Here is a 56,459-nt window from a genome sequence, read left to right as displayed (position 1 = left end):
CTTCGCCGCTTACACCTCGATGTCGAACTGCTCTCCTGCGCCGATTCGCGCGCGGTGGTGAGCTATCACGATATCCCCATGGTGGCGGACAGCACGCTAACAGAGCGCGCCGGGATACTGTACGACGCGGTGGTTCTGCCCGGCGGCCCGCAGGGAAGCGTAAATCTTGCCGCCAGCCGGGACGTCGTGGCGTTTATTTCGGCCCACGATACCGCGGGAAAGCTGATCTGTCCGATCTGTTCGGCGGCGGCGAGAGTGCTCGGCGGCAACGGGCTGCTCAAGGGGCGACGCTACGTCTGTTCGGGAGAGTTATGGCAGCACGTCACGGACGGAGAGTACGTGGACCAGGCGGTAGTGGAGGACGGTAATTTGATTAGCGGTAAAGGCCTGGGACACGTTTTTGACTTTTCATTTACCGTAGCCGCCCGTTTATTGGGGGATGAGGCGCCCGTTCGCAATCATGCGGAGCACATTTATTGTCGCTGGTAATCCCTACAGGGATAACTCTGCTGATGATATAGAGAATATTGCTACGGCCTGCGCTAATTGTCTGACAATTAGCGCTTTTTTTATGTCATTTTTCGCTGTTTATATGCACGCAATTACTGTAATTCCGCGATGTGATTGGGCTCTCGTATGGAGAAATAATTTCCGGTTAATACTATTTAAACAACGGCACTCAGCGTTGAGATTTTTCTAATGCCTTGTTTTTCGTCCGATTAAAAATTTAAGACTTATTATTCCCTACATAAAAGCGAATTAAAGCTGGAGTTTACCATGCACAAATTTACTAAAGCGCTGGCGGCAATCGGTCTTGCCGCGGTTATGTCACAATCAGCTATGGCTGAGACGCTTAAGCTGGGTTTTCTGGTGAAACAGCCTGAAGAGCCATGGTTTCAAACCGAGTGGAAATTTGCCGATAAGGCCGGTAAAGATTTAGGTTTCGATGTTATTAAAATTGCTGTGCCCGACGGCGAGAAAACCCTGAACGCGATAGATAGCCTGGCGGCCAGCGGAGCCAAAGGCTTCGTCATTTGCACCCCGGATCCGAAGCTCGGGGCGGCCATTGTCGCCAAAGCGCGCGGCTATGATATGAAAGTGATTACCGTTGATGACCAGTTCGTCAACGCCAAAGGCAAACCGATGGACAGCGTACCGCTGGTGATGATGGCGGCCAGCGAAATCGGCGCGCGCCAGGGGCAGGAGCTCTATAAAGAGATGCAGAAACGCGGTTGGGACGTGAAGGATACCGCGGTTATGGCCATTACTTCCGACGAGCTGGATACCGCCCGCCGCCGCACTACCGGCTCAATGGACGCTCTGAAAGCCGCCGGTTTCCCGGAGCAACAAATCTATCGCGTGCCAACCAAATCTAACGACATCCCCGGCGCGTTTGACGCCGGTAACTCCATGCTGGTTCAACATCCTGATGTTAAGCACTGGCTGATCGTCGGCATGAACGACAACACCGTGCTGGGCGGCGTGCGCGCCACCGAAGGCCAGGGCTTTAAAGCGCCCGACGTTATCGGGATCGGTATCAACGGCGTCGATGCGGTGAACGAACTTTCTAAAGCGCAGGCCACCGGTTTCTATGGCTCTTTGCTGCCAAGCCCGGATATTCACGGCTATAAAACCAGCGAAATGCTTTACAACTGGGTGACAAAAGACGTTGAACCGCCGAAATTCACCGCGGTAACCGACGTGGTGCTGATTACCCGCGACAACTTTAAAGAAGAGCTGGCGAAAAAAGGGCTGTAAGGCCAGTTGACCGGGCCTCTTGCCTTGCGCGAGAGGCTCTGTACAGAAAAGCGGAGTCGTTATGCAACAGTCTACCCCTTATCTCTCATTCCACGGCATCACCATGACATTCCCGGGCGTTAAAGCGCTGTCCGATATTAGCTTTGGCTGCTATGCCGGACAGGTGCACGCCCTGATGGGAGAAAACGGCGCCGGGAAATCCACGCTGCTGAAAATTCTCAGCGGCAACTACATACCGACCGCCGGCAGCCTGCAAATCCGCGGCCAGCAGATGACGTTTACCCACACCACCGAGGCGCTGAACGCCGGGGTGGCCATTATCTATCAGGAGCTGCATCTGATCCCGGAAATGACCGTGGCGGAAAATATCTACCTCGGGCAGCTGCCGCATAAAGGCGGGATTGTGAACCGGTCGCTGCTGAATTATGAAGCCGGCCTGCAGCTGAAGCATCTGGGGCTGGATATCGATCCGGAAACGCCGCTCAAGTATCTCTCTATCGGCCAGTGGCAGATGGTGGAGATCGCCAAGGCGCTGGCGCGTAACGCAAAAATTATCGCCTTTGATGAGCCGACCAGCTCCCTGTCTGCGCGGGAAATCGAAAACCTGTTTCGGGTTATCCGCGAGCTGCGCCAGGAAGGACGAGTCATTATTTATGTTTCCCACCGCATGGAAGAGATCTTCGCGTTAAGCGACGCGATTACGGTGTTCAAAGATGGTCGCTACGTGCGCACCTTCGACAATATGCAAGAGGTTAACCACGACGCGCTGGTACAGGCGATGGTGGGGCGCGAGCTGGGCGATATCTACGGCTGGCAGCCGCGTGAATATGGCAAAGAGCGTTTGCGGCTTGAACAGGTGAAGGCGCCAGGCGTGCGGCAGCCCGTCAGCCTTTCGGTGCGCAGCGGAGAAATCGTCGGCCTGTTTGGGCTGGTTGGCGCCGGGCGCAGCGAGCTCATGAAAGGCTTATTCGGCGGCAGCAGAATAACCGGCGGCCAGGTTTATATCGACGGGGAGGCCATTGATATTCGCAAGCCGGCTCAGGCGATTCAGGCCGGGATGATGCTCTGCCCGGAAGACCGCAAAGCGGAGGGGATTATTCCGGTCCACTCGGTGCGCGACAACATCAATATCAGCGCTCGCCGCAAGCATATTCTCGCCGGCTGCGTTATCAACAACGCCTGGGAAGCGCAGAACGCCGACCAGCATATCAAATCGCTGAATATCAAAACGCCCGGCGCCGAGCAGCTGATTATGAACCTCTCCGGCGGCAATCAGCAGAAGGCGATCCTCGGCCGCTGGCTGTCGGAAGAGATGAAAGTCATCCTGCTTGACGAGCCAACGCGCGGTATTGACGTGGGCGCTAAACATGAAATCTACAACGTTATCTACGCATTAGCGGCATCGGGCGTCGCGGTGGTGTTTGCCTCCAGCGATTTACCGGAAGTTCTCGGCGTCGCCGATCGCATTGTTGTGATGCGCGAGGGTGAGATCGCCGGAGAGCTGCTGCATGAACATGCGAATGAACAGCAGGCATTGAGCCTTGCCATGCCAAAAGTGAGCCAGGCGGTCGCCTGAGTAAGGAGTCTATGATGTCATCAGTTACCACTTCAGGTACTACCCGGTCGGCTTTTAGCTTCTCCCGCATTTGGGATCAGTTCGGCATGCTGGTTGTTTTCGCGGTGCTGTTTATTGGCTGCGTGATTTTTGTGCCTAATTTTGCCTCGTTTATTAATATGAAAGGCCTGGGGCTGGCTATTTCTATGTCCGGAATGGTGGCCTGCGGAATGCTGTTTTGCCTGGCATCGGGGGATTTCGATCTGTCGGTCGCCTCGGTTATCGCCTGTGCCGGTGTGACCACGGCGGTGGTGATTAACCTGACGGAGAGCATGTGGGTGGGGATCGGCGCCGGTCTGCTGCTCGGCGCGCTGAGCGGCCTGGTCAATGGTTTTGTGATTGCCCGCCTGAAGATTAACGCCCTGATCACCACCCTGGCCACCATGCAGATCGTCCGCGGTCTGGCCTATATCATCTCTGACGGTAAAGCGGTTGGGATTGAAGACGAGCGTTTCTTTACCCTCGGCTACGCCAACTGGTTTGGCCTGCCAGCGCCTATCTGGCTGACCGTTGCCTGCCTGATTGTCTTCGGCCTGTTGTTGAATAAAACCACCTTTGGCCGCAATACCCTGGCGATTGGCGGTAACGAAGAAGCGGCGCGTCTGGCGGGCGTGCCGGTAGTGCGGACCAAGATCATCATTTTCGTCCTTTCCGGCCTGGTTTCCGCGGCGGCAGGCATTATCCTGGCTTCACGAATGACCAGCGGACAGCCGATGACCTCAATTGGCTATGAGCTGATTGTCATCTCGGCCTGCGTGCTGGGGGGCGTATCGCTGAAAGGCGGGATCGGTAAGATCTCCTACGTGGTGGCCGGGATCCTGATCCTGGGAACGGTAGAGAATGCGATGAACCTGCTCAATATCTCGCCATTCTCGCAGTATGTCGTACGCGGCGTGATTTTACTGGCGGCGGTGATCTTCGACCGCTACAAACAGAAAGCGAAACGAGCCGTTTGATTCGTCCAACTTTTCAGTTTAATCCTAATCCGTTGCCAGCGCTCGTTGCGCTGGCAATGACTATCAAAAATGGCGAGGCTGGTCACACTGTCTATACTTACATGGCTACAATTATTTAACACCCAGCATGTTGCTGGCCATGATAAGGAGGAAACAGGGTGGCTGACCAGATTTATGTACCGCCTGCGTTAACCGGAAACTGCGCTTTTTTCTTTGACCTCGACGGTACCCTTGCCGGTATCAAACCCCATCCCGATCAGGTGGTCATTCCTGCCGATGTTTTGCAGTCGCTGCGCCAGCTCGTGCAGCAGCACAACGGCGCGGTGGCATTGATTTCAGGGCGCTCAATGGTTGAGCTGGATGAGCTTACCCGTCCTTACCGGCTGCCGCTTGCCGGTGTCCACGGGGCTGAACGCCGTGATATCAATGGTAAAACGCATATTGTCTCTTTACCGGATTCTCTCCAGAAGGCGCTCTCTGCGGAACTGACCGCGGCGCTGGATGACTTGCCGGGATGCGAACTGGAAAGTAAGGGGATGGCCTTTGCTCTGCACTACCGACAGGCGCCGGAGCATCAGCACGCGGTGCTGGCGCTGGCGCAGGCCGTCGTGCAGCGCCATCCCATTCTGGCGTTACAGCCGGGTAAGTGCGTGGTGGAGATCAAACCGCGCGGAGTGAATAAAGGTGAAGCGATAGCCGCTTTTATGCAGGAAGCTCCATTCAGCGGGCGCAGGCCGGTGTTTGTCGGTGATGACTTAACCGATGAAGCGGGTTTTAGCGTCGTCAATCAACTGAGTGGCGTATCGGTCAAAGTGGGCGGCGGTGAGACCCAGGCGCACTGGCGCCTGCCGGATGTCGCCGCTGTTCATCTTTGGATTAGTAACATCGCGAATCATGGGCAACAACCAGATGCGCTAACCGACAGGAGAGATGGCTATGAGTCGCTTAGTCGTAGTATCTAATCGTATTGCCCCGCCGGATGACAAAAAGGCCAGCGCCGGTGGCCTTGCCGTGGGGATTATGGGGGCATTAAAAGCAGCCGGAGGACTGTGGTTCGGCTGGAGTGGGGAAATCGGTGACGACCAGCAGCCGTTAAAAAAAGTGAAGCAGGGGAATATCACCTGGGCTTCCTTTAACCTTAGCGAGCAGGATCACGACGAATATTACAACCGCTTTTCCAATGCCGTTTTATGGCCCGCCTTCCACTATCGTCTCGATCTGGTCGATTTTCAGCGTGAAGCCTGGGAAGGCTATCAGCGCGTCAACGCAACGCTGGCGGATAAACTGCTGCCGCTGATCGAACCTGACGATATCGTCTGGATCCACGATTACCACCTGCTGCCGCTGGCCAGCGAACTGCGCCAGCGCGGGGTCAATAATCGCATCGGCTTCTTTTTACATATTCCGTTCCCGACGCCGGAAGTCTTTAACGCGCTCCCGCCGCACGCGGAGCTGCTTGAACAGCTGTGCGATTACGATTTACTGGGTTTCCAGACCGAGAGCGATCGCCTGGCGTTTCTCGATTGCGTATCGATGCAGACTCGCCTGACGACGCGCGACGGCAAAAAGCATGTGGCCTGGGGGAAACCTTTCCACACCGAAGTCTATCCGATCGGTATCGATCCGGAAGAGATTGCGCGGAGCGCAAAAGGGCCGCTGCCGCCGAAGCTGGCGCAGCTGAAGAGCGAACTGAAAAGCGTGCAGAATATCTTTTCCGTTGAGCGGCTGGACTATTCCAAGGGGCTGCCGGAGCGTTTTCTGGCCTACGAGGCGCTGCTGGAGAACTATCCGCAGCATCACGGCAAGATTCGCTATACCCAGATCGCGCCGACATCGCGCGGCGATGTTCAGGCCTACCAGGATATTCGTCATCAGCTTGAAACCGCGGCCGGCCGCATTAATGGCCGATATGGCCAGCTGGGCTGGACGCCGCTTTATTACCTGAACCAGCACTTTGAACGCAAGCTGCTGATGAAAATCTTCCGCTACTCGGACGTCGGTCTGGTTACGCCGCTGCGCGATGGGATGAATCTGGTGGCGAAAGAGTATGTGGCCGCGCAGGACCCGCAAAATCCGGGCGTGCTGGTGCTGTCGCAGTTTGCCGGCGCGGCGAACGAGCTGCCGACGGCCTTAATCGTCAATCCTTACGATCGCGACGAGGTCGCGGCTGCGCTGGACCAGGCGTTAACCATGCCGCTGGCCGAGCGTATTGCCCGCCATTCGGCCATGCTGGCGGTGATTAAAGATAACGATATTCATCGCTGGCAGGAGCGGTTTATTGCCGATCTAAAGGAGATTGAGCCAGGAAGTGAGGAGAGCCACTTAGCGCGCAAGGTCGCGACCTTCCCCAAGCTCGCCTGAGACGATCGCGGTTAGCGCTTTCGGCGCTAACCTTTTTCCAGACACACCAGCAGCACGTCAACGCCGCTGCTGCCCACGATATCTTTCGCCGAACAGGTGGCGCGAGAGAACAGGCTCTGGTTGTGGTTGCCGCAAATCACCAGGTCAACGCGATGCCGCTGGCAAAAATCCTTCACATGGTGGGCAATCCCGCCGCTGGCGATAGTCATTTTCTCTATCGGGTAGTCGGCGTGGCGGGCGAGCTCGGCCAGAAAGCCGCGCGTCTCCTCCTGCATCACTTCGCGTAAATTTTCCATCATTGGCGCCGCAAACTGGTTATACAGCTCCGGGTCCGTTGCCAGGGTAATCAGGCTGACCTTCGCATTGACCGGACGGGCGATGGAGACGGCTTTCTGAATGAGAACCCGGCTTTCCGGGGTTGGCGCCACGGCGACCAGCAGATGTGAGTAGGGCATCAAGCCTCCTTGAGATACGCGAAACAACCCTTTTCTATTGTCTTTACTCCCATTCCTTAGCTTTCGCAAGGTTTATCCGCAGCGAAATAACGCGCCCAGATTTCACTCCGCCGTGCGCCATTTTGGTGGTCACTTCGCAACTTTTGGTCCGATCTTTTGTATTAAAAGAAACGCTGTTTTATAAATCAGTGAGGCGCGTTCATCGACTCTTTGTGTTTTTGCCATTGAACGCTTTTGGCTGGCAAAAATGAAAAGGTAACGCCGTTCCCATGTTCTTAATGTAGCCATGTATCAACCCCCTTTTGGCTGAATGGGCCAAAACGCGGTTCGGAGTTCTCTAAAAAAAGACACAGGATTTACGGCGATGAAAACACGTAAAATCGGTTTGGTTAACTACCTTGCCTATGGATCGGGCGATTTCCTTGGTGCGGGAACGACCGCACTCACAGCAGCATGGCTGCTCTACTTCTACACCACCTTTTGCGGCCTTTCCCCTATCGAGGCGACGCTTATTTTTGCCACCGCCAGGGTTCTGGATGCGGTAATCAGTCCGCTGATGGGCTTTCTGACGGATAACTTTGGCTCAACCTGGCTGGGGAAACGTTTTGGCAGGCGTAAGTTCTTCATCCTGCTCGGCATCCCCTGCGTGTTTAGCTACTCCATCATGTGGGTAGGGGATATGGGGTTCTGGTACTACCTGCTGACCTATCTTCTTTTTGATATTGTCTACACCATGATTCTGGTGCCGTATGAAACGCTGGTACCGGAAATGACCGATGATTTTAAACAGAAAACCAAATTCTCCGGCGCGCGTATTTCTATGGCGCAGATGTCGGCGATTCTGGCTTCCTTCCTGCCGGGCGTTCTGCTGACTATCTTTGGTAAGGACAACGCCGTTTCTTTCTTCTATGCCAGCCTGGTGTTCTCGGTGCTGTGCGCCATGATGCTGACCTTCGTCTGGTTCTTTACCTGGGAACGCCCGCGTGAAGAGTGGACGGAGGCCGCGCTGCGCGCCGAAGAGGAGAAACAGAACCTGAGCCTGTCGCAGAGTCTTAACCGCCTGTTCATTGAGTTAAGTTCGACCCTGCGCATTAAAATTTTCCGTCAGCATCTGGGTATGTATCTGGGGGGCTATATCGCCCAGGACGTCTTCAATGCGGTCTTTACCTACTATGTGGTGTTTGTCCTGATGCAGGAAGCCTCAATGGCTTCTAACCTGCTCGGAACCATGGCGATCTTCCAGTTTATTGCGGTTATCGCCATGATCCCGCTGTGTATTCGCTTCGGGCCGGCGCCATCGTATCGCATGGTGGTGGTGCTGTTCGGCCTGAGTTCGCTCTCTTACGCGGTGCTGTACTACGCTGGCCTCAGCGATGTCTATTCGCTGCTGCTGCTGATATCCGCGGTGGCGGGCCTGGGCCGCGGCGGCATCAACTACGTTCCGTGGAACACCTACACCTATATTGCCGACGTGGACGAAGTGATCACCGGCCAGCGCCGCGAAGGCATCTTTGCCGGGATCATGACTCTGACGCGTAAAGCTTCCCAGGCCGGAGCGGTGATGCTGGTGGGGATCATCATGCAGATGTCGGGCTTTGTCTCCGGACAGAAAACGCAGCCCTATGAAGTGAGCCATACCATTCTGCTGATCCTCAGCGTGGGCACCTTACTGGTGCTGGCCTGCGGTTTCCTCGTTTCCCTGCGCTTTAAGCTCAATCTGCAAACCCACAGCGTCCTGCGCGCGGAAACGCTGAAAATGCGTGAATCCGGCCGCGCTCAGCCAGAACTGGCCAGCGCCGGGGATCGTGAGGTGGTGGAGATGCTGGCCGGGATGCCGTACGACGCCCTGTGGGGAAACAACAATATTGGTTATCTGAATCGGAATAAACCCGCCGCGCCAGCGCTGAAGCCGCGTTCAGCCATGAATTCGACATATAACAGAGGTTAAGGATATGAAAGTTTGGCCTGTCAAACATAGCCCACTACTGCGCCAGCCGGAGCGTTTTATCGCCCGCAATGAACTGCAGGCGCTGATTCAGAAGGTGACGCACAATCTGGTCAACATTAAGGACGAAAGCGGGCAATTTTTACTGCGGCTGGACGACGGACGCGTTATCGACACCAAAGGGTGGAACGGCTGGGAGTGGACTCACGGCGTCGGCCTGTACGGTATTTATCAGTATTACCAGCAGACCGGCGATACGGCGATGCGCGACATTATTGATGGCTGGTTTGCCGACCGCTTTGCCGAAGGCGCGACCACCAAAAACGTCAACACCATGGCGCCGTTTCTCACCCTGGCTTACCGCTACGAAGAGACGGGCAACCCCGCGTATCTGCCCTGGCTCGATAGCTGGGCGGAGTGGGCGATGAACGAAATGCCGCGCACTGAGTCTGGCGGCATGCAGCACATCACCCTGGCGGAAGAGAATCATCAGCAGATGTGGGACGACACGCTGATGATGACGGTTCTGCCGCTGGCGAAAATCGGCAAGTTGCTTAATCGTCCGCAATACGTAGAGGAGGCGGTATATCAGTTTCTGCTGCACGTGCAGAATCTGATGGACCGTGAGACCGGCCTGTGGTTTCACGGCTGGAGCTACGAGGGGCGGCATAATTTCGCCCACGCTCGCTGGGCCCGCGGCAATAGCTGGCTGACTATCGTTATTCCGGATTTCCTGGAGCTGGTGGATTTACCCGAGAACAGCGCGGTACGGCGTTATCTGGTGCAGGTGCTGAATGCGCAGATTGCGGCGCTGGCCCGCTGTCAGGACGATAGCGGCCTGTGGCATACGCTGCTTGACGATCCTGACTCCTATCTGGAAGCGTCGGCGACCGCCGGTTTTGCTTATGGGATCCTCAAAGCGGTGCGCAAGCGCTACGTGAGCCAGGCGTATGCGGAGGTTGCGGAAAAAGCGATTCGCGGCATCGTGCAGAATATCTCAGCGCAAGGGGAGCTGCTGCAAACGTCGTTCGGTACCGGCATGGGTTCGAATCTGGATTTTTATCGCGACATTCCGCTGACGTCGATGCCGTATGGCCAGGCGATGGCGATCCTGTGCCTGACGGAGTATCTGCGGAAGTATTTCTGAGAAGGGCGGAATTTCCCCGGTGGCGCTTACGCTTACCGGGGCTACAATGATGCTGCAGGTCTGATGAGCGTGGCGCCATCAGGCGTTATAAACCAAACCCGGCTTTCGCCGGGTTTGGTTTTACATCCGTTCTACGGTTTCGATACCCAGGGTATCCAGACCCAGCTTCAGCGTTTTCGCCGTCAGCAGCGCCAGCTTCAGGCGGCTGTTGCGCGTCTCTTCGCTTTCGGCGCTCAGGATCGGGCAGTGCTCGTAGAAGCCGGAGAACAGACCCGCCAGATCGTACAGGTAAGAACACATCACGTGCGGCGTGCCTTCACGCGCGACGACCGTCAGGGTTTCTTCAAACTGCAGCAGACGGGCCGCCAGCTGGGCTTCGCGCTCTTCGGTGATGACCACCGGCGCCGCCGCCAGCGCGCTTTCATCGATATCCGCTTTGCGGAACACGGAGAGCACGCGGGTATAGGCATACTGCATATAAGGCGCGGTATTGCCCTCAAAGGCCAGCATGTTGTCCCAGTCAAAGATGTAGTCGGTGGTGCGGTTTTTAGACAAGTCGGCATATTTCACCGCGCCGATCCCGACCGCGTTCGCCAGTTTTTCCAGCTCATCGGCGGGCATCTCCGGGTTTTTCTCCGCCACCAGACGGCGTGCGCGCTCCAGCGCTTCGTCCAGCAGGTCGGCGAGCTTCACGGTACCGCCGGCGCGGGTTTTAAACGGTTTGCCATCTTTGCCGAGCATCATGCCGAACATGTGGTGCTCCAGCGGGACGGAATCCGGCACGTAGCCGGCTTTACGCACGATGGTCCACGCCTGCATCAGGTGCTGGTGCTGGCGAGAGTCGATGTAGTAAAGCACGCGGTCAGCATGCAAATTTTCGTAGCGGTATTTTGCGCAGGCGATATCGGTGGTGGTGTAGAGATAGCCGCCATCCTTCTTCTGGATGATAACGCCCATCGGTTCGCCTTCCTTGTTTTTGTACTCATCAAGGAACACTACGGTCGCGCCTTCGCTTTCTACCGCCAGACCTTTGGCTTTCAGATCGGCAACGATACCCGGCAGCATCGGGTTATAGAGGCTTTCACCCATCACGTCGTCGCGGGTCAGGGTAACGTTGAGGCGGTTATAGGTTAACTGGTTTTGCGACATGGTGATGTCGACCAGCTTGCGCCACATTTCGCGGAAGTACTCGTCGCCGCCCTGCAGCTTAACGACATAGCTGCGCGCGCGCTCGGCGAAGGCTTCGTCTTCATCGTAGTGTTTTTTCGCTTCGCGATAGAAACCTTCGAGGTCGGCCAGCGCCATTTCACCGGCGTTTTCCTGCTGCTGTTTTTCCAGGTACGCGATGAGCATGCCGAACTGGGTGCCCCAGTCGCCAACGTGGTTAGCGCGGATCACTTTATGGCCGAGAAACTCCAGCGTACGCACCGCGGCGTCGCCAATAATGGTGGAGCGCAGATGGCCTACGTGCATCTCTTTCGCCACGTTCGGCGCGGAGTAATCGACGACCACCGTCTGCGCCTGCGGCTGAGCCACGCCCAGACGTTCCGATTTCAGCGCGCTGCTGACGTTTTCCGCGAGGAAGGCCGGATCGAGGAAAATATTAATAAAGCCAGGGCCGGCGATCTCTACCTTATTGGCAATCCCGCTCAGATCGAGATGAGACAGTACCTGCTCTGCAAGTTGTCGCGGCGCCATGCCCAGTTTTTTGGCAACGGCCATCACGCCGTTGGCCTGATAGTCGCCGAACTGGACTTTTGCTGACTGGCGGACCTGAGGTTCGCAATCGGCAGACGCGCCTGCCGCGATCAGGGCCTGACTGACTTTTTCTGAGAGAAGAGCCTGAATATTCACCGAAACACCTTACGTTAACACGCCGTCACCCTGATGGGGCGGCGCGGGAATGTGGACAAATTAGGGCAGGAGTATACTGCATTTGCACCCACGCGTCAGCACCGCGCGGAGGTTGCTGAGCCTCGCGCTCAACGAATAACCGTTCGCGGGACGCTGCCGGCGATTGCCGGTTGGTCGGTCGCGGAAAACGCGATAGATTAGCGCTTTTTAGCGAGTACCGAGGCTTACGATGGCGAACTGGCAGCAGATAGATGAACTGAACGATATTTCCGCGGACCTGCCGCGCTTTACCGAGGCGCTGAACGCGCTTGCTCACCGGCTCGGTCTCGATATTACGCCCCATGACGCCGACCATATTTCCCTGCGCTGTCACCAGAACGCTACGGCGGAGCGCTGGCGTCGCGGCTTTGAACAATGCGCTACTCTGCTGTCGGAAAATGTCATTAACGGTCGACCCATCTGCCTGTTCAGGCTGGATGAGCCGGTGGTCGTGGCGCACTGGCGTTTTAGCATCGTTGAACTGCCGTGGCCGGGCGAAAAGCGCTATCCGCATGAAGGCTGGGAGCATATTGAAATCGTTCTGCCGGGCGATCCTGAAACGCTCAATACCCGCGCGCTGGCGCTGCTTTCCGATGAAGGGCTGGGCCAGCCGGGCATTTTTGTGAAGACCAGCGCGCCGAAAGGAGAGCGTGAGCGTTTACCGAATCCGACCCTGGCGGTAACGGATGGCAAAGTGACGATCAAATTTCACCCGTGGTCGATTGAGCAAATTGTCGCCAGCGAACACGCTGAACGATAACAGTGTGAAGCGACGCGGCGTCTGCCGGAAGAAATCGTGACATTCTGTAGTGCCTGCCCTATCGACGGAGAGAAGAATGACCTTACTGGAAGTCTGTTGTTACAGCATGGAGTGCGCGCTGGAGGCCCAGCGCCGGGGCGCCGATCGCATCGAGCTATGCGCCGCGCCGCAGGAGGGAGGGCTGACGCCTTCGCTGGGGGTACTGAAATCGGTGCGTGAAGCGGTGACCATTCCCGTTCATCCAATTATTCGCCCGCGCGGCGGTGATTTTTGCTATACCGCCGGCGAATTTGCCGCGATGCTTGATGATGTGGCCGCGGTGAAGGATCTCGGTTTTCCCGGCATGGTGATCGGCGTTCTGGACGCCGACGGTCGGGTGGATAGGGCGCGAATGAAAAAAATAATGGCGGCGGTGGGAACCCAGGCCGTCACCTTTCATCGGGCCTTTGATATGTGCGCCGACCCGCGCCAGGCCAGCGCTGAGCTGGCTGAACTCGGCGTTCAGCGTATCCTGACTTCGGGCCAGCAGTCTTCAGCCGAAAAAGGAATTTCATTAATCAGGGAACTTATTTCCCAAAGCGATACTCCTATTATTATGGCCGGTGCAGGCGTCCGCGCCGCCAACCTGCCGCTATTTTTGCAGGCAGGGGTAAAAGAGGTGCATACCTCGGCAGGCCAGTGGTTACCGTCCCCGATGCGCTTTCGCAATCCAGGACTGTCGATGTCTACGGATGCCGAAGCAGATGAATACTTACGCTACGCCGTCAATGGCGAAGCGGTAGCGGAAATGAAGAAGATTATTTCCGCACAGAGAGATTAAAACCCTAAATAATTCGAGTTGCGAGAAGGCGGCGACGCAGGGGATCCACAGGAACTTACTCAAGTAAGTGACTGGGGTGAGCGAGGAAAGCCAACGCACATGCAACTTGAAGTATGACGGGGATAAACCGTTTTTTGCTGCACATCATGTCGCCCAATATGATGATTGCCCGTACCAGGCCCCTGCCCATTAAACAGGGGCCTTTTTTTATCCTGAAAACGCGTTAACCAGGCTGCTTGTCGGCCCGCTTTTTCGCCGCCAGGGACTGTTCTGTTTCCGGTTTGGTGGCAATAAGCACCGCGCGCAGCGGGGCAGGGTAGCCTTCGCGGGTTTTGCTGCTGTCCTGCGGATCGAGGAAGTCGGCCAGCGACTCGGTGGTCATCCACTCGGTGCGGCGCTGCTCTTCGGTGGACGTCACGCAGGCGTCGACGATGCGTACATCGATAAACCCGCATTTCTCCAGCCACTGCTTTAGCGCGGCGGCAGAAGGGATAAAGTAGACGTTGCGCATCTGCGCATAGCGATCGCCCGGCACCAGCACGGTATTTTCATCGCCCTCGACGACCAGCGTCTCCAGCACCAGTTCGCCGCCGGGAACCAGCTGATCTTTGAGCTGCCACAGGTGATCGAGCGGGGAGCGGCGGTGGTACAGCACGCCCATCGAAAAGACGGTATCAAAGGCGTTCAGCGCCGGAAGCTGCTCAATGCCCAGCGGCAGCAGATGCGCGCGCTGATCGTTGCCCAACAGTTTTCGCACCGCTTCAAACTGGCAAAGGAACAGCTGGGTGGGATCGATGCCTACCGCCAGACGAGCCCCGGCGCCAATCATCCGCCACATGTGGTATCCGCTGCCGCAGCCGACATCAAGGATGGTACGTCCGGTGAGGTCGGAAAGGTGCGGCAGTACGCGTTCCCACTTCCAGTCGGAACGCCATTCGGTGTCGATATTCACGCCGTAAAGCGACCAGGGCCCTTTACGCCACGGCATCAGATTCTTCAGCAGGTTTTCAATCCGCAGACGCTGACCGTCGCCCAGCGGCGTTTCGCTCTCCGCGGTGACGCTGTGCAGCAGATCCAGTCGGTAGGGCGAAAACTCGGGCAGAAACTCGACGGCCCGCTCCCATTCCCGGTATTTCCCGTGCAGCGCGTCACGCTGCCAGGCCGCCACCTGGGCGGGCAGCGTCTCCAGCCAGTGCGACAGCGGGCTTTTGGCAATCAACTGATAAAAGTTGCTGAAATCAATCATGCCTGGTCCCCGGATTTTACGGCGATTAACGATCCGAAGTTAAAGCACTGGAACCACAGTTCGGCATGTTCGAAACCGGCCTTGCGCAGGCGCGCTTTGTGGGTTTCCACGGAATCGGTGAGCATCACGTTTTCCAGCATGCTGCGCTTTTGGCTGATTTCCAGCTCGCTATAGCCGTTGGCGCGTTTGAAATCATGATGCATGTTGAACAGCAGTTCGCCGACGTTGTCATCTTCGAAGCTGAATTTTTCCGACAGCACCAGCGCGCCGCCCGGATTGAGCCCCTGATAGACCTTATCAAGAATGGCCTGGCGTTCGCCCGGTTCGAGAAACTGGATGGTGAAGTTCAGCACCACCATCGATGCGTTTTCTATCGTGACGTGGCGAATATCGCCTTCAATCACTTCGACCGGCGTCGGCGCCTTATAGGCGTCAATATGTCGACGGCAGCGTTCGACCATGGCCGGCGAATTATCAACGGCGATGATTTTGCAGCCGGCATGCGCAATATTGCGGCGCACGGACAGCGTGGCTGCGCCAAGCGAGCAGCCGAGATCGTAAACCTGGGTATCCGGCTGAACGAAACGTTCCGCCAGCATGCCGATCATGGAAATGATATTGGAATAGCCGGGAACAGAGCGCTGGATCATATCCGGGAAGACTTCAGCAACCCGTTCATCAAAGGTCCAGTCGCCGAGGCTGGCAATCGGCGCGGAAAAAAGCGTATCGCGGTGAGACATAACGTTAAACCCGAAAAATCGAAAACGGCGTATTGTGCGCTAACGGACGGAGAAAACCAACTCCCAGGGCATATACCAGAAGTTCGCCAGCACCATCAGCAACAACGAACACCACGTCGCGCTCATGCCGGAACGACGCCAGCGGTAGAGACGATGATGAAAGCCATAGGAGTGCATCAGGCGCCCGGCGATCAGTAAAATACCGCAGACGTGGACCATCCAGGTCTGCGCGCCGTTCATTTCCATAAACAGCAGCAGAATCAGGCCAATGGGAACATATTCCACCGCGTTCCCGTGTACGCGTATAGCAACCTGCAGTTCGCTAAAACCGCCGTCGCCGTAGCCAACGCGATATTGCGTCCTCAGTCGTACAACGTCCCAGGAAAACTTAATAAGCAATAACGCACCTAAAACCGCATACAGCGCGCTGACCATACTCAAAACTCCCTTTCATCGCTTCCGGTGGCTCAATTGAGGATAGCAGGATATCAGAAAAGAGAGGTTTGCTGCGGAATTGAAGGTGCCGCCCCTATTTCCGGTAGGGCGGCGCGCAGATCGCTCCACAGGGTGTCGACCAGTTCCGGCGCCTGGGCGATATCCGGGGTATGGAGGAACAGGTACGGCGTGGTTGTCTGCGCCCATTTTGGCAGCGTGCGTAACCACACGCTAAACAGTTCACGATTTTGCGCCATGTCATCGCTGCCGATAAAACGCACCATCGGATGGTGGGCCGTCACCAGCGCATGGACGGGGACTTTTGGCTTCTTTCTTTGCGCGTCGAGCATCGCCGGGCTGCGGGCGACGGCGCTATGAACCGGACGGCTATCCAGGATGACGCGGTTGACGTTTCGCTGATGCAGCCCGCGATTGAGCTGCTGTTCCGCTTCCTCTTTGGCGAAAAACTCCGGATGCCTTACCTCAACGCCGTAGCTGAATTCGCGCGGCAGGCTGTCGAGGAACTGCCAGAGCGCGGGAAGATCCCGAGGGCCGAACGTGGCCGGCAGCTGCAGCCAGTATTGACCAATGCGCGATGACAGCGGCGCCAGGCGGGTGAAAAACTCGTGGCTTAAGTCGTCGCAGTTGCGCAGCGATGCCTGGTGCGAAATGGTGGCCGGAAACTTGAAGCAGAAGCGAAAATCATCGTGGGTTTGTTCATACCAGCGGCTGACAATCTCAGCTTTTGGTAAAGCGTACAGGGTCGTGTTGCCCTCCACGCAGTTAAAATGGCGGGCATACTCTTCAAGGCTGGTGATACCCAGGCGCACCCACTTCGGGTGCGCCCATTGGGGAAGCCCAATATAGATCATAACGCGGCAAGTACCTCCTCGGTACTGCGCACGCGGGCAATACGCGGGAAGATGTGCGTCATGCTGCCCTGATGCTGTTCAGCCGTTGCTGCGCTGCAGGCGTCTTCAACGAGAATCAGATTGAAGCCCAGCTCCCAGGCGTTGCGCGCCGTCGATTCGACGCCAATATTGGTTGAGATACCGCACAGGATAATCGTATCGATACCGCGACGGCGAAGCTGCAGCTCCAGGTCGGTGCCGTAAAAGGCTCCCCACTGGCGTTTGGTGACTTCGATGTCGCTCTCCTGTTTTTCCAGCGCCAGGGGATAGGTCCACCAGTTTTCCGGTAGCGTATGGGCTCCTGCCTGGGCATCGACAGGCTGCTTCAGCGCTTCGGCGAAATCCGCCGACCAGCCAACGCGAACCATGACCACCGGGGAACCCTGCTGGCGGCACTTTTTGGCCAGACTCGCGGCGCGCTCAACCACGTCGTCAGCCCGATGCGGGCCGCCGGCAAACGGTAAAATGCCTTCCTGCAGGTCTATAACCACCAGCGCGGTTTTTTTTGCATTGAGTTCTAACATGATATCCCCGTATCTTCTTCTGTTGTCAGGTCGCTACAATACCGTTGCCGATCTCGCCCGAGGGTAACAAATTTTGTTAATTTTTGTGAGTACAAGCAATAAGCGCGCAGCAAAGCAACGCTGCGCGCTGCGCCGGGCTTATCGTGCGCCATAATTTCCAGTATAATAGCCGCCTTTTTTCATTCAGTTGTGACATCAGCTAAAGCTGCGACCTCGTCGCCTGCAAGACAGGCAACAATCCGCCTGCGGCTAAGTTAAGGGATATCTCATGCGTACAGAATATTGCGGGCAGCTTCGTCTGTCCCACGTAGGGCAGCAAGTGACTCTGTGTGGTTGGGTCAACCGTCGTCGTGATCTCGGTAGCCTTATCTTTATCGATATGCGTGACCGCGAAGGCATCGTACAGGTGTTTTTCGATCCGGATCGTGCCGACGCATTAAAGCTGGCCTCTGAACTGCGTAATGAGTTCTGCATCCAGGTCACCGGTACCGTGCGCGCGCGTGACGAAAAAAACATCAATAGCGATATGGCCACCGGCGCCATCGAAGTGCTGGCATCGGATCTGACGATTATCAACCGCGCTGAAGCGCTGCCGCTGGACTCCAACCACGTCAATACCGAAGAAGCGCGTCTGAAATATCGCTACCTGGATCTGCGTCGTCCGGAAATGGCGCAGCGCCTGAAGACCCGTGCGAAAATCACCAGCCTGGTGCGCCGCTTTATGGATGACCACGGTTTCCTCGACATCGAAACGCCGATGCTGACCAAAGCCACGCCGGAAGGCGCGCGCGACTACCTGGTCCCATCCCGCGTGCATAAAGGGAAATTCTACGCGCTGCCGCAGTCTCCACAGCTGTTCAAGCAGCTGCTGATGATGTCCGGTTTTGACCGCTACTATCAGATCGTTAAATGCTTCCGCGACGAAGACCTGCGTGCCGACCGTCAGCCGGAATTTACCCAGATCGATGTGGAAACCTCCTTCATGACCGCCGGGCAGGTGCGCGAAGTCATGGAAGCGCTGGTGCGTAACCTGTGGCAGGAAGTGAAGGGCGTGGATCTGGGCGATTTCCCGATCATGACCTTCGCCGAAGCCGAGCGCCGCTACGGTTCTGACAAACCAGACCTGCGTAACCCGATGGAGCTGGTGGACGTCGCCGATCTGGTGAAAGCGGTGGAATTCGCCGTCTTCGCCGGCCCGGCTAACGACGCCAAAGGGCGCGTTGCCGCGCTGCGCGTACCGGGCGGCGCTGCGCTGACCCGTAAGCAAATCGACGAATACGGTAAGTTTGTCCAGATCTACGGCGCGAAAGGGCTGGCCTATATTAAAGTAACCGAGCGGGCGAAAGGCCTTGAAGGCATCAACAGCCCGGTGGCTAAATTCCTCAACGCCGACATCGTTGAAGCGATCCTTGAGCGCACCGGCGCGCAGGATGGCGATATGATCTTCTTCGGCGCGGATAACAAAAAAGTGGTCGCCGACGCGCTGGGTGCACTGCGTCTGAAGCTGGGCAAAGACCTGAACCTGACCGACGAAGACAAATGGGCGCCGCTGTGGGTTATCGACTTCCCGATGTTTGAAGACGACGGCGAAGGCGGCCTGACCGCGATGCACCATCCGTTCACCTCGCCGAAAGACATGTCCGCCGCCGAGCTGAAAGCCGCGCCGGAAGACGCGGTGGCCAACGCCTACGATATGGTCATCAACGGCTATGAAGTGGGCGGCGGTTCCGTGCGTATTCACAGCGGTGAGATGCAGCAGACCGTGTTCGGCATCCTGGGCATTAACGAGCAGGAGCAGCGCGAGAAGTTTGGCTTCCTGCTGGACGCGCTGAAATACGGTACCCCGCCGCACGCGGGCCTGGCTTTTGGCCTCGACCGTTTGACCATGCTGCTGACCGGTACCGATAATATCCGTGACGTTATCGCCTTCCCGAAAACGACCGCAGCCGCTTGCCTGATGACCGAAGCGCCAAGCTTCGCTAACCCGGCATCGCTGAGCGAACTCGGTATTCAGGTGGTGGCGAAAGAGGCAAAAGAGTCTCTGGAGAATAAGTAAGATGTCATTCAAGCTCCCCGTTTCCGTACTGGTGGTGATTTACGCCGAAGATACGAAGCGGGTGCTGATGTTGCAGCGGCGCGACGATCCCGCGTTCTGGCAGTCGGTTACCGGCAGCCTGGAAGAGGGAGAAACCGCGCCGCAGGCTGCCGCGCGTGAAGTTATGGAAGAGGTCGCCATCGATGTTGCCTGCGAGCAGCTGGCTTTGGTTGATTGTCAGCGTACGGTAGAATTCGAGATATTTTCTCATTTACGTCATCGCTATGCGCCGGGCGTTGAGCGCAATACGGAGTTTTGGTTCCGTCTTGCGCTCCCCCATGAACGCCAGATTGTCTTTACAGAACATCTGGACTATCGCTGGGTTGACGCGGCGGAAGCCGCTACGTTGACCAAGTCCTGGAGCAACCGGCAGGCGATTGAAGAATTTGTAATTAACGCCGCCTGAAAGGGCGCGCTTTTTTTTGGAGAGTTTTTTATGGCAGGTCATAGTAAATGGGCCAACACCAAGCACCGCAAAGCGGCACAGGATGCCAAGCGCGGTAAGATCTTTACGAAAATTATTCGCGAGCTGGTCACCGCCGCGCGTCTGGGCGGCGGCGATGCGGGCTCTAACCCGCGTCTGCGCGCGGCAATCGACAAAGCGCTGAGCAACAACATGACCCGCGACACCCTGAACCGCGCTATCGCGCGCGGCGTCGGCGGCGATGATGATGCGAACATGGAAACCATCATCTATGAAGGTTACGGTCCTGGCGGCACGGCGGTAATGGTTGAATGTCTGTCCGACAACCGCAACCGTACCGTGGCGGAAGTACGTCATGCCTTCACCAAAACCGGCGGTAACCTGGGGACCGACGGTTCCGTTTCCTACCTGTTCAGCAAAAAAGGCGTTATCTCCTTCGAGAAAGGCGACGAAGATGCGATCATGGAAGCGGCGCTGGAAGCGGGCGCGGAAGACGTTGTGACCTATGACGATGGCGCGATTGACGTTTATACCGCCTGGGAAGAGATGGGCGCGGTACGCGATGCGCTGGAAGCCGCCGGCCTGAAAGCGGACGCCGCTGAAGTCTCGATGATCCCGTCAACCAAAGCGGATATGGACGCGGAAACTGCGCCGAAACTGCTGCGTCTGATCGATATGCTGGAAGATTGCGACGACGTGCAGGAAGTTTATCACAACGGCGAGATCTCTGATGAGGTCGCCGCAACGCTCTAATGTTGCCGACCGTTAAACCACTAACCGGAGGCGCGTGATGGCCATTATTCTCGGCATTGACCCGGGGTCGCGCGTCACTGGTTATGGCGTCATCCGCCAGGTTGGACGCCAGCTGAGCTACCTGGGCAGCGGCTGTATTCGCACGAAAGTGGATGATTTACCGTCTCGCCTGAAGCTTATCTATGCGGGCGTGACGGAAATTATCACCCAGTTCCAGCCGGACTATTTCGCCATCGAACAAGTGTTTATGGCAAAGAACGCCGACTCGGCGCTGAAGCTCGGCCAGGCGCGCGGCGTGGCGATTGTCGCGGCGACGAATCAGGACCTGCCGGTCTTTGAGTACGCCGCCAGGCAGGTAAAGCAGACCGTTGTCGGCATCGGCAGCGCGGAAAAGAGCCAGGTGCAGCACATGGTGCGCACGTTGCTTAAGCTGCCGGCTAACCCGCAGGCGGATGCGGCGGATGCTTTAGCCATCGCCATCACCCATTGCCACGTCAGCCAGAACGCGGCTCAGATCGGCGAAAGCCGCCTGAACCTGGCGCGCGGACGCTTACGATAACCTGAAATCAGGCTGGATATCTATCCAGCCTTTTTTTATGATACCGCATTAGACTTTCGGCCCTTAATCCAGGAGCTCCATGTGATAGGCAGACTCAGAGGCATCATTCTCGAAAAACAACCCCCGCTGGTTTTACTTGAAACGGGAGGCGTAGGCTATGAGGTTCATCTGCCGATGACCTGCTTCTATGAGCTGCCGGACGTGGGTAAAGAGGCGATCATTTTCACCCACTTTATCGTCCGTGAAGATGCACAGCTGCTGTATGGCTTTAACAACAAGCAGGAGCGCACGCTGTTTAAAGAGCTGATTAAAACCAACGGCGTCGGTCCGAAGCTGGCGCTGGCGATCCTTTCCGGCATGTCGGCGCAGCAGTTTGTCAATGCCGTTGAGCGCGAGGAGCTGGCGGCGCTGGTGAAGCTGCCGGGTATCGGCAAGAAAACCGCGGAACGTCTGATTGTCGAGATGAAAGACCGCTTTAAAGGACTGCACGGCGATCTGTTTACGCCGGCAGCGGATCTGGTCCTGACGTCGCCGGCCGGCCCGTCTGACGATGACGCTGAACAGGAAGCGGTTGCCGCGCTGGTGGCGCTGGGCTATAAACCTCAGGAGGCCAGCCGGATGGTCAGCAAAATCGTACGCCCGGATGCCAACAGTGAAACGCTAATTCGCGAAGCGCTCCGCGCCGCGTTGTGAGGTAAGGGATGATTGAAGCAGACAGGCTGGTATCGGCGGACAGCAGCGGTTTTGAAGAGGCGGCCGATCGCGCAATTCGTCCTAAATTGCTGCAAGAGTACGTGGGCCAGCCGCACGTCCGTTCGCAAATGGAGATCTTTATCCAGGCGGCGAAGCTGCGCGGCGACGCGCTCGATCACCTGCTGATTTTTGGCCCGCCGGGGCTGGGGAAAACCACCCTGGCAAACATCGTCGCCAACGAGATGGGCGTTAACCTGCGCACCACCTCCGGCCCGGTGCTGGAGAAGGCGGGCGATCTGGCGGCGATGCTGACCAATCTTGAGCCCCACGACGTTCTGTTTATCGACGAGATCCACCGCCTGTCGCCGGTGGTCGAAGAAGTCCTGTATCCGGCAATGGAAGATTATCAGCTGGATATCATGATTGGCGAAGGGCCCGCGGCGCGTTCGATAAAAATCGATCTGCCGCCGTTTACCCTGATTGGCGCGACGACTCGCGCCGGCTCGCTGACATCACCTCTACGCGACCGTTTTGGCATCGTTCAGCGCCTGGAGTTCTACCAGATCCCGGACCTGCAGCATATTGTCAGCCGCAGCGCCCGCTATATGGGACTGGAGATGAGCGAAGAGGGGGCTCTGGAGGTCGCGCGCCGCGCGCGCGGTACGCCGCGAATCGCCAACCGCCTGCTGCGCAGGGTGCGTGACTTTGCCGAGGTTCGCTACGACGGGCGTATCTCTGAGGAGATTGCCGCTCAGGCGCTGGATATGCTCAACGTGGATGCGGAAGGCTTTGATTATATGGACCGTAAGCTGCTGCTGGCGGTCATCGATAAATTCTTTGGCGGGCCGGTCGGCCTGGATAACCTGGCGGCGGCCATCGGTGAAGAGCGGGAAACCATTGAAGATGTGCTGGAGCCGTATCTGATCCAGCAGGGCTTTTTACAGCGTACGCCGCGCGGGCGAATGGCGACGGTACGGGCCTGGACCCACTTCGGTATTACGCCGCCGGAAATGCCGTAATCGTTGTCCGGCTATAAAACGGCAGACCTCAGGGGCCAGTAGCCCGGCTAAGCGGAGCGCAAGCCGGGGAAATAGCTGAAGCGGTATTGCGGTTTGATGTCCCGGCTTGCGGCGTGAAGGCCTTAGCCGGGCTACAACGTCCGCAGACGGCCGTGAGCCCATAGCCGTCAGCCGAGTTTTGATGGCGGCTGACGCGGGCGCATAAGCGTCAGGCGGCCGGTTTCTTGCTCATGCTGAAAATAAACAGCAGCGCGGCGCACAGCACCACGGAAGGCCCCGCCGGCGTGTCGTAGAACGCCGAGAAGGTCAATCCTCCGGTCACCGCAATCATTCCCACGCCAACCGCCACTCCCGCCATTTGCTCCGGCGTACGGGCAAAGCGGCGGGCCGTGGCGGCGGGAATAATCAGCAGCGACGTGATAATCAGCGCCCCGACGAACTTCATCGCCACGCCGATGGTCAGCGCGGTCACCAGCATCAATAGCAGCTTGACCCGCTGAAGCTTAACGCCATCAACAAACGCCAGATCCGGGCTAATAGTCATCGACAGCAGGTTGCGCCATTGCCAGAGCAGGATCGCCAGCACGATAACCACGCCAATCGCAATGGAGATCAAATCTTCCGGCGTCACCGCCAGCAGATCGCCGAACAGATAGGCCATCAGATCGACGCGCACGTTTGACATCAGGCTGACCACCACCAGGCCCAGCGACAGCGCGCTGTGCGCCATGATGCCGAGTAGCGTGTCTACCGCCAGGTGGGGGCGTTTCTCCAGCCACACCAGGCCGCCCGCCAGCAGCAGCGTCACCGCGATGACCGCATAGAACGGATTGACGTTGAGCAGTAAACCAAAAGCCACGCCGAGCAGAGAGGCGTGGGCCAGGGTATCACCGAAGTAGGACATCCGGCGCCAGACGACGAACGATCCCAGCGGACCCGCCGCACAGGCGAGCATCATTCCGGCCAGCCAGCCGGGGAGCAGTAGTTCAATCATTAACGGTCATTTCCCCGACGTAGTACAATCCGCCCCTGCAGGTCGTGGCGGTGGTTATGATGATGGCGATAGATCCCTAGCTGTTCCGCGCCGCGCTGGCCGAACATCGAGATAAATTCCGGGTGCATAGAGACCACTTCCGGCGCGCCGGAGCAGCAAATATGCTGATTCAGGCACAGCACTTCGTCGGTTTTGGCCATCACCAGATGCAGGTCATGAGAAACCATCAGTACGGCGCAATCAAGCTCCTGGCGCAGCTGGTTAATCAGATCGTAAAGCGCCACCTGACCGTTGACGTCAACGCCCTGCGTCGGCTCGTCGAGCACCAGCAGCTGCGGCTGATTGAGCAGCGCCCGTGCCAGCAGTACCCGCTGGGTCTCTCCGCCGGAAAGCTTCTGCATAGGGGCGTCGATCAGATGCCCGGCCTGCACGCGCTTAAGCGCTGGCAGAATGTCGCGTTTGTGCGTTCCCGGACGTAAAAGCATAAAGCGGCTGACGGTCAGCGGCAGGGTAGCATCAAGGTGCAGCTTTTGCGGCACATAGCCGATCCGCAGATGCCCGTCGCGTTTGATAATCCCTTCCGAGGGTGCTACCAGCCCCAGAACCACTCTCACGAGGGTCGATTTACCGGCGCCGTTCGGCCCCAGTAAGGTTAAAATTTTGCCCGGCTTTAGCGTTAGCGAAATGTCAGACAGCACGCGCCTTTGGCCATAAACGACCGCGACGTTTTCCAGAGTTACAAGATTTGTCATATCAAATTAGAGGTTGCACAAGCCAGTGAATGTTATAATATCACATCTTTCTCATTCTATACGATGATTAGACGCATTATGTTACATAAAAATACGCTTCTTTGCGCTGGACTTAGCGCCGCTTTTTTGTTCGCCCATGCGCCGTTGGCCAGCGCCGCGGTTGTCACTTCCCTTAAGCCACTGGGCTTTATCGCTTCCGCTATCGCCGATGGGGTGACACAGACGCAGGTACTGCTGCCGGACGGGGCCTCGGAGCATGACTATTCGCTGCGGCCATCGGATGCAAAACGCTTACAGAACGCAGACTTAGTGGTCTGGATTGGTCCAGAGATGGAGGCGTTTATGGATAAGTCAACGCAAAGCATTGCGCCAAACAAAAAGGTGACGATTGCCGAGCTTGACGGCGTGAAACCGTTACTCATGAAAGGCACCGACGACGACGACGACCATCACGGTCACGACCATGGCGCCGGGGAAAATAGTGACGACGATCACCATCACGGCATCTATAACATGCATCTGTGGCTTTCCCCAGAGATAGCGCGCCTTTCGGCGGTTGCAATCCACGATAAATTATTGGAACTTATGCCGCAGAGTCGAGCCAAACTTGACGCCAACCTGAAGGATTTTGAGGCAAAATTAGCCGCAACCGACAAGCAGGTTGGGACCGAGCTGGCACCGCTGAAAGGGAAGGGATATTTCGTTTTTCATGACGCCTACGGCTACTTTGAAAAACACTACGGTTTGACCCCTCTGGGCCATTTTACTGTCAACCCTGAAATCCAGCCTGGTGCGCAGCGTTTACACGAAATCAGAACACAGCTGGTTGAGCAAAAAGCAACTTGCGTTTTTGCTGAGCCACAGTTCAGGCCAGCGGTCATCGAAGCTGTTGCCAGGGGAACGTCCGTGCGCATGGGAACCCTGGATCCACTTGGAATCGGAATTAAGCTGGGTAAAGAGAGTTATCCGCAATTCCTGAGCCAGATGGCGAATCAGTATTCCAGCTGCCTGAAAGGAGAATAACGAGGAAGTGAATACGTGCAACAGATAGCCCGCGCTGTCACTCAGGCATTTAACAATCTGCCACGACCTCACCGCGTTATGCTGGGGTCGCTTAGCGTTCTTACCTTAGCGGTCGCCGTCTGGCGACCCTACATCTACCACCATCCCGAAACGGCTCCCATCTCCAGAACCATCGAGCTGGAACAAAGCGAAATTCGTTCGCTGCTGCCAGAGGCTTCGGAACCCATCGATCAGGCGCCTCAGGAAGAAGAAGCTATCCCTCAGGATGAGTTGGATGATAAAGCGGACAGCGATTCCGGCGGCCATGAATATGTGGTGTCGACCGGCGATACGCTCAGCAGCATTCTTAATCAGTACGGTATTGATATGGGCGATATCGCCCGGCTCTCCTCGGCGGATAAAGAGCTGCGTAATCTGAAAATTGGTCAACAGCTCTCCTGGACCCTGACGGCGGACGGCGACCTGCAAAGCCTGACCTGGGAGATGTCGCGCCGCGAAACCCGCACCTACGATCGGGTTGCAAACGGTTTCAAAATGAGCAGCGAGCTGCAAAAAGGCGACTGGGTCAATAACGTACTGAAAGGTACCGTGGGCGGCAGCTTTGTCGCCAGCGCTCGCGATGCCGGCCTGACCAGCACCGAAATTAGCGCGGTGATCAAAGCCATGCAGTGGCAGATGGACTTCCGTAAGCTGAAAAAAGGCGATGAGTTTTCCGTACTGATGTCGCGTGAAATGCTCGACGGTAAGCGCGAGCAAAGCCAGCTGCTTGGCGTACGCCTGCGTTCGGATGGCAAAGACTATTACGCGATCCGCGCTGAGGATGGCAAATTCTACGATCGCAACGGTACCGGCCTGGCGAAGGGGTTCCTGCGCTTCCCGACCGCACGTCAGTTCCGCGTCTCTTCGAACTTTAACCCGCGTCGTCTGAACCCGGTGACCGGCCGCGTCGCGCCGCATCGTGGCGTCGATTTTGCGATGCCGCAGGGTACGCCGGTGCTGTCGGTAGGGGATGGCGAAGTGGTAGTGGCTAAACGTAGCGGTGCGGCAGGTTATTACGTCGCCGTCCGCCATGGTCGTACCTATACCACCCGCTATATGCACCTGCGTAAGCTGCTGGTCAAACCCGGGCAGAAGGTGAAACGCGGCGATCGTATTGCGCTGTCGGGCAACACCGGGCGTTCTACCGGTCCGCATCTGCATTATGAAGTGTGGATCAACCAGCAGGCGGTCAACCCGCTAACGGCGAAACTGCCGCGTACGGAAGGGCTCAGCGGTTCCGACCGTACCGATTTCCTGGCGCAGGCCAAACAGGTGATTCCGCAGCTGCGGTTTGACTAACCTCACGCCAGTTAAAGCCGGTGCCTTCTGCGCGCCGGCTTTTTCTTTTGTACGTTACTCCACGTATCGCTAAACTAACCCATTATCTTTACTGAGCGGAAATTCTGCGGATTGGGCATGGAAACGAAAAAAAATAATATTGAATTTATTCCAAAATTTGAAAAATCCTTTTTACTGCCGCGCTACTGGGGCGCGTGGTTCGGCGTTTTTGCCTTCGGCGCAATTGCCCTGACGCCCGCGTCTTTCCGCGATCCGATCCTGGGTAAACTGGGGCGTTTTGTTGGTCGTCTGGCAAAGAGTTCGCGCCGCCGGGCGCAAATTAACCTGCTGTACTGCTTTCCGGAAAAAAGCGAGCAGGAACGTGAAGAAATAATTGATGCCATGTATGCCTCCGCGCCGCAGGCGATGGTGATGATGGCGGAGTTAGGCCTGCGCGATCCGCAGCGCATTCTTTCCCGCGTCGACTGGCAGGGCAAAGAAATTATCGATGAAATGCAGCGCAACAACGAGAAAGTGATCTTCCTGGTTCCTCATGCCTGGGGAGTAGACATCCCGGCGATGCTGATGGCGTCCGGCGGGCAAAAAATGGCGGCGATGTTTCATAACCAGGGCAACCCGGTATTCGATTACGTCTGGAATACCGTGCGCCGTCGTTTCGGCGGTCGTATGCACGCGCGCAACGACGGGATCAAACCGTTTATTCAGTCGGTGCGTCAGGGATACTGGGGCTACTATCTGCCGGATCAGGATCACGGGGCCGAGCACAGTGAATTTGTTGATTTCTTTGCCACCTACAAGGCGACGCTCCCGGCGATCGGCCGTTTAATGAAAGTCTGCCGCGCCCGCGTCGTACCGCTGTTCCCGGTCTATGATGGTAAAACGCATCGTCTGACGGTGCTGGTGCGCCCGCCGATGGACGATCTGCTGGAAGCGGATGATAACACTATCGCCCGGCGGATGAACGAAGAGGTGGAAGTGTTCGTGAAGCCGCATACCGAGCAGTACACCTGGATCCTCAAGCTGCTGAAAACGCGCAAGCCGGGTGAAATCGAGCCCTACAAGCGTAAGGAGCTGTACCCCAAGAAAAAGCCGCATCAGGGGTGAACATCGCAGCCAATGGCCTCACCGGGTTCATTGGCCGTATTGTTTGAGTAGCGTCAAATGTTCGGCAACGAGCCGGTAACGATATTCCGGACGACCGGTGATGCCGTAATGGTTGGTGGTGTAGAGGATATTTATCTGCTCCAGCCAAATCAGATATTTGCGGCATGAGACCCGGGATATCTGCAGCGCCGCGGCCAGTTCATTGGTCGAAAAGTCACGTTCCTGCCAGGCGTCAATCCACTGGCACACCAGACGAAGCGTCTGCGGCGTAAGCCCTTTCGGCAAGCGGCGTGCGCTTTCCTGCTGCTGAACCCCGCCGCGCAGCAGGCTGTCCACATCGGCCTGGGCGTAGCTGGATTTCGCATTCTTCAGATCGCGCTTTTTACGCCATGACAACAGCGCCTCCTCAAAGCGCGGAAACTGAAACGGTTTAATCAGGTAATCGACCACGCCATAATGCAGCGCCGTCTGAACCGTGCACCTATCGGCAGCGGAGGTAATCATAATGACATCAATATTTCGCGAATCGGCGCGTAGCGCGGGCAGCAGATCCAGCCCATTCTCTTGCTGCATGTAGACATCCAGCAGCACCAGATCGACCTGCGCCAAATGGCTAAGCATCTCCCTGGCTTCGCGGACCGTGGGGGCCACGCCGCAGCAGTGGAAATCCGCCACCCGGCTGAGAAACAGCCGGTTCAGCTCGGCCACCATGGAATCATCATCGACAATCAGCACATTAATCATGCGGGGTTTCCCGGTGCGGCGGGAAGCCGGCGCGCTTCCCGTAATATGTGTCTGGGATGGCGATCAAAATGGCGATCGTTTATACGCGGTGTAGCGCGCTCGCCAGAACATTTTATCGATATTCGCGGCCAGCTGTGCCTCGTCAATCTGCGGCGCGACGCCATCCTGCTGAGCCGCGCGTGCGACCTCTGCGGCAATTGCCCGGGAAATCATCTCAATCTCGTCGACCGGCGGCAGTAATCCGCCGGCGTCGCGGGTGGCCAAAGGCGAGTGGGCGGCCAGGGTTTTACTGCAGGCGATAAGCATCCCTTCGGTCACGCGCGCCGCTTTGCTGGCCAGAATCCCCAGCCCCAGACCGGGGAAAACATAGGCATTGTTGCACTGGGCGATATCGTAGGTCTTACCGTCATAGAATACGGGCGCGAACGGGCTGCCGGTGGCAATTAGCGCATTCCCCCGGGTCCATTCCAGCAGATCCTTCGGCTGGGCTTCGGCGCGGGAGGTCGGGTTGGACAGCGGCATAATAATCGGACGCGGGCAGTGCCGGTGCATCTCTTTGATAATCTCTTCGCTGAACAGTCCCGGCTGGCCGGATACGCCAATCAGCACGGTGGGATGGACGTTGCGCACAACATCCATCAGCGACAGGTGGGCCGCATCGGTATCCCAGCGGGTGAGATTTTTCCGCGGCGTGACGTGGCCCTGCTGGAAATCCAGCAAATCCGGTATCTCATCGGTCAACAGGCCAGGGCGGTCGACCATAAAGATGCGATTGCGCGCTTCCTGCTCTGAGAGCCCGTCATCAACCATCAGCGCAATGATTTTTTCCGCTATCCCGCATCCGGCCGATCCGCTGCCGAGAAACACCACTCGCTGATCGCGGATCCGCGTACCGGCGGCAGCGGCGGCAGCGATCAGCGTGCCTGAGGTCACGGCTGCCGTGCCCTGAATATCATCGTTGAAACAGCACAGCTGGTGACGATAGCGGTTAAGAAGCCGGGTGGCGTTTTTTTGCGCAAAATCTTCGAACTGTAGTAGCACATTGGGCCAGCGCTGCGTGATGGCATGGACAAACATGTCCATAAATTCCATGTACTGCTCGTCGCTTATACGCGGATGACGCCAGCCCATATACAGCGGGTCCTCAAGATGCTGGGCGTTGTTGGTGCCCACGTCCAGCATAATAGGGAGCGTTGATGCCGGGTGTATACCCCCGCAGGCTGTATATAACGAGAGTTTACCAATCGGGATCCCCATGCCGCCAATCCCCTGGTCGCCGAGGCCAAGAATGCGCTCGCCGTCGGTCACCACAATAACGTTGATATCATTGCGGGAAAAGCCCTGCAGCATCTCATCAATGTTGTGACGGTTAGGCCATGAAATAAACAGACCGCGTCCCCGGCGATAAATTTCAGAGAAGTGTTCACATGCTTCACCTACCGTTGGGGTATAGATGATCGGCAGCGTTTCTTTCATATGGCTGCGCAGCAGATTATAGAATAGGGTCTCGTTAGTATCCTGAATATTTCGCAGGTAGATATGGCGCGAAATATCCCGTTTAAACTGGCAAAACTGCCCCCACGCGCGCGCGGTTTGCTCTTCAATCGTTTCGACATTATGCGGCAGCAGACCCTGAAGATTAAACGCGGTACGTTCACCTTCAGTAAACGCGAGACCTTTATTTAATAACGGGTTTTCCAGCAGCACGGCGCCGTTATAGGGCGTATATAAGGTTTCTGTGGCTAACATTTGATGACTCCTGAATATCATAATAAATAATTACCGGAATTCTTCGGGCTTTATTTCAGTGATTAAGAGATTAAATAAATCATGAATCCTTCAGTGACGACGCCCACTGCGGTACCGAGCAAAATAGAGGATGAGGCGGGCTCGATATAGGTATCGCTGCGCAGGGCAAACATCCCTGCCGCAATGGCGGAAGGCGTCGCGCCGATGATAATGACCTGCTGCATCAGGCTATGGCTGAGCCCGAAGGCGAGACCGGCTACGGCCATCATGGCCGGCTGGAGCAGATTCTTGATGCTGATATTGGTACAGGTTTGAATATTGACCGTAGGACGTTCGCCGTAAAATAGCAGCCCAAGGGCGAACAGGGAGAGGCCGCCCGCCACTTTTCCCACCATCTCAATGGGCATGCTCAGCATGTGCGGCAGCTGTACTCCGGCAAGGCTGAGCAGTACCCCGGAAATCGGTATCCAGACGATCGGGTTTCGGACGGCTTTAAACAGGTTTTGCAGGATAAGCCGCAGCGGATTAGGCTGTTCCGCGTCAGCGCGGCCGCGCTTGTCACCCATGCGAATCAGGATGATGGTCAGGGGGATCATCAATACGCTGGTCACCAGGTTACCGATAAGCACGCCGAGAAAACCCTCCGGACCAATCAGCACCGCAAGCACGGGAGCGCCAAAGTAGGCCATGTCGGGGAACGCGCACACCAGGGACTGAATCGCGCTGGTTTTAATATCATGACGAAAAACATAGCGTGAGATCAGGAGCGTGAGGATATATGACCCCATCAGACCGATGACTAACACCGCCATAAAGGTGAAGTTTTTCATCTTATCGGGATGAGTATTCAGTGCGCCGATAAAAAGATGGAAGGGAAGCGCGAAACGAATGACCACCGTGGCCAGTACGGACGCATCCTCGCGGCGGGTATAGCCCAGCTTACCGCTTAGCCATCCGAGCAGCATGATAAACACCAGGGGAAAAAGGGATTCTAAGAGCAGTGAAGGCATAAGATGTCCTGAAAATATATTATCGGCTACGTTGTGTTTTTTTAATCTAGCGATCCCATAATATTTAAAAGGTGATAGTCATCACAGTCGCTGGGGTTTAAATAATTTCGTCTTAAATACTTTACTTACAAATAGAGAAAAAAGGACAGAGTCATCACTTTATCTCTCTGCTATTCAGTTATACCGATGCCGGTAACTTTAGTTTCAGGGTAATAAATTAAATTACTTAAAATAAATATTATGCTTTAGTCACAAAGCACGACAGTAAAACCTGGATTTTATTTTTTAATGTTAACGTCCTGTGCTAACGTTTTTTTGTTTCATTGGTATTTTGCCTGGCATTTTTTTATTTATTTGATTGCGCGCTTTTAATATTGCGTCGATACCCTACGTGACATCATTATTCAGGTAAAAATATGGAAAATAACTCACTCAACCACCCGATAGATAAAACGCTGCCGAGCGGGCAGGCGCCACGACTTTTATCCAATATTGAGGTCGGCGCCGTGCCGTTGGTGCTCTTTATCGGGATAGCCGCAATTGTTGCCATCTCCGCGACCGCAGGCCTGCTGCCGAAGAACATGATTGGCGGTCTGGCGGTAATCATGACCCTGGGGTTCGCGCTGGCTAAAATTGGCCGAATGGTGCCGATCCTCAAGGAGGTTGGCGGCCCGGCCATTTTGTGCCTGATGACGCCGTCGGTGCTGGTCTATTTCGGCATGTTCGAAGCGCATACCCTCGATACCGTGCACTTGCTGATGAAAGAGGCCAACCTCCTCTATTTCGTCATCGCCTGCCTGGTCGTCGGCAGCATTCTGGGCATGAACAGAACCATCCTGATTCAGGGAATGGTACGTATGTTTGTCCCGCTGGTGGTGGGGACCGGGGCGGCGATCTTAACCGGCCTGCTGGTGGGCAGCCTGGTTGGCTACAGTTTCTACCACACCTTTTTCTTTATTATCGTGCCGATCATCGGCGGCGGTATCGGTGAAGGGATCCTGCCTCTGTCGCTGGCCTATTCAGCCATTCTCGGGCAAACGCCCGACGTTTACGTGGCGCAGCTGGCGCCGGCTGCCGTGGTGGGCAACATTTTCGCCATCATCTGCGCCGGTTTTCTGGCGCGCATGGGGACGCGACGTCCTTCGCTCTCCGGCAGCGGAATGTTAATTCGCAGCCATGAAGATAACAGCGTCTTTGCGCAAAATCAGCGCGCGCAGCCCACGGATTTCCAGCTGATGGGGGCCGGATTATTAATGATTTGCGCGTTTTTTATCGTCGGCGGTCTGCTGGAAAAGGTGGTGCATATTCCGGGGCCGGTGCTGATGATTCTGGCCGCGGTATTTTGCAAATACGCGAAGGTTATCCTGGCGGCGATGGAGCTCGGGGCGCACAGCTGCTACAAGTTTGTCTCCGCCGCGCTGGTTTGGCCGCTGATGATAGGCCTGGGAATGCTGTATGTTCCTCTGGAAAGCGTGGTCGCGGTCTTCTCGGTTGGCTACGTGGTGGTTTGTGGCTCAATCGTCATTGCGATGGCGCTAAGCGGCTTTCTTATCGCTTCTCGTCTGAATATGTACCCGGTCGAAGCGGCCATCGTCACCAGCTGCCACAGCGGGCTTGGGGGGACGGGAGACGTTGCCATTCTCTCGGCATCAAACCGAATGGGATTAATGCCTTTTGCCCAGATAGCCACCCGTATCGGCGGCGCGTCGACGGTGATTACCGCCACGCTATTGTTGAGCTGGCTTGCGTAGTTTAGCGGGCGAGGGGGCAAAAAAATACCTGCCAGCTGCGGCGCTGGCAGGTAGGTGGAGAGGCTTACTCGACGGTCAGAATGCGGGTGGTGTTGGTGCTACCGATGGTGCTCATCACGTCACCCTGAGTGACGATAACCAGGTCGCCGGTCACCAGATAGCCTTTATCACGCAGCAGCGTTACCGCGTCGTGCGCAGCGGCTACGCCTTCATTGACGCTATCGAAATGCACCGGGGTCACGCCGCGATACAGCGCGGTCAGGTTCAGCGTGCGCTCGTGGCGAGACAGCGCGAAAATCGGCAGGCCGGAGCTGATGCGGGAAGTCATCAGCGCGGTCCGACCGGATTCCGTCATGGTAATGATAGCGGTGACGCCCTTGAGGTGGTTCGCCGCGTACATGGCGGACATCGCAATGGCTTCTTCCACGTTATCGAACTGAATGTCCAGGCGGTGCTTGGAGACGTTGAGGCTGGGGATTTTTTCCGCGCCGAGGCAGACGCGCGCCATCGCGGCAACGGTCTCAGACGGATACTGGCCCGCGGCGGTTTCTGCCGACAGCATCACGGCGTCGGTGCCGTCCAGCACGGCGTTCGCCACGTCCATGACTTCGGCACGGGTTGGCATCGGGTTGGTGATCATCGACTCCATCATCTGCGTCGCGGTAATGACCGAGCGGTTCAGCTGACGGGCGCGGCGGATCAGCGCCTTCTGGATGCCGACCAGCTCCGGATCGCCAATTTCCACGCCGAGGTCGCCGCGGGCCACCATGACAACGTCGGAGGCGAGGATCACGTCATCCATCGCGTCCTGATCGCATACCGCTTCCGCGCGCTCGACTTTGGCGACGATTTTGGCATCGCAGCCGGCATCGCGCGCCAGGCGACGAGCGTAGTTCAGGTCTTCGCCGCAGCGCGGGAAGGAAACGGCCAGGTAATCGACGCCAATTTTGGCGGCGGTGATGATGTCCGCTTTGTCTTTCTCCGTCAGCGCTTCTGCAGAGAGGCCGCCGCCCAGCTTGTTAATACCCTTATTGTTGGACAACGGTCCGCCGACGGTGACTTCGGTGAACACCTTCATGCCCTGAACTTCCAGGACCTTCAGCTGTACGCGGCCGTCGTCCAGCAGCAGAATGTCGCCCGGAACCACGTCAGCCGGCAGCCCTTTATAGTCGATGCCGACTTTCTCTTTGTCGCCTTCGCCTTTACCCAGGTTTGCGTCGAGGAGGAATTTATCGCCGATATTGAGGAAAATTTTGCCTTCTTTGAAGGTGGAAACGCGGATTTTCGGCCCCTGTAGGTCACCGAGAATCGCGACATGACGGCCCAGTTTCGCCGCAATCTCACGGACTTTATCCGCGCGGATCTGATGATCCTCCGCGGTGCCGTGAGAGAAGTTCATACGTACCACGTTAGCGCCTGCGGCAATAACCTTCTCAAGGTTGTTATCGCGGTCGGTAGCCGGGCCTAAGGTAGTCACGATTTTGGTTCTGCGAAGCCTTCTGGACATGTAATACTCCGTTGACTGAAACAACTTTGGTGTTGCGTGAACATGGATTCGGTAGCGCCGACGAGCAAAGTCGCTATACCGGAACGTTACCGACGGTGTAATAGGATAGTGCTTTGTTTCTACTTTTATTGGTCATTGCTGTGTACGCTGAGCTCTTTATCAAAGCGCGATTCCTTGAGCGCTTCCTTGACCCTCTTCAAGTTATCTCTGAATTTTGCTCCCCGCCGCAGGGTGAAGCCGGTCGCCAGGACATCAATCACCGTCAGCTGCGCCAGGCGGGAGACCATCGGCATATAGATATCAGTATCTTCCGGTACGTCCAGGGTAATCGCCAGCGTTGATTCCCGGGAAAGCGGCGTGCCGGGGGAGGTAATCGCGATCACCATCGCATCGTTTTCGCGGGCCAGCTGCGCCAGCTCCACCAGGCTTTTAGTCCTGCCGGTATGCGAGATGATCACCACCACATCATCGTCATTACAGTTCATACAGCTCATGCGTTGCAGGACGATGTCGTCGGAATAGATCACCGGCACGTTAAAACGGAAAAACTTGTTCATCGCGTCGTGGGCGACGGCGGCCGAAGAGCCCAGGCCAAAAAAGGCGATTTTCTTCGCCTGCGTGAGCAGGTCAACCGCGCGATTGATCGCCGACATGTCGAGAGAATGATGGACCTGATCTAAACTGGCCATGGCTGACTCAAATATCTTTCCCGTATAGGACTCAACGCTGTCGTCTTCATCGACGTTGCGGTTAACATAGAGCGTACCGTGCGCCAGGCTTTGTGCAAGATGCAGTTTGAAATCCGGGAAACCGCGCGTTTCCAGGCTGCGGCAGAAACGGTTAACCGTGGGCTCGCTGACGCCGGCTTCCAGCGCCAGGGCGGCAATACTTGAATGAATGGCCTGCGCGGGGGTAGCAAGGATGACTTCCGCCACTTTGCGTTCAGATTTGCTAAGGTGTTCCAGCCGGGACTGGATTTTTTCCAGCATATTCATGGGTAATCGGGCGCTCATCAATGGAAGCGATTTCATTAATGGGTGAAATCATCAGGCGTTTTAGCAAGAATATACCCCTCCGTAGTCGGAAACGGTGAGGAATGACCTGAAAATATGTTGTTTTTTTTCATTACATGATCAGAGTCGTATTTTACTAACTGATAATCGGTCGAAACAACGAACAATATTAGCCGCATGCCCAAAATCTCAGCCTCTATTTTCCACCCAGTGCGATTTAGCAGCGGGAACGGCCGCTGAGGGTTTCGGGAAATTCGTAAACACAGTACGATGCAGTGAAAGAAAATTACAAATACAACTATAGTCTGGCATAAGCACCGGGCTATCAACTAAGGAGAATGACATGGCGGTAACGCAAACGGCCCAGGCATGCGATCTGGTCATTTTCGGCGCGAAGGGTGACCTGGCGCGACGTAAATTGCTGCCTTCCCTGTATCAGCTTGAAAAAGCGGGCCAGATCCACCCTGACACCCGCATCATCGGCGTCGGTCGCGCCGACTGGGACAAAGACGCTTACACCAAGGTAGTGCGTGAAGCGATGGAAACCTTCATGAAGGAGAAAATCGATGAAGGTTTGTGGGAGACCCTGAGCGGGCGTCTGGATTTTTGTAACCTTGATGTCAACGATACCAAAGCGTTTACTCGTCTGGGCAAAATGCTCGATCAAAAAGAGCGGGTGACCATTAACTATTTCGCCATGCCGCCGAGCACCTTTGGCGCGATTTGCAAAGGTCTGGGTGAAGCGAAGCTGAACGCCAAGCCGGCCCGCGTGGTGATGGAGAAACCGCTGGGTACCTCCCTGGAAACCTCCCGCGAGATCAACGATCGGGTGGGTGAGTTCTTTGAAGAGTGCCAGGTCTACCGTATCGACCACTATCTGGGTAAAGAGACGGTGCTGAACCTGCTGGCGCTGCGCTTTGCCAACTCGCTGTTCGTCAATAACTGGGACAGCCGCACCATCGATCACGTCGAGATCACCGTGGCGGAAGAGGTGGGCATTGAGGGCCGCTGGGGCTACTTCGATCAGGCCGGGCAGATGCGCGACATGATCCAGAACCACCTGCTGCAAATTCTGTGCATGATTGCCATGTCCCCGCCGTCAGATTTGACTGCCGATAGCATCCGCGATGAAAAAGTGAAGGTGCTGAAATCGCTGCGCCGCATTGACCGCACCAACGTGCGTGAAAAAACGGTGCGCGGCCAGTACACCGCCGGTTTTGCCCAGGGCAAAAAAGTGCCGGGCTACCTCGAGGAAGAGGGGGCCAACAAGTCCAGCCATACAGAAACCTTCGTGGCGATCCGCGTGGATATCGACAACTGGCGCTGGGCGGGCGTACCGTTCTACCTGCGTACCGGTAAACGTCTGCCGACCAAGTGTTCCGAAGTCGTGGTTTACTTCAAGACGCCGGAACTGAACCTGTTCAAAGAGACCTGGCAAGAGCTGCCGCAGAATAAGCTGACCATTCGTCTGCAGCCGGATGAAGGGGTGGATATCCAGGTGCTGAACAAAGTTCCCGGACTTGACCACAAGCATAACCTGCAGATCACCAAGCTGGATCTGAGCTACTCGGAAACCTTTAATCAAACCCACCTGGCGGATGCCTACGAGCGCCTGCTGCTGGAAACGATGCGCGGTATCCAGGCGCTGTTCGTCCGTCGTGATGAAGTGGAAGAGGCGTGGAAGTGGGTCGACTCCATCACTGAAGCCTGGGCTGCCGATCGTGATTCGCCGAAACCGTATCAGGCGGGTACCTGGGGGCCGGTTGCCTCCGTGGCGATGATCACCCGCGACGGTCGTTCGTGGAACGAGTTTGAGTAATCGCCAGCTCCTCCGTCAGGGTTATTTTACCGGTAACATGATCTGACGCAGCAAGTCGCGTAATTTTTAATCTTTTAAGCCCCGGAGGATTCACCCCCGGGGCTTTTTTTATTACACTGCCTGCAGATATTTTGCCCCTGAGCCCCAGTACTGGTGCCCTAAGCCCCTAAAAGTACCGCTAAAGCGCTGCGGCCGGACAGATGAAATTTGAGGAGCCTTTATGAATTCTGAAATGTTACGGGTAACAAATCGCATCATCGAACGCTCGCGCGATACCCGCGAAGCCTACCTCGCCCGGATTAACCAGGCCAAAACCGACACCGTTCATCGCGCCCAGCTGGCATGCGGTAACCTGGCCCACGGCTTTGCCGCCTGCCAGGCGGATGACAAAGCCTCGCTGAAAAGCATGCTGCGCAATAACATCGCCATTATTACCTCCTACAACGATATGCTGTCCGCCCACCAGCCCTATGAGCGCTATCCGGACATTATCCGCAAAGCGCTGCACTCCGCGAACGCGGTAGGCCAGGTCGCCGGCGGCGTTCCGGCGATGTGCGATGGCGTGACGCAGGGGCAGGATGGGATGGAGCTGTCGCTGCTCAGCCGCGAAGTGATTGCCATGTCCGCCGCGATTGGCCTGTCGCACAACATGTTTGACGGCGCGCTCTACCTCGGCGTCTGCGATAAAATTGTCCCCGGCCTGGCGATGGCTGCGCTGTCGTTCGGCCACCTGCCGTCCATCTTTATCCCTTCCGGGCCGATGGCCAGCGGCCTGGCGAATAAAGAAAAAGTGCGCATTCGTCAGCTCTATGCGGAAGGCAAAGTGGATCGTATGGCGCTGCTGGAGTCCGAAGCCGCGTCTTACCATGCGCCTGGCACCTGTACCTTCTACGGTACCGCCAATACCAACCAGATGGTGGTTGAGTTTATGGGGATGCAGTTGCCCGGATCGTCATTCGTGCATCCGGATGCGCCGCTGCGCGAAGCGCTGACCGCCGCCGCCGCCCGCCAGGTGACCCGCCTGACCGGCAACGGTAACGAGTGGATGCCGCTGGGCAAAATGTTTGATGAAAAAGTGGTGGTCAATGGGATTGTCGCGCTGCTGGCAACCGGGGGCTCCACCAACCACACCATGCACCTGGTGGCTATGGCGCGGGCGGCAGGGATTATCATTAACTGGGATGATTTCTCCGATCTCTCTGACGTGGTGCCGCTGCTGGCGCGCCTCTACCCGAACGGCCCGGCGGATATTAACCACTTCCAGGCGGCTGGCGGCGTGCCGGTGCTGGTGCGCGAGCTGCTGAAAGGCGGCCTGCTGCATGAAGATGTTCACACCGTGGCCGGCTTCGGCCTCTCTCGCTACACCATGGAGCCCTGGCTTAATAACGGCGAACTTGACTGGCGCGAAGGGGCGATCGCGCCGCTGGACGAACAGGTTATCGCCACGTTTGACAAACCGTTCTCTCGCCACGGCGGCACCAAAGTGCTGAGCGGTAACCTCGGACGCGCGGTCATGAAAACTTCCGCCGTGCCGGTTGAAAACCAGATTATTGAAGCTCCTGCGGTGGTTTTCGAGAGCCAGCATGACGTACTGCCCGCCTTTGAAGCGGGGCTGCTCGACAAAGATTGCGTGGTTGTCGTCCGTCATCAGGGGCCAAAAGCGAACGGCATGCCAGAATTACATAAACTTATGCCGCCACTTGGTGTATTATTGGACCGCCGTTTCAAAATTGCGCTGGTAACCGATGGTCGTCTCTCCGGCGCATCAGGCAAAGTGCCATCGGCGATCCACGTGACGCCAGAAGCGTACGATGGGGGCCTGCTGGCGAAGGTACGCGATGGCGATATCATCCGCGTCAACGGCCAGACGGGCGAGCTAACGCTGCTGGTCGATGACGCAGAGCTGGCCGCGCGTCAGGCGCATATTCCTGACCTGAGCGGTTCGCGCGTGGGAACCGGCCGGGAAATGTTCGGTGCGCTGCGTGAGAAACTCTCCGGAGCAGAACAGGGCGCAACCTGCATCAATTTTTAAGACGATTCGATTTATAGATCTGGCGAGAGAAAATCTGATGAAAAACTGGAAAACAACTGCAGAAGCAATCCTCACCTCCGGCCCGGTAGTACCGGTAATCGTGGTGAAAAAGCTGGAACACGCTGTGCCAATGGCGAAAGCGCTGGTTGCAGGCGGCGTACGCGTACTGGAAGTGACCCTGCGTACCGAGTGCGCGATGGACGCTATCCGCGCGATCGCCAAAGAAGTCCCGGAAGCGATTGTCGGTGCCGGTACCGTCACTAACGTTGAGCAGCTGAAAGAAGTGACCGAAGCGGGCGCGCAGTTTGCTATCAGCCCTGGCCTGACCGAATCCCTGCTGAAAGCGGCGACCGGCGAAGGCACTATTCCGCTGATCCCGGGGATCAGCACCGTATCCGAGCTGATGCTGGGTATGCAGTATGGCCTGAAAGAGTTCAAATTCTTCCCGGCGGAAGCAAACGGCGGCGTGAAAGCGCTGCAGGCGATTGGCGGCCCGTTCGCGCACATTCGCTTCTGCCCGACTGGCGGCATCTCTCCGGCGAACTATCGCGACTATCTGGCGCTGAACAGCGTACTGTGCATCGGCGGCTCCTGGCTGGTGCCGGCGGATGCGCTGGAAGCCGGTGATTACGACCGTATCACCAAACTGGCTCGTGAGGCGGTAGAAGGCGCGAAGTAATCTTCGCGCACTCACCAGAGGCCCGGTCTGCGACCGGGCTTTTTTTTATCCTGCGACCACGACCGCTGACGCCGCCGCTTTGGCGCGCGCAACAGCTTCCTCAACGTTATCGGCTATCGCCAGCGTCACGCCCAGACGACGCGAACCGTCAATTTCCGGCTTGCCGAACAGACGCAGCTGCAGTCCCGCGCCGACCGCGGCCTGAATATTGCTGAAAGTGACGTTCTGGCTGGTTAGCTGCGGCAGGATCACCGCCGAGGCCGCCGGGCCGTACTGGCGAATCGCGCCAATCGGCAGGCCGAGGAAGGCGCGAACGTGCAGGGCGAACTCGGATAAGTCCTGTGAAATCAGCGTGACCATACCGGTGTCGTGCGGGCGCGGCGAGACTTCGCTAAAAATCACCTCATCACCGCAGACGAACAGTTCGACGCCGAACAGGCCGTAGCCGCCCAGCGCCAGCACCACTTGACGGGCGATTTCCTGCGCGCGTTCCAGCGCCAGCGCGCTCATCTGCTGCGGCTGCCAGGATTCACGATAGTCGCCATCTTCCTGGCGATGACCGACCGGCGCGCAGAAGTGTACGCCATCCGCGGCGCTGACGGTGAGAAGGGTAATCTCGAAATCAAAATTCACCACGCCTTCAACGATAACGCGTCCGGCTCCGGCGCGGCCGCCCTGCTGCGCATACTGCCAGGCGTCAGCCAGCTGTTCGCTGGAACGAATAAAGCTCTGGCCTTTACCCGATGAGCTCATTACCGGCTTGACGATGCACGGCAAGCCTATCCCGGCGACGGCTTCGCGGAAGGCGGATTCGCTGTCGGCAAAACAGTAGGCGGAGGTCGGCAGCTTCAGCTCTTCAGCGGCCAGGCGGCGGATCCCTTCGCGATTCATGGTGAGCTTTGCCGCGCGCGCGGTGGGGACGACTTTCTGCCCGGCCTGCTCCAGCGCGACCAGTGTATCGGTGGCGATGGCCTCGATTTCCGGCACGATAAAGTCAGGCTTTTCCTGCTCAATCAGCGCCTGCAGCGTTTCGCCGTGCAGCATATTGATGACGTGCGAACGGTGTGCGACCTGCATGGCCGGAGCGTCAGGGTAACGATCGACGGCGATGGTCTCAATTCCCAGGCGCTGGCATTCAATGGCCACTTCTTTACCCAGTTCACCGGAACCTAACAGCATTACCTTTGTTGCCGCAGGGCGCAGCGCCGTACCTAATACAGTCATAACTCTCTTCCGCAGTAAAAAAACATGCGCCGCATTATAAACGAAAACGTTTGCGCATGTCTTTATGCGCGTCATTTGAGTTCGGGGAAGAAATTTGATATACTGTATAAAAATACAGTACTGAGAGGCTGCATCATGGCGGTTGAAATTAAATATGTAGTGATTCGCGAAGGTGAGGAAAAAATGTCTTTTGCCAGCAAAAAAGAGGCCGATGCTTATGACAAAATGCTCGATCTGGCGGAAGTACTGAACGACTGGCTGGTTGAATGCCCGCTAACGCTCGATGAAGAGCAGCGCGATAGCATGGCGATGTGGCTGGCCGAACGTAAAGACACCCTCAACCATATTTTGCGCTCCGGTAAGCTGCCGGAAGCCGAGGGCGCCGCCGAGGCGCCAGCCGATCGCGCAGAAGCAGAAGAGGGCGACAAGACCGACGACGTCGTCGAATCTGAAGCTCCGGCGCCGGCGAAGCCGCGCAAAGCGAAAGCGGCCTGAGCTACGCTGCCGCCACCAGCGGTTCTGGCGGCAGGCTCCCGCGCTTCCCGGCGCGACATTTGCTCATCTTTAGCTGCCGATAACGTTTCCTGACGTCGCGTCGTTTAGTCTGGTGGTATCGCTTATCGCGCAACGAGGAAATGTATGGCTAACTGGCTTAATCAACTGCAGTCTCTGCTGGGTCAGCAGGGACGGTCTTCTTCATCTGACGATCAATCAAGCGGCAAAAATTTACTCCTGCCGGGCGCGCTCGGCGGGCTGGCCGGGCTGCTGGTCGCCAGCAAATCATCGCGCAAGCTGTTAGCCAAATACGGCACCGGTGCGCTGCTGGTCGGCGGCGGCGCGGTTGCGGGCAGCGTTTTATGGAATAAATATCAGCAGAAGATGCGCGCCAGCGCGCAGCAGGCATCGGCTGATGTCGCGCCCGCACAGGCGCCATCTCCCGCACCGGCCGAACTCGACGCCCGCAGCGAACGGCTGATTATGGCGCTGGTCTTCGCCGCCAAAAGCGATGGACATATTGACGAACGCGAGCGGGCAAATATCGAAGAGCAGCTGCGTGCGGCAAACGTCGACGTCCAGGGCCGGGTGTTAATTGACCGGGCGCTGGCGCAGCCCCTCGACCCGCAGAGCCTGGCGCAGGGCATCAGCAGCGAGCAAGAGGCGCTTGAAGTTTACTATATCAGCTGCGCGGTCATTGATATTGACCACTTTATGGAACGCAGCTATCTGAACGCCCTCGGCGAAGCGCTGAAGCTCCCGCAGGAAGTGCGTGAGGATATCGAACGGGATATTCAGGCGCAAAAACAGGCCGTAACGCTCTAAATCCGCACGTTTCGCTTGCATCGCTGGCGACTTTTGCCACCCTTATATATTGTGTAGTCACGTCACCCTTCAGGCTGCTTTGAAGCAGCCTGAAATTTTTAGTACTCAATACAAGCCGCAGAAGAATAAGCAGATGCCACCAAAAGCGAAACGGATCCCCCATGCCATGACATTACATGGCGACACGCGAATCGATAATTACTACTGGCTGCGCGATGACGATCGCTCGCAGGCGGAAGTGCTGGATTATCTGCGCCAGGAAAATGAGTACGGCAAAAAAGTGATGTCTTCGCAAAGTAGCCTGCAGGACAGGGTACTCAAGGAGATTATCGACCGTATTCCGCAGCGCGAAGTGTCAGCCCCCTACAGCAAAAATGGCTATCGTTACCGTCAGGTCTACGAACCGGGCTGCGAGTACGCGATTTATCAACGCCAGCCGGTAGTCAAAGAGGAGTGGGATGAATGGGACGTCCTGCTTGACGGCAACCAGCGTGCGGCCGGCAGCGAATTCTATACCCTCGGCGGATTAGGCGTTTCGCCCGACAACAGCCTGATGGCGGTGGCGGAAGACTATCTCTCCCGACGCCAGTATAGCCTGCGCTTCTTTCCCTTAAACGACGACCGGCAATTTGCGGAAGTGCTGGAGAACGTCTCGCCTGATTTTGCCTGGAGTAACGATTCGCAGACCCTGTGGTACGTGCGTAAACATCCCACCACGCTGCTGCCGTATCAGGTCTGGCGCCACCGTCTGGGGACCCCGGCCAGTGCGGATGTTCTGGTGTATGAAGAGCAGGACGATACTTTTTACGTCAGCGTGCACAAGACGACTTCCCAGCAGTTTGTGGTGATCTATCTGGCCAGCGCGACCACCAGCGAAGTGCTGCTGCTCAATGCGGAAATGACCGACGCCGAGCCGGTCTGTTTTCTACCGCGGCGTAAAGATCATGAATATAGCCTCGATCACTATCAGCACGCTTTCTATCTGCGCTCTAACCGTGAGGGTAAGAACTTCGGCCTTTATCGCACTACCCTGCGCGATGAGCAGCAGTGGGAGACCCTGATCGCGCCGCGTCACGAAGTCATGCTGGAAGGATTTACCCTGTTTACCGACTGGCTGGTTGTGGAAGAGCGCCAGCGCGGGCTGACCAGCCTGCGTCAGATCAATCGTAAGACAAGAGAGTCCCAGGGCATTGCCTTTGACGATCCGGCCTATGTAACCTGGCTTGCCTATAATCCGGAGCCGGAAACCGCCCGCCTGCGCTACGGCTACTCCTCCATGACGACGCCGGATACGCTGTTTGAGCTGGATATGAATACCGGCGAGCGGCGGGTGCTGAAACAGCAGGAAGTCAAAGGGTTCGATGCCAGCCACTACCGCAGCGAGCATCTGTGGATCAACGCCCGCGACGGCGTCGAAGTCCCGGTCTCGCTGGTCTACCGTCATGAACATTTCCGCAAGGGCGCCAGCCCTCTGCTGGTGTACGGCTACGGCTCCTACGGCGCAAGCATGGATGCGGATTTCAGCGCCAGCCGCCTGAGCCTGCTCGACCGCGGCTTTGTGTTCGCTATCGCCCATATTCGCGGCGGCGGCGAGCTGGGACAGCAGTGGTACGAAGACGGTAAGTTTTTGTGCAAGAAAAATACCTTCAACGATTATCTCGACGTCTGCGATGCGCTGCTGGCGCAGGGCTACGGCGATCCGCGTTTTTGCTATGGCATGGGCGGCAGCGCCGGCGGTATGCTGATGGGCGTCGCGGTGAACCAGCGGCCGGAGCTCTTCCACGGCGTGGTGGCCCAGGTTCCCTTTGTCGATGTCCTCACCACCATGCTCGATGAGTCGATTCCGCTGACCACCGGCGAGTTTGAAGAGTGGGGGAATCCGCAGGATGAAGCCTATTACCGCTATATGAAAAGCTACAGCCCGTACGACGGCGTGCAGGCTCAGGCGTATCCGCATTTGCTGGTCACCACGGGCCTGCATGATTCGCAGGTACAATACTGGGAGCCGGCAAAATGGGTGGCAAAACTGCGCGAGCTGAAAACCGACGATAACCTGCTGCTGCTGTGTACCGATATGGATTCCGGCCACGGCGGTAAATCCGGCCGCTTCAAAAGCTATGAAGGCGTGGCGCTGGAGTATGCGTTTCTGATTGGCCTGGCGCAGGGGACGCTGCCGGGCCAGGCGGAGGTATAGCGCCGATTACTCCCCGAGATAGTGCTTCAGCGTCAGGCGCAGCTCGGGGCTCATGCGATCCAGGTTATTAAACAGCCAGCGTAAATAGCCAGGATCGTTTTCCGCCACTTCCGAGACCGGCTTGCCGCGGTATTTGCCGAAGGTAAAGGTGGAGAGCAGCGCCGGGCGGCCGGTAATGGTCGCCATCTCCTCAGGCGTCCAGCCGGAGGTGTTGATGATATCGAGCAGCAGGGCCGCGGTGATATAGCAATCGTACAGCGCCCGGTGATGATGCAGTCCCGGTGGCGTCGCGACGCTGAGCTTGCGCGATTTATACAGCCCCATATTGCTGTACTTGATGCCTGGCCACAGGCGGCGCGCCAGCTTCATCGTGCAGATCCACTCGCCCTGCATTTCCGGCAACACCCGGCGGTCAAAGCTGGCGTTATGGGCGACATACCACGGGCTGCCCATATACAGCGGCACAATCTCCTCGATCCACGGCTTATCGGCGACCATCTCTTCGGTGATATGGTGAATCGCCATCGCCTGCGGGCTGATAGGCCGGTCGGGGCGAACCAGGTGGCTCATGGGATTGGTGATGTGTCCGTCGACAATATCTACCGAGGCGATTTCAACAATGCCTCCCTGCAATCCGCAGGTTTCTGTATCGATTACGCGCAGCATGGCTCGCTCCAGGCCAAAGAAACCAGCGTAATAGAATGCGCGGGTCTTGCCAACGTGGATGTCCGCAGGGGACGGGAATTATTTCTGTTTCGGTTCATAGGGCAGGCGAGAGAGCGAAACGGAGGCCAGTCGATGGGCGATCAGACGTTCGCGAAACCAGCCGCGCAGATGCTCGGGCTGTTCTCTTTCGACTAAATCAGCCACCACCGGCATATTGTAGCGTTCTTTAAACGCGACGCCCGCCGCGGCGAGATCGACATTCACTTTGTCCATCTCCTCCTGGGATAGTTTAGCCAGGTTCTTTTCCATCGGTTTCTCCTCTGATAACGCCGCAAAAAGTACTAAGCACGCGGCAAAAAGGCAAGTCTCAGACGCTTAGCTCGACTGCGCCATTATACAGGGTTATTCTCTGTGCTACATACATAACAAAAAGGAATGACAACTATGCCAATCATCGCCGGGCGCGCGCTGCGTCTGTCTCTGTTTCTCGCCGGTTGCCTGACCGCAGCAGGCGCATCGGCCCACGCCCATCTACAACAACAGCTTCCGGCGGCCAATACCGTGGTGAACGCTTCACCGCAGGCGCTGACCCTGAACTTCTCCGAAGGCATCGAAACGCAGTTTAGCGGCGTAACCCTCACCGGGCCGCAGCAGAAGACCATCACCCTCGGTAAACCCGTCCGCAGCGACAGCAATAAGGCTCAGCTGACGGTACCGGTTGAGCAGGCGTTGACGCCGGGCGAATATACCGTTAACTGGCACGTGGTCTCCGTAGATGGCCACAAGACGAAAGGGCAATACACCTTTACCGTGAAGTAAGCCGATGCTGAGTGGAGTCTATGTCAGCTTACGCTTTATCCATTTCATTTCGCTGATCGTCGCTTTCGGCTGCGTCCTCTACGGCGCATGGTGGGCGCCGGTGGCCTTACGTCGTTTGATGATGCAGCGCTTCTATCCGCTGATGCGCTATTTATTATCAGCAAGCGCGCTGTCGGCGCTGCTGATGCTGATGGCGCAGGGCGGCTTGATGGGCAACGGCTGGCCGGACGTCTGGCAGCCGGCTATCTGGCAGGCGGTGGCCGGGACGCAGTTTGGCGGCGTGTGGGTATGGCAAATTTTACTCGCCTTTGTGGCGCTGGCGGTGGTCTGGCTGAAGCCCCGGCGACCGGGACGTTTGCTGCTGGTGCTGTTTTGCGCTCAGTTGCTGCTGCTGGCCGGCGTCGGACATGCCGCAATGAACGATGGCTGGCTGGGGATAGTGCAGCGAACCAACCATGCGCTTCATCTGTTTTGCGTGGCCAGCTGGTTTGGCGGTCTGCTGCCGTTTATCTACTGTCTTCGCCTGGCGCACGGTCGCTGGCGGCAGGCGGCCATCTGCACCATGATGCGTTTTTCGCGCTACGGGCATCTGGCGGTTGCCGGCGCCATCGCCAGCGGCGTGGTAAATGCGCTGCTGATCCAGGGCGGACTTATCAGCACCTCGCCCTGGGGGCGTATGCTGTTGTTCAAATGTGCGCTGGTGGCGGCAATGGTGGCAATTGCGCTGGTGAACCGGTATGTTCTGGTGCCACGCATGTCGGCAGGCGGAACGCGAGCGGAGCAGCTCATCGTGCGCACCACGCAGATAGAAATTGCGCTGGGGGCGCTGGCGCTGTTTGCCGTCAGCCTGTTTGCCACCTGGGAACCTTTCTGAATAAACTGGTTAAATCATGAAAAAAATCGTTCTGACAATGTTGTTACTGGCAAGTTCTGGCGCTGCGCTGGCGGCACCGCAGGTGATTACCGTAAGCCGCTTTGAGGTGGGTAAGGAGAGCTGGGCGTTTAACCGCGAAGAGGTGATGCTGACCTGCCGTCCGGGCAACGCGCTGTTCGCCATTAATCCCAGTACCCTGGTGCAGTACCCGCTAAACGACATCGCCGAACAGCAGATGAAAGACGGTAAAACCAACGCGCAGCCGATTTCTGTGATCCAGATTGACGATCCGCAGCAGCCGGGACAAAAAATGAGCCTGGCGCCCTTTATTGAGCGCGCGCAGAAGCTCTGCTGATCGCCGCCTGCATCCCGCTGTATTTACATGAAAAAAACCGCCATCCCCCGATACCGGGCGTGGCGGTTTTTTGTTGGCATCAGCAATTTTGATACGAATTATTCGTCCACTTTTGTCGCGGACTGGAAAACCTGACACGGTAAACTATTCTTATAAGGCAAGGCGACTTAGCCTGCATTAATGCCAACTTTTAGCGCACGGCTCTCTCCCAAGAGCCATTTCCCTGGACCGAATACAGGAATCGTGTTCGGTCTCTTTTTATCTGTTTTTCACAAGCCGCAGATTCCATTGCAAAACCCCAGTCGCTTTTTTCGGGGCTTTTTTCTTATACCACAACAATAATTTCCTAAACATTTCTTTTACAAAAAATCGTCTGCTAACGTTTTAGTAGCTCACGGTCACCAGTACGGTATCGCTGTAGGTTCCCGCAGGCTGGTTGCTCTGGGTCGGGTTAATCTTGAGGGTGTAGTTCGCGGACTGCGCGGCGCCGGAGCCGGTTACGCTGAGATTGTTGCTTTCCGTCCAGGCGCTGCCGTTGGGCTGGTAAAACTGATACTGCAGCCAGGCGGTTGGTTGGTTCGCAATGGGCTGGCTCATCTGCCGCCAGTCGCCGACGCTGGCGTTAGTGCTGGCGAGGTTGACGGTGTAGGCCGCGTTTTTAGTGCAGCGGATGGCAAGCTGGCCGCTGTACTGGCTAAAACCGGACGGAAGGGCGGCAGAGGCAAATTCGACGTCCGGCGCGCTGTCGATATAGCAAACATTGGTCACCTTCACCGACACGTTGACCGTCGAGGTCAGGGTTCCGTTATTCGGAATACATATCTTAATGCCCAGCAGATCGAGCCCGACGTAGCAGAATCGGTACACCCAGGTGATGGTTAACACATCGGTATAGGTACCGGCGGGGACGTTGGCTCCCGGCGTGGTTCTGAAGTAGAGCGGCATGGTGCCATCGCTTGAGTTAAATAAACCCAGCAGTTCGAGCAGCGTTGTTCTGGACCAGCTAATCACGCCGCCGTCCTGATAGGCCGGCGAGCACGAGGCGTCAGAACAGACGCTATAAGGGATGGCATCGCCCGCGCCATTAAGCAGCCGCGGAACGCCGTTGCTCTTGTTGGCCGACGCCAGAGTGGCGCTTAACGTATTGGTTGAGTTCAGCGCCACCAGTTCCGGGGTGCAGTAAAACCCCGCGCCGGCCATCACGCCCTGAGGCGCGCTGTTGAGCGCAAAGGAATCGACCGGGCCGATCGCTGGCGCACTGGTTTTGATACTGCAGGCGGCCAGCGCGGTGCTGGCTTGCCCGAGCGCTAAGAGCATCGCGAATACGAGGATAATACTTTTCAACGTTATCTCCGTTGTTAAGAGGGGCAGCTGACCGGACCTATCCGCTGCGGAACCGGCGTTGAGGACGGAAGTTCGAACTGGACGCTGCATCGAAGCTCTCCGGCGTTTATTTTGACTTCGTTGTGGCGTCCAAGATGCGAGAACCAGACTACGCCGTCATAGCCCACCAGGCCGCGTTGCTTGCTGTTAACCTCCTCGACCGGCGTACCGACCGGCAGCGGTTGCCCCCTGGCATCGACGAAGACGAGGGTTGCCGAGCGCACGCGGTTCACCGGGAAATCGACCAGCGCTCCGCTGCCTTCGCGCACGGCGATGCGTTTCTCCACCGTCAGAGCTTCGGTGTCCGTTGGCAGCGGTAGCGTATCGAGGGTGACTTTCCCCGGATACCACGCCGTCGCCCACGGGATCAGCAGATGACCATTTTTATCGGTCACGCCGACTTTGCGATTTTCATAATTCACCGCAATATTCGGGTAGTTGCCGGTGGAGACGACGATAAAGGCGTCGTTAATTTGCCGGGCGAAAAACAGACTGTTATCCATCAGCACCACCGAGCCCGCGGCCTCAAACCAGCTGTGACGATCGTCGCGCGACCCGTAGTAGCCTCCGCTCAGCGTTGACACGCGGTTGATCCAGGTCAGATCCGCCTGACTATAGTTATCGCCGCCGATCGAATGGGCGAGGTTCCAGCCCAGCCCGCCTTCTGCCGGAGCAGAGCGGCTGACGCTGATATTTTCTCCCCATTGTCCGGCGCTGGCGCGCTGGCCGCTTAGCTGGACGGAGGTTTGCGAATCGAAAGGGATGATGACCTGCAGCATGCTGGCGTAGCTACCTTCCTGCAGATCGCGGTTGACGCTCAGGCTGAGGCTGCTGCTGAGCCACAGGCCGCGGCTCCAGGAGAGGTTCAGCAGCCGGGTGCGCGAATTATCCTCGGCTTTGATATCAAAGTAGCCAATGCTAAAAGAACCGAGGGTTCGTCCCCACGGACTCAGGCTCAGCGTGGCCTGGTCTGACTGACGGCTGAGCGTGGCGGTAGACCCATAGGTGCTGAGGTTGTCGTAGCCGGTGCTGCGGCGGATATGTTGATAGCTCACTCCCCAGCTACTGCCATAGTAAGAGTAACCCGAGGTGAACTGGTTTCCGTCTCCCTCGCCACGGCTGGCGCTGCCCGACAGGCTGAGGGTGCCCAGATTCCCCACGCCGATATCGCTGCCAATGCCGGCATTGGTTAACCCTTCGCGGTCTTCGGTATGCGTCGAAAGCGTGAGCCAGTTGTTGAATCCGTAGCGATAAATAGCGCTTACCGCGCCGGCGCCATAATCGGCACTCCTGATACCGTAGTTGTTGCGCAGGGCGCCGAGGGTGAAATCAAAATCGCTCAGTCCTTCCCGCAGCAGGGTATTGGAGACATAAAAAGGGATGCTGGTGGAGACCTGGCGACCCAGAGCGTCGGTGGTCACTACGGTGGCTTCGCCGGCGCCGCTGATCCAGGGAACGTTGGTCAGCGTATAGGGGCCGCCATTGATTTGCGCAGAGCTGCTCTTATAGCCGTTAATAAACAGATCGACGCTTGAAGGAACCGCCGCGCTGCCGGATAAGTTAAGCAGCGGATATGTCATCAGATCCGGGCGAACGCTGAAGTTGCGGCTCAGGCGAAGCCCCCCCATGCGCACGGAACTGCTCCACGTCAGGGCGTTACTGACCACGTCCCCGGCCTGGTAGCTAATCATTTGGTCGCTATCGCTGTACTTCCACAGGGTGTCGTAGCGCATATAGCCCTGCTGCTCGTAGCCCGTCGAAGACCAGTTTTGCCGAATCACGGCGTTATTGGAAAGGACGCCCGGCGGGCCGAAAAGGCGCGTTTCGGTGAAGGTGCTGGTGGTTTGCGAACCGCCGGATGAAAAGAGGCTGTAAGCGTCGTAGTTAAATAAAATTCCCGGGCTGCTTATCGCGGTCTGGCCAGATTGTTCCGTGGTCCCCCCGATGTGCTGCTCGGGGAGCCATTTGTCCGGAACCTGGAGCTTGAGGATCTGATCCGGCTGGTCATATTCCACTTTCACCGAGGGGAGCGTCGTCACATCAACCAGCGCGTCGCCGGTCTGCAGGGGAATATGCGCTTGCTGCAACACGCTGGCCGCGATCCAGTAGTGGCCAGCGTTGACCTTTACCGGAACGGCGCCGGCAAGAATATTGCCGTTGACCGATACGCTGAGGTACAGCTCGTACTCCTGCTTTTCGCCGTAGGATGCCGCAGGCGCAGGCAGGGAATCATAGGTCGAGGCGCAGGCCGTTACCGACGCTATCGCCAGCAGCCCCCCGGACGCCGTCCTTTTCAGATCTCTCATTTTTAACGATTCGCCGGAATTTCCACCGCCTGACCGTTATCCGTTAATTTCGCGAACAGATGCATTCCTGACGGCACGGAAGCGTTTCCGGCGCTCGGGAAACAGCTCTTTTTCTGCGCCAGAACGTAGCCGAGAAGACCATTAGCCTGGGGAATGCGCCCCTTACCGTTCGCGTTCGCCCAGTAAACCGCGCTGAGGCGCGCGTGCTGATTGCCTCTGTTTTCGATGCACAGCGTCTGGCGGTTATTTTGCTGCGAGAGCGACCAGCGCAGCGTGGCCCTTACCGGTTCGACTGAACCCGCGTTCTTTAGCGGCGTGACGCCCTGCCCATAGGTAAACAGCGGCAGGACATAGCGCATGCGCATTTTCAGCCCGGCGGCGTTCTGTTCCGTCTGCGCCGCGGGTTGCGCGGCAGGGATCTCATCGATAACAATGCGATAGGACTGCTCTTTGCCGTTTGCGATGGGGGCGACGCGCATGAGCCGCACCAGCTGGCGCTGCCCCGGCGCTACCGTGGTAAAAGGCGGGCTGGCGACAACATCCCGCTGATCGGCGTAGACGTCCGCTGATGCTTTTTGATCCCAGGCAAACACGCGCAGCTGCAAATTAACCGGCGCGCTGCCGCGATTCTCCAGCCACAGTTCAGACCCTGTTTCATGGCTTTCGATCGTTTGAAATATCGGCCATACCAGAACGGAGCTGGCGGCCAGCACGGATGAGGGAAGCAATAAAGCGAATATAAACGGCGCAAATCTACAGCGAATCATAGTTAACCTGTGAATTATCTAATAGGTCAGCGTGACGGTGACCGTGTCGGTATAGGAGCCCACCGCCGGGAAGCCATTCGTGGCAAAAAGGCGGCCATAAACCGTGTAGGTTTGCGTGGTGCTCGGAAAGGATGCGACGCTCAGGGCCAGCGTACTGCTGCCCCAAACGTTAGCGCGGTTGGCGTCTTGATAAAGCTGGTACGCCAGCGTGCTGCTGTTGCCGTTCGACATGTAGCGCTGAGTGGCTGAGCCGCCGTTGACGCCATAGTCGAGGGCGATTGAAATAGCGGTGCCGGGCGTGCAGGTCACGATGATGGAACCTGCGCCGGCGGTACTCGCGACATCCACGTTGCTGTAAAGCGATGACAGGGTGCCAAAATTCAGCGTGCCGAAGTCCGTCGTTTGGGAGCCGTCCCCGGCGCCCAGCGCGCAGCCAGCGGTTATCTGCGCGGAGACTTTGAACGTCTTTTGGGCAACGGCGGCATGGGCGCCCGAGGTAAAAAGCAGAAGTAATGTAAGCCACTCTGGTCGAAGCATGACGCCCATTTTCCTTATGCGGTTACCAGGCTAAGGTCGCGGTGACAATGTCGTCATACACATCGGCTGTCGGCGCGTTGACGCTCTGGTCTTCGGGGCGAATGCGGGCAAAAACAGGAATCGCCTGTGGATTCCCTGTGCCAACGATAGGTATCGTGCCGCCAGGCAGGATTTCGTTATTGCGGGCGGCATCCGAATAGAGCCGATAGGCAATCTGCTGGGTGCCACCGGCGTTTTTCATATAGCGCAGCGCAGCATCGCCAGACTGGCCGCCGTCAAGCGTCAGGGTCGAGGCAAGATCCTCGGTGCAGGTCACGGTTAGGGCGCTTCCGCCGCCGCTGCCGGTGATCTCCGCATCAATGGAGTTGGCTAAATCGCCATAGGAGCCGAAATTAATGTTGCCCCAGCGGTTGTTTTCGCCATTGCGGACATTCGATACGCTGCATCCGCTGCCGAGCGTCACCTGGACGCCAATCTGGCCGCTTAAGGTTCCCGCTGCAGAAGCCGGTTGAAGAATAACTATGGCGCTCAGTAAGCCGCCCAGGAGACTGCGCGAGATCGTTGTGACGTTCATAGAGAACCTCTTAGTGGAAAGCCGCTGAAGAAAAACAACAATGTAGCGATAGACGTTGGTCACCGATTAAGTGCCGCGGTTTTGTTGGTTAACGTATAACTACTCCTGCTAGATATGTGTAATTTTGTATTTATGGCTGGTTATGTGTTTTTTATTGGATTGTTGTTCTGTATTTATGCCTTTTATGTGGATGAAAACTCTTTTTGTTAATTAATTGTTGGTGTTATGTTTTTTAATTGTGTTTTGAAGGGGCGTGAAAATAGGGCGATTTTTTCTTAAATCACAATCTGGCGCAAAGTTTGCAACAAAAAATCTGGACAAAAAGGCGGGTATAGACACTGGAGGTGCCGTTGAGCAAGGGCGAGGAGAAAACACCTGCACAAAATCAGGCCCATAGTGCAGGTGAACTTTACGGGCCAACATCGGAAGTGACCCAGTATACACATTTGTATGACAAATGAAATAATAGATAAGAGACGGTTTTTCACTTTTTTGGCGGTTATTCTTCTGATCGCGCTATGGGTTATTGTCAGGGAGGCGAAGGGGGCGAACGACGGCGTGAAAATAATGGGCAACGATTTATTCTGGCGCCACAAAAGAGGGGTACAGCCATGTTTCCAGAAAGCTCACCAGAAACCATATTTGTCCGCTAAAAATAAACCACAGAGCAGCGGTCAAAATAATCAACAGGATAGCCAGCAGGAGTAATTCTGTTTTGCTCATAACTTCACTAGCCGTCCGCAAGGAGTACAACGAAGTTATGATAGTAACTAAAGCGCCGTTGAAGATGCAAACGCCGTTGTGCTAAACGGCGTTGGCGAAGCGGCGGGAGAGCTAATCCATGAGTATCGCCATCTGAGCGGCCATATCATCCAGCAGCTGGAAGCGGCGACGATATTCGGCGCGTTTCTTACTGGCGATGCTCTCAAGCGTCTTTCTTTCCAGCTGCAGCGGCAGGCGCCAGCGCCAGGCGCCGTCGGCGACCCCATCGATAGAGTGCCAGAACTCGTTATAGCTGGCGTGAAAATGGCGCCCTTTACTCAGCCGATAGCGCAGCGCGCGGAAGACGTGGCCGCTGTCGCTGACCCCGTAAATGTGATGAATGTTGCAACGCGCCGCCATTAACCAGATAAATTCCATCAGCAGGCGTTTCGGGAACAGGCCGTAACAGGCGCGGGTCGCCCGTTTAATCACTTCGTGCGGAACGGTGCTGCGCGGTCCCTGCAGGCCGCCGATAGTCAACTGCCATTGCTCCTGCTGGCGGGTGACGCTAAAGGTCGCGCTGGCAAGCACAATCTCATCGCTATCGCGCAGCCACAGCGTCGTTTCGCCCTCGCGTTCGGCTTTGCCCGCCGAGGAAGCGGAGAGCGTAAACCGGCAGTCGTCTTTGCCTGTCAGCTCAAGCAGCGGCACATCTTTCGCGGCGGTCATGGCCCCGGCGAGGCGCGAGGCGCCCAGGGAATCAACGAACTGATAGTGGCTGATAATGGCCTGAGCGCGCTGGCTGGCGTTTAACCCGCGGGTTAAATACTGGCGATGGACTTTACCCGGCAGCGTCACCTGAGCGGCGAGCAGCTGATTGAAATCCGCACGCGCCGACAGGCTCTCCAGCATGCTGCGCGTTGGCGCATAAAATAATGCCGTGCGCAGTAAAAACTTAAGCCGGTAATGACGTTGTTGCCAGATGGGGGCGGGGGTGATCCGGCCCATCACCAGATCGGCAATGAGATTTGGGCGTCGCTCAACTACGCTGGCTGAATGCAGGCTGTTATCCGTCACGATGAATACCTCGGTGTTATTTAGCCTCTATTCTATGGATATATCGTGGGGAGCTTAATGCCCGGCCGGACTATATTTGGCTTTCGTTTAAAATCGATTGAGGTGCCAATTTACGGGCGGTGAAGCCGCAGGGTTTTCCTATAATTATGCGAGGAGGACGAAATATGTATCAGCGTATTTACGGTTGCGACTGGCGTAATATCTGGCTGGTGGGCGACCTGCACGGCTGTTTCGCACGCCTGATGGCGGCCCTTCGTGAGCGCAAGTTTGACCCTTACCAGGATCTGCTTCTTTCGGTGGGCGATCTGATCGATCGTGGGCCACAAAGCGCGGAGTGTCTGGATTTACTGCGCTATCGCTGGGTTTACGCGGTGCGTGGAAACCATGAACAGATGGCGCTGGAGGCGCTTGCCGACGGCGATATGAGGCTCTGGGAGATGAACGGAGGCGACTGGTATACGCAGCGTGCGGCGAGCCAAAAGCAACGCCTTACGGCGCTTATTGCCCGCTGCCGCCGACTGCCGCTGATTATTGAACTCCACAGCGGTGAGCAGGTGCACGTGATTGCCCACGCTGATTACCCCGCCGCGGTTTATCGCTGGCAGCGCGTTGTTGATGAGCACCAGGTGCTGTGGCGTCGGCAGCGTCTCACTGACCATCTCGCCGGGCGTCACGGGGCGATTGCCGGCGCTGACCATTTCTGGTTCGGCCATACGCCGCTGAAACGACGCTACGACAGCGATAACCAGCACTATATCGATACGGGGGCCGTGTTTGGTGGAGAGCTAACCCTGGTGGCGCTACAGCTGGCAGGCTAAAAATCGCTGTATTCTCGGGCGGGAAGCCAGAAACTATCGATAAAATCTTCTACCGGAAAGCAGCCGCCGTGGCGTATCCGCTGATCGTCCATGGCCGTTGTGCACTGCCGCTCGTTATCGTAAACATCGACAACGATATCTTCACAGCCGCCGTCCAGGTAACAAATAAACAGCACTAAGGCAAACATCCGAGCCTCATATCCTGAAAAACATAGCGTT

The 56,459-nt window shown here is 56.9% G+C and carries 56 protein-coding genes (1 of these 56 only partly in view); 30 read left to right on the top strand and 26 right to left on the bottom strand.

Annotation, left to right across the window (positions count from 1 at the left end; genetic code table 11):
* The 6 genes from ACESQ2_RS12560 to otsA all read left to right on the top strand — a co-directional run.
* Positions 1–489, top strand: the 3' portion of a protein-coding gene (locus ACESQ2_RS12560) for a DJ-1/PfpI family protein (RefSeq protein ID WP_032693589.1). Its footprint begins 69 nt before the window's first position; only the last 489 of its 558 coding nucleotides appear in the window; its start codon lies off the left edge, out of view; its stop codon occupies positions 487–489.
* A 288-nt stretch (positions 490–777) separates the two neighbouring features.
* Complete coding sequence (locus ACESQ2_RS12555) at positions 778–1,758, top strand: arabinose ABC transporter substrate-binding protein (RefSeq protein ID WP_014229864.1); 981 nt, start codon at positions 778–780, stop codon at positions 1,756–1,758.
* Between the two features lie 61 nt (positions 1,759–1,819).
* Entirely contained in the window at positions 1,820–3,334 is a 1,515-nt protein-coding gene (araG, locus tag ACESQ2_RS12550) for an L-arabinose ABC transporter ATP-binding protein AraG (RefSeq protein WP_014229863.1), read from the top strand.
* Between the two features lie 14 nt (positions 3,335–3,348).
* A complete protein-coding gene (gene araH / locus ACESQ2_RS12545; protein WP_025106114.1) occupies positions 3,349–4,329 on the top strand; it encodes an L-arabinose ABC transporter permease AraH in 981 nt (326 codons plus the stop codon).
* Between the two features lie 158 nt (positions 4,330–4,487).
* Positions 4,488–5,291, top strand: coding sequence for a trehalose-phosphatase (gene otsB, locus ACESQ2_RS12540; protein ID WP_014229862.1), 804 nt, complete (start codon positions 4,488–4,490; stop codon positions 5,289–5,291).
* Positions 5,266–6,690: an alpha,alpha-trehalose-phosphate synthase gene (otsA, locus tag ACESQ2_RS12535; protein ID WP_014229861.1), complete on the top strand. Its 1,425-nt coding sequence runs from the start codon at positions 5,266–5,268 to the stop codon at positions 6,688–6,690. The genes otsB and otsA overlap by 26 nt, the downstream gene beginning before the upstream one ends.
* Positions 6,691–6,716: 26 nt before the next feature.
* On the opposite strand, the gene uspC is transcribed toward otsA, so the two are convergent.
* Positions 6,717–7,145 carry a universal stress protein UspC gene (gene uspC, locus ACESQ2_RS12530; protein ID WP_004852164.1) on the bottom strand — a complete coding sequence of 143 codons (429 nt, stop codon included), beginning with the start codon at positions 7,143–7,145 and terminating at the stop codon, positions 6,717–6,719.
* A gap of 129 nt (positions 7,146–7,274) precedes the next feature.
* Positions 7,275–7,433 (bottom strand): hypothetical protein, encoded by a 159-nt coding sequence (locus tag ACESQ2_RS12525; RefSeq protein ID WP_157835615.1) that lies wholly within the window; start codon positions 7,431–7,433, stop codon positions 7,275–7,277.
* 76 nt (positions 7,434–7,509) lie between these two features.
* Between ACESQ2_RS12525 and ACESQ2_RS12520 the strand changes: the two genes are divergently transcribed.
* On the top strand, positions 7,510–9,093 hold the full coding sequence (locus ACESQ2_RS12520) for an MFS transporter (protein ID WP_009652039.1): 1,584 nt from the start codon (positions 7,510–7,512) through the stop codon (positions 9,091–9,093).
* Between the two features lie 4 nt (positions 9,094–9,097).
* Positions 9,098–10,237 carry a glycoside hydrolase family 105 protein gene (locus tag ACESQ2_RS12515; protein WP_014229860.1) on the top strand — a complete coding sequence of 380 codons (1,140 nt, stop codon included), beginning with the start codon at positions 9,098–9,100 and terminating at the stop codon, positions 10,235–10,237.
* A 120-nt stretch (positions 10,238–10,357) separates the two neighbouring features.
* Here ACESQ2_RS12515 and argS read toward each other — a convergent pair whose 3' ends face one another.
* Positions 10,358–12,091: an arginine--tRNA ligase gene (argS, locus tag ACESQ2_RS12510; RefSeq protein WP_025106115.1), complete on the bottom strand. Its 1,734-nt coding sequence runs from the start codon at positions 12,089–12,091 to the stop codon at positions 10,358–10,360.
* A gap of 229 nt (positions 12,092–12,320) precedes the next feature.
* Between argS and ACESQ2_RS12505 the strand changes: the two genes are divergently transcribed.
* Both ACESQ2_RS12505 and cutC read left to right on the top strand, forming a co-directional pair.
* Positions 12,321–12,890 (top strand): VOC family protein, encoded by a 570-nt coding sequence (locus ACESQ2_RS12505; RefSeq protein ID WP_014838837.1) that lies wholly within the window; start codon positions 12,321–12,323, stop codon positions 12,888–12,890.
* Between the two features lie 76 nt (positions 12,891–12,966).
* A complete protein-coding gene (gene cutC, locus ACESQ2_RS12500; RefSeq protein WP_373170576.1) occupies positions 12,967–13,710 on the top strand; it encodes a copper homeostasis protein CutC in 744 nt (247 codons plus the stop codon).
* 223 nt (positions 13,711–13,933) lie between these two features.
* Here cutC and cmoB read toward each other — a convergent pair whose 3' ends face one another.
* The 5 genes from cmoB to ACESQ2_RS12475 are packed head-to-tail and all read right to left on the bottom strand — an operon-like array spanning position 13,934 to position 17,566.
* Complete coding sequence (gene cmoB, locus ACESQ2_RS12495) at positions 13,934–14,956, bottom strand: tRNA 5-methoxyuridine(34)/uridine 5-oxyacetic acid(34) synthase CmoB (RefSeq protein WP_004852151.1); 1,023 nt, start codon at positions 14,954–14,956, stop codon at positions 13,934–13,936.
* Positions 14,953–15,696: a carboxy-S-adenosyl-L-methionine synthase CmoA gene (cmoA, locus tag ACESQ2_RS12490; RefSeq protein ID WP_009652021.1), complete on the bottom strand. Its 744-nt coding sequence runs from the start codon at positions 15,694–15,696 to the stop codon at positions 14,953–14,955. The genes cmoB and cmoA overlap by 4 nt, the downstream gene beginning before the upstream one ends.
* A gap of 39 nt (positions 15,697–15,735) precedes the next feature.
* Positions 15,736–16,131, bottom strand: a complete 396-nt coding sequence (locus ACESQ2_RS12485) for an MAPEG family protein (protein WP_004122068.1) — start codon at positions 16,129–16,131, stop codon at positions 15,736–15,738.
* 53 nt (positions 16,132–16,184) lie between these two features.
* On the bottom strand, positions 16,185–17,003 hold the full coding sequence (locus tag ACESQ2_RS12480) for a DUF72 domain-containing protein (RefSeq protein WP_014229856.1): 819 nt from the start codon (positions 17,001–17,003) through the stop codon (positions 16,185–16,187).
* Entirely contained in the window at positions 17,000–17,566 is a 567-nt protein-coding gene (locus tag ACESQ2_RS12475; RefSeq protein ID WP_009652068.1) for a hydrolase, read from the bottom strand. The genes ACESQ2_RS12480 and ACESQ2_RS12475 overlap by 4 nt, the downstream gene beginning before the upstream one ends.
* A gap of 268 nt (positions 17,567–17,834) precedes the next feature.
* On the opposite strand from ACESQ2_RS12475, the gene aspS reads away from it, so the two are divergent.
* From aspS to ruvB, 6 genes are all read left to right on the top strand, one after another.
* Complete coding sequence (gene aspS, locus ACESQ2_RS12470; protein WP_004852140.1) at positions 17,835–19,622, top strand: aspartate--tRNA ligase; 1,788 nt, start codon at positions 17,835–17,837, stop codon at positions 19,620–19,622.
* Between the two features lies 1 nt (position 19,623).
* Positions 19,624–20,067, top strand: coding sequence for a dihydroneopterin triphosphate diphosphatase (gene nudB, locus ACESQ2_RS12465; protein WP_004852138.1), 444 nt, complete (start codon positions 19,624–19,626; stop codon positions 20,065–20,067).
* Between the two features lie 30 nt (positions 20,068–20,097).
* The gene (locus tag ACESQ2_RS12460) at positions 20,098–20,838 is read left to right on the top strand and encodes a YebC/PmpR family DNA-binding transcriptional regulator (RefSeq protein WP_004122063.1); all 741 of its coding nucleotides are present in this window, start codon (positions 20,098–20,100) and stop codon (positions 20,836–20,838) included.
* A gap of 37 nt (positions 20,839–20,875) precedes the next feature.
* The gene (ruvC, locus tag ACESQ2_RS12455) at positions 20,876–21,397 is read left to right on the top strand and encodes a crossover junction endodeoxyribonuclease RuvC (RefSeq protein ID WP_014229855.1); all 522 of its coding nucleotides are present in this window, start codon (positions 20,876–20,878) and stop codon (positions 21,395–21,397) included.
* Positions 21,398–21,478: 81 nt separating this feature from the next.
* On the top strand, positions 21,479–22,090 hold the full coding sequence (gene ruvA / locus ACESQ2_RS12450; protein ID WP_004103390.1) for a Holliday junction branch migration protein RuvA: 612 nt from the start codon (positions 21,479–21,481) through the stop codon (positions 22,088–22,090).
* An 8-nt stretch (positions 22,091–22,098) separates the two neighbouring features.
* The gene (ruvB, locus tag ACESQ2_RS12445) at positions 22,099–23,109 is read left to right on the top strand and encodes a Holliday junction branch migration DNA helicase RuvB (protein ID WP_004852130.1); all 1,011 of its coding nucleotides are present in this window, start codon (positions 22,099–22,101) and stop codon (positions 23,107–23,109) included.
* Between the two features lie 208 nt (positions 23,110–23,317).
* Here the strand turns inward: ruvB and znuB are convergent, their stop codons facing one another.
* The gene (znuB, locus tag ACESQ2_RS12440) at positions 23,318–24,103 is read right to left on the bottom strand and encodes a zinc ABC transporter permease subunit ZnuB (RefSeq protein ID WP_014229854.1); all 786 of its coding nucleotides are present in this window, start codon (positions 24,101–24,103) and stop codon (positions 23,318–23,320) included.
* A complete protein-coding gene (gene znuC, locus ACESQ2_RS12435) occupies positions 24,103–24,855 on the bottom strand; it encodes a zinc ABC transporter ATP-binding protein ZnuC (RefSeq protein ID WP_014229853.1) in 753 nt (250 codons plus the stop codon). The genes znuB and znuC overlap by 1 nt, the downstream gene beginning before the upstream one ends.
* A 78-nt stretch (positions 24,856–24,933) precedes the next feature.
* Here znuC and znuA point away from each other — a divergent pair, with 78 nt between their 5' ends.
* From znuA to lpxM, 3 genes are all read left to right on the top strand, one after another.
* The gene (gene znuA, locus ACESQ2_RS12430; RefSeq protein WP_004852123.1) at positions 24,934–25,878 is read left to right on the top strand and encodes a zinc ABC transporter substrate-binding protein ZnuA; all 945 of its coding nucleotides are present in this window, start codon (positions 24,934–24,936) and stop codon (positions 25,876–25,878) included.
* Between the two features lie 15 nt (positions 25,879–25,893).
* On the top strand, positions 25,894–27,216 hold the full coding sequence (gene mepM / locus ACESQ2_RS12425) for a murein DD-endopeptidase MepM (RefSeq protein ID WP_004113780.1): 1,323 nt from the start codon (positions 25,894–25,896) through the stop codon (positions 27,214–27,216).
* Positions 27,217–27,333: 117 nt separating this feature from the next.
* Complete coding sequence (gene lpxM, locus ACESQ2_RS12420; RefSeq protein WP_014229850.1) at positions 27,334–28,320, top strand: lauroyl-Kdo(2)-lipid IV(A) myristoyltransferase; 987 nt, start codon at positions 27,334–27,336, stop codon at positions 28,318–28,320.
* A gap of 27 nt (positions 28,321–28,347) precedes the next feature.
* On the opposite strand, the gene dcuR is transcribed toward lpxM, so the two are convergent.
* From dcuR to ACESQ2_RS12405, 3 genes are all read right to left on the bottom strand, one after another.
* Positions 28,348–29,064: a two-component system response regulator DcuR gene (dcuR, locus tag ACESQ2_RS12415; RefSeq protein ID WP_046878053.1), complete on the bottom strand. Its 717-nt coding sequence runs from the start codon at positions 29,062–29,064 to the stop codon at positions 28,348–28,350.
* A gap of 63 nt (positions 29,065–29,127) precedes the next feature.
* Complete coding sequence (locus tag ACESQ2_RS12410) at positions 29,128–30,813, bottom strand: NAD-dependent malic enzyme (RefSeq protein ID WP_046878052.1); 1,686 nt, start codon at positions 30,811–30,813, stop codon at positions 29,128–29,130.
* Positions 30,814–30,875: 62 nt separating this feature from the next.
* Entirely contained in the window at positions 30,876–31,823 is a 948-nt protein-coding gene (locus tag ACESQ2_RS12405) for an AEC family transporter (protein WP_025106124.1), read from the bottom strand.
* A 416-nt stretch (positions 31,824–32,239) separates the two neighbouring features.
* Here ACESQ2_RS12405 and ACESQ2_RS12400 point away from each other — a divergent pair, with 416 nt between their 5' ends.
* The gene (locus ACESQ2_RS12400) at positions 32,240–33,574 is read left to right on the top strand and encodes a 2-hydroxycarboxylate transporter family protein (RefSeq protein WP_373170568.1); all 1,335 of its coding nucleotides are present in this window, start codon (positions 32,240–32,242) and stop codon (positions 33,572–33,574) included.
* Between the two features lie 64 nt (positions 33,575–33,638).
* On the opposite strand, the gene pyk is transcribed toward ACESQ2_RS12400, so the two are convergent.
* The gene (gene pyk / locus ACESQ2_RS12395; RefSeq protein WP_004852109.1) at positions 33,639–35,081 is read right to left on the bottom strand and encodes a pyruvate kinase; all 1,443 of its coding nucleotides are present in this window, start codon (positions 35,079–35,081) and stop codon (positions 33,639–33,641) included.
* 125 nt (positions 35,082–35,206) lie between these two features.
* Positions 35,207–36,112: a MurR/RpiR family transcriptional regulator gene (locus tag ACESQ2_RS12390; RefSeq protein WP_161505349.1), complete on the bottom strand. Its 906-nt coding sequence runs from the start codon at positions 36,110–36,112 to the stop codon at positions 35,207–35,209.
* A 325-nt stretch (positions 36,113–36,437) separates the two neighbouring features.
* Between ACESQ2_RS12390 and zwf the strand changes: the two genes are divergently transcribed.
* The 3 genes from zwf to ACESQ2_RS12375 all read left to right on the top strand — a co-directional run bounded on the left by zwf (position 36,438) and on the right by ACESQ2_RS12375 (position 40,624).
* A complete protein-coding gene (gene zwf / locus ACESQ2_RS12385) occupies positions 36,438–37,913 on the top strand; it encodes a glucose-6-phosphate dehydrogenase (protein ID WP_004122041.1) in 1,476 nt (491 codons plus the stop codon).
* A 220-nt stretch (positions 37,914–38,133) separates the two neighbouring features.
* Positions 38,134–39,945 carry a phosphogluconate dehydratase gene (gene edd, locus ACESQ2_RS12380; RefSeq protein WP_049102467.1) on the top strand — a complete coding sequence of 604 codons (1,812 nt, stop codon included), beginning with the start codon at positions 38,134–38,136 and terminating at the stop codon, positions 39,943–39,945.
* A 37-nt stretch (positions 39,946–39,982) separates the two neighbouring features.
* A complete protein-coding gene (locus ACESQ2_RS12375) occupies positions 39,983–40,624 on the top strand; it encodes a bifunctional 4-hydroxy-2-oxoglutarate aldolase/2-dehydro-3-deoxy-phosphogluconate aldolase (protein ID WP_004103368.1) in 642 nt (213 codons plus the stop codon).
* 45 nt (positions 40,625–40,669) lie between these two features.
* On the opposite strand, the gene purT is transcribed toward ACESQ2_RS12375, so the two are convergent.
* Positions 40,670–41,848 carry a formate-dependent phosphoribosylglycinamide formyltransferase gene (gene purT / locus ACESQ2_RS12370; RefSeq protein WP_049069079.1) on the bottom strand — a complete coding sequence of 393 codons (1,179 nt, stop codon included), beginning with the start codon at positions 41,846–41,848 and terminating at the stop codon, positions 40,670–40,672.
* A 135-nt stretch (positions 41,849–41,983) separates the two neighbouring features.
* Between purT and ACESQ2_RS12365 the strand changes: the two genes are divergently transcribed.
* From ACESQ2_RS12365 to ptrB, 3 genes are all read left to right on the top strand, one after another.
* A complete protein-coding gene (locus ACESQ2_RS12365) occupies positions 41,984–42,343 on the top strand; it encodes a YebG family protein (protein ID WP_025106127.1) in 360 nt (119 codons plus the stop codon).
* Between the two features lie 144 nt (positions 42,344–42,487).
* Positions 42,488–43,168 carry a tellurite resistance TerB family protein gene (locus ACESQ2_RS12360; protein ID WP_032750391.1) on the top strand — a complete coding sequence of 227 codons (681 nt, stop codon included), beginning with the start codon at positions 42,488–42,490 and terminating at the stop codon, positions 43,166–43,168.
* Positions 43,169–43,301: 133 nt separating this feature from the next.
* Complete coding sequence (gene ptrB / locus ACESQ2_RS12355) at positions 43,302–45,362, top strand: oligopeptidase B (protein WP_033836507.1); 2,061 nt, start codon at positions 43,302–43,304, stop codon at positions 45,360–45,362.
* Positions 45,363–45,368: 6 nt separating this feature from the next.
* Here the strand turns inward: ptrB and exoX are convergent, their stop codons facing one another.
* Positions 45,369–46,028: an exodeoxyribonuclease X gene (exoX, locus tag ACESQ2_RS12350; RefSeq protein ID WP_014229839.1), complete on the bottom strand. Its 660-nt coding sequence runs from the start codon at positions 46,026–46,028 to the stop codon at positions 45,369–45,371.
* Positions 46,029–46,106: 78 nt separating this feature from the next.
* Positions 46,107–46,337 (bottom strand): DNA polymerase III subunit theta, encoded by a 231-nt coding sequence (locus ACESQ2_RS12345; protein ID WP_004103351.1) that lies wholly within the window; start codon positions 46,335–46,337, stop codon positions 46,107–46,109.
* 135 nt (positions 46,338–46,472) lie between these two features.
* Between ACESQ2_RS12345 and yobA the strand changes: the two genes are divergently transcribed.
* Genes yobA through ACESQ2_RS12330 form a run of 3 tightly spaced genes read left to right on the top strand, consistent with a single transcriptional unit; the run spans position 46,473 to position 48,076 of the window.
* A complete protein-coding gene (yobA, locus tag ACESQ2_RS12340) occupies positions 46,473–46,847 on the top strand; it encodes a CopC domain-containing protein YobA (RefSeq protein WP_014229838.1) in 375 nt (124 codons plus the stop codon).
* A gap of 4 nt (positions 46,848–46,851) precedes the next feature.
* Entirely contained in the window at positions 46,852–47,721 is an 870-nt protein-coding gene (copD, locus tag ACESQ2_RS12335) for a copper homeostasis membrane protein CopD (protein WP_025106130.1), read from the top strand.
* Between the two features lie 16 nt (positions 47,722–47,737).
* Complete coding sequence (locus tag ACESQ2_RS12330) at positions 47,738–48,076, top strand: YebY family protein (RefSeq protein WP_004103344.1); 339 nt, start codon at positions 47,738–47,740, stop codon at positions 48,074–48,076.
* 384 nt (positions 48,077–48,460) lie between these two features.
* Here ACESQ2_RS12330 and ACESQ2_RS12325 read toward each other — a convergent pair whose 3' ends face one another.
* The 7 genes from ACESQ2_RS12325 to ACESQ2_RS12295 all read right to left on the bottom strand — a co-directional run bounded on the left by ACESQ2_RS12325 (position 48,461) and on the right by ACESQ2_RS12295 (position 55,422).
* Positions 48,461–49,420 carry a spore coat protein U domain-containing protein gene (locus ACESQ2_RS12325; RefSeq protein WP_046878049.1) on the bottom strand — a complete coding sequence of 320 codons (960 nt, stop codon included), beginning with the start codon at positions 49,418–49,420 and terminating at the stop codon, positions 48,461–48,463.
* 14 nt (positions 49,421–49,434) lie between these two features.
* Positions 49,435–51,765: a fimbria/pilus outer membrane usher protein gene (locus tag ACESQ2_RS12320; RefSeq protein ID WP_373170563.1), complete on the bottom strand. Its 2,331-nt coding sequence runs from the start codon at positions 51,763–51,765 to the stop codon at positions 49,435–49,437.
* Between the two features lie 2 nt (positions 51,766–51,767).
* Positions 51,768–52,532 (bottom strand): molecular chaperone, encoded by a 765-nt coding sequence (locus ACESQ2_RS12315; RefSeq protein WP_032750381.1) that lies wholly within the window; start codon positions 52,530–52,532, stop codon positions 51,768–51,770.
* 18 nt (positions 52,533–52,550) lie between these two features.
* The gene (locus ACESQ2_RS12310; RefSeq protein ID WP_004852079.1) at positions 52,551–53,069 is read right to left on the bottom strand and encodes a spore coat U domain-containing protein; all 519 of its coding nucleotides are present in this window, start codon (positions 53,067–53,069) and stop codon (positions 52,551–52,553) included.
* 22 nt (positions 53,070–53,091) lie between these two features.
* Complete coding sequence (locus tag ACESQ2_RS12305; protein WP_046878047.1) at positions 53,092–53,643, bottom strand: spore coat U domain-containing protein; 552 nt, start codon at positions 53,641–53,643, stop codon at positions 53,092–53,094.
* A 579-nt stretch (positions 53,644–54,222) separates the two neighbouring features.
* Positions 54,223–54,366: an Ecr family regulatory small membrane protein gene (locus tag ACESQ2_RS12300; RefSeq protein ID WP_009651986.1), complete on the bottom strand. Its 144-nt coding sequence runs from the start codon at positions 54,364–54,366 to the stop codon at positions 54,223–54,225.
* 111 nt (positions 54,367–54,477) lie between these two features.
* On the bottom strand, positions 54,478–55,422 hold the full coding sequence (locus ACESQ2_RS12295; RefSeq protein ID WP_373170560.1) for a VirK/YbjX family protein: 945 nt from the start codon (positions 55,420–55,422) through the stop codon (positions 54,478–54,480).
* Between the two features lie 164 nt (positions 55,423–55,586).
* On the opposite strand from ACESQ2_RS12295, the gene pphA reads away from it, so the two are divergent.
* Entirely contained in the window at positions 55,587–56,240 is a 654-nt protein-coding gene (pphA, locus tag ACESQ2_RS12290) for a protein-serine/threonine phosphatase (RefSeq protein ID WP_025106137.1), read from the top strand.
* Here the strand turns inward: pphA and ACESQ2_RS12285 are convergent.
* Positions 56,237–56,428, bottom strand: a complete 192-nt coding sequence (locus ACESQ2_RS12285) for a YebW family protein (protein ID WP_004122014.1) — start codon at positions 56,426–56,428, stop codon at positions 56,237–56,239. The genes pphA and ACESQ2_RS12285 overlap by 4 nt on opposite strands.
* Positions 56,429–56,459: the final 31 nt, after the last annotated feature.

The sequence above is a fragment of the Klebsiella sp. Q11 genome (genome assembly GCF_964241505.1).
In the GTDB taxonomy this organism is placed as follows: Bacteria; Pseudomonadota; Gammaproteobacteria; order Enterobacterales; family Enterobacteriaceae; genus Klebsiella; species Klebsiella michiganensis.
This window is presented reverse-complemented; position numbering and strand designations above follow the sequence as displayed.

Bases quoted from the DNA above. Each gene is read 5' to 3' on its own strand.
- ACESQ2_RS12375 (WP_004103368.1), top strand. From the start codon at position 39,983: ATGAAAAACTGGAAAACAACTGCAGAAGCAATCCTCACCTCCGGCCCG.
- ACESQ2_RS12285 (WP_004122014.1), bottom strand. From the start codon at position 56,428: ATGTTTGCCTTAGTGCTGTTTATTTGTTACCTGGACGGCGGCTGTGAA.
- ACESQ2_RS12520 (WP_009652039.1), top strand. From the start codon at position 7,510: ATGAAAACACGTAAAATCGGTTTGGTTAACTACCTTGCCTATGGATCG.
- ACESQ2_RS12410 (WP_046878052.1), bottom strand. From the start codon at position 30,813: ATGTTAGCCACAGAAACCTTATATACGCCCTATAACGGCGCCGTGCTG.
- ruvB (WP_004852130.1), top strand. From the start codon at position 22,099: ATGATTGAAGCAGACAGGCTGGTATCGGCGGACAGCAGCGGTTTTGAA.
- lpxM (WP_014229850.1), top strand. From the start codon at position 27,334: ATGGAAACGAAAAAAAATAATATTGAATTTATTCCAAAATTTGAAAAA.
- ACESQ2_RS12360 (WP_032750391.1), top strand. From the start codon at position 42,488: ATGGCTAACTGGCTTAATCAACTGCAGTCTCTGCTGGGTCAGCAGGGA.
- copD (WP_025106130.1), top strand. From the start codon at position 46,852: ATGCTGAGTGGAGTCTATGTCAGCTTACGCTTTATCCATTTCATTTCG.
- dcuR (WP_046878053.1), bottom strand. From the start codon at position 29,064: ATGATTAATGTGCTGATTGTCGATGATGATTCCATGGTGGCCGAGCTG.
- ACESQ2_RS12345 (WP_004103351.1), bottom strand. From the start codon at position 46,337: ATGGAAAAGAACCTGGCTAAACTATCCCAGGAGGAGATGGACAAAGTG.
- exoX (WP_014229839.1), bottom strand. From the start codon at position 46,028: ATGCTGCGCGTAATCGATACAGAAACCTGCGGATTGCAGGGAGGCATT.
- araH (WP_025106114.1), top strand. From the start codon at position 3,349: ATGTCATCAGTTACCACTTCAGGTACTACCCGGTCGGCTTTTAGCTTC.
- zwf (WP_004122041.1), top strand. From the start codon at position 36,438: ATGGCGGTAACGCAAACGGCCCAGGCATGCGATCTGGTCATTTTCGGC.
- ACESQ2_RS12315 (WP_032750381.1), bottom strand. From the start codon at position 52,532: ATGATTCGCTGTAGATTTGCGCCGTTTATATTCGCTTTATTGCTTCCC.
- edd (WP_049102467.1), top strand. From the start codon at position 38,134: ATGAATTCTGAAATGTTACGGGTAACAAATCGCATCATCGAACGCTCG.
- araG (WP_014229863.1), top strand. From the start codon at position 1,820: ATGCAACAGTCTACCCCTTATCTCTCATTCCACGGCATCACCATGACA.
- ACESQ2_RS12555 (WP_014229864.1), top strand. From the start codon at position 778: ATGCACAAATTTACTAAAGCGCTGGCGGCAATCGGTCTTGCCGCGGTT.
- ruvC (WP_014229855.1), top strand. From the start codon at position 20,876: ATGGCCATTATTCTCGGCATTGACCCGGGGTCGCGCGTCACTGGTTAT.
- ACESQ2_RS12310 (WP_004852079.1), bottom strand. From the start codon at position 53,069: ATGCTTCGACCAGAGTGGCTTACATTACTTCTGCTTTTTACCTCGGGC.
- uspC (WP_004852164.1), bottom strand. From the start codon at position 7,145: ATGCCCTACTCACATCTGCTGGTCGCCGTGGCGCCAACCCCGGAAAGC.
- ACESQ2_RS12405 (WP_025106124.1), bottom strand. From the start codon at position 31,823: ATGCCTTCACTGCTCTTAGAATCCCTTTTTCCCCTGGTGTTTATCATG.
- ptrB (WP_033836507.1), top strand. From the start codon at position 43,302: ATGCCACCAAAAGCGAAACGGATCCCCCATGCCATGACATTACATGGC.
- ACESQ2_RS12460 (WP_004122063.1), top strand. From the start codon at position 20,098: ATGGCAGGTCATAGTAAATGGGCCAACACCAAGCACCGCAAAGCGGCA.
- ACESQ2_RS12505 (WP_014838837.1), top strand. From the start codon at position 12,321: ATGGCGAACTGGCAGCAGATAGATGAACTGAACGATATTTCCGCGGAC.
- cmoB (WP_004852151.1), bottom strand. From the start codon at position 14,956: ATGATTGATTTCAGCAACTTTTATCAGTTGATTGCCAAAAGCCCGCTG.
- cutC (WP_373170576.1), top strand. From the start codon at position 12,967: ATGACCTTACTGGAAGTCTGTTGTTACAGCATGGAGTGCGCGCTGGAG.
- ACESQ2_RS12400 (WP_373170568.1), top strand. From the start codon at position 32,240: ATGGAAAATAACTCACTCAACCACCCGATAGATAAAACGCTGCCGAGC.
- znuC (WP_014229853.1), bottom strand. From the start codon at position 24,855: ATGACAAATCTTGTAACTCTGGAAAACGTCGCGGTCGTTTATGGCCAA.
- nudB (WP_004852138.1), top strand. From the start codon at position 19,624: ATGTCATTCAAGCTCCCCGTTTCCGTACTGGTGGTGATTTACGCCGAA.
- ACESQ2_RS12305 (WP_046878047.1), bottom strand. From the start codon at position 53,643: ATGAACGTCACAACGATCTCGCGCAGTCTCCTGGGCGGCTTACTGAGC.
- znuB (WP_014229854.1), bottom strand. From the start codon at position 24,103: ATGATTGAACTACTGCTCCCCGGCTGGCTGGCCGGAATGATGCTCGCC.
- ACESQ2_RS12485 (WP_004122068.1), bottom strand. From the start codon at position 16,131: ATGGTCAGCGCGCTGTATGCGGTTTTAGGTGCGTTATTGCTTATTAAG.
- ACESQ2_RS12365 (WP_025106127.1), top strand. From the start codon at position 41,984: ATGGCGGTTGAAATTAAATATGTAGTGATTCGCGAAGGTGAGGAAAAA.
- otsA (WP_014229861.1), top strand. From the start codon at position 5,266: ATGAGTCGCTTAGTCGTAGTATCTAATCGTATTGCCCCGCCGGATGAC.
- ACESQ2_RS12330 (WP_004103344.1), top strand. From the start codon at position 47,738: ATGAAAAAAATCGTTCTGACAATGTTGTTACTGGCAAGTTCTGGCGCT.
- pyk (WP_004852109.1), bottom strand. From the start codon at position 35,081: ATGTCCAGAAGGCTTCGCAGAACCAAAATCGTGACTACCTTAGGCCCG.
- ACESQ2_RS12515 (WP_014229860.1), top strand. From the start codon at position 9,098: ATGAAAGTTTGGCCTGTCAAACATAGCCCACTACTGCGCCAGCCGGAG.
- ACESQ2_RS12480 (WP_014229856.1), bottom strand. From the start codon at position 17,003: ATGATCTATATTGGGCTTCCCCAATGGGCGCACCCGAAGTGGGTGCGC.
- znuA (WP_004852123.1), top strand. From the start codon at position 24,934: ATGTTACATAAAAATACGCTTCTTTGCGCTGGACTTAGCGCCGCTTTT.
- aspS (WP_004852140.1), top strand. From the start codon at position 17,835: ATGCGTACAGAATATTGCGGGCAGCTTCGTCTGTCCCACGTAGGGCAG.
- pphA (WP_025106137.1), top strand. From the start codon at position 55,587: ATGTATCAGCGTATTTACGGTTGCGACTGGCGTAATATCTGGCTGGTG.
- ACESQ2_RS12300 (WP_009651986.1), bottom strand. From the start codon at position 54,366: ATGAGCAAAACAGAATTACTCCTGCTGGCTATCCTGTTGATTATTTTG.
- ACESQ2_RS12320 (WP_373170563.1), bottom strand. From the start codon at position 51,765: ATGAGAGATCTGAAAAGGACGGCGTCCGGGGGGCTGCTGGCGATAGCG.
- yobA (WP_014229838.1), top strand. From the start codon at position 46,473: ATGCCAATCATCGCCGGGCGCGCGCTGCGTCTGTCTCTGTTTCTCGCC.
- ACESQ2_RS12390 (WP_161505349.1), bottom strand. From the start codon at position 36,112: ATGAAATCGCTTCCATTGATGAGCGCCCGATTACCCATGAATATGCTG.
- purT (WP_049069079.1), bottom strand. From the start codon at position 41,848: ATGACTGTATTAGGTACGGCGCTGCGCCCTGCGGCAACAAAGGTAATG.
- ACESQ2_RS12525 (WP_157835615.1), bottom strand. From the start codon at position 7,433: ATGGCTACATTAAGAACATGGGAACGGCGTTACCTTTTCATTTTTGCC.
- cmoA (WP_009652021.1), bottom strand. From the start codon at position 15,696: ATGTCTCACCGCGATACGCTTTTTTCCGCGCCGATTGCCAGCCTCGGC.
- ACESQ2_RS12475 (WP_009652068.1), bottom strand. From the start codon at position 17,566: ATGTTAGAACTCAATGCAAAAAAAACCGCGCTGGTGGTTATAGACCTG.